This window comes from Sphingobium sp. LMA1-1-1.1, from assembly GCF_040676365.1.
GTDB lineage: Bacteria > Pseudomonadota > Alphaproteobacteria > Sphingomonadales > Sphingomonadaceae > Sphingobium.
This window is the reverse complement of sequence record NZ_JBEGHS010000045.1, coordinates 389,073-444,541: the sequence shown is the minus strand read 5'-3', so window position 1 is coordinate 444,541 and position 55,469 is coordinate 389,073. Positions and strand designations below refer to the sequence as shown.

Annotated in this window: 54 protein-coding genes (2 of these 54 cut by a window edge); 27 read left to right on the top strand and 27 right to left on the bottom strand. The window is 66.2% G+C overall.

The features are described 5' to 3' along the window. The 3 genes from MRBLMA1_RS18970 to MRBLMA1_RS18960 form a co-directional block, all read left to right on the top strand. Positions 1–776, top strand: the 3' portion of a protein-coding gene (locus tag MRBLMA1_RS18970) for a DNA topoisomerase IB (RefSeq protein WP_363738924.1). The gene continues 232 nt to the left of window position 1, outside the view; the window shows 776 of its 1,008 coding nt (coding positions 233–1,008); its start codon lies off the left edge, out of view; it ends in the stop codon at positions 774–776. A gap of 27 nt (positions 777–803) precedes the next feature. After that, positions 804–1,982, top strand: coding sequence for a mechanosensitive ion channel family protein (locus MRBLMA1_RS18965; protein ID WP_363738922.1), 1,179 nt, complete (start codon positions 804–806; stop codon positions 1,980–1,982). 103 nt (positions 1,983–2,085) lie between these two features. Then, positions 2,086–2,472 (top strand): hypothetical protein, encoded by a 387-nt coding sequence (locus MRBLMA1_RS18960; RefSeq protein ID WP_363738920.1) that lies wholly within the window; start codon positions 2,086–2,088, stop codon positions 2,470–2,472. Positions 2,473–2,521: 49 nt separating this feature from the next. On the opposite strand, the gene dgcA is transcribed toward MRBLMA1_RS18960, so the two are convergent. Then, positions 2,522–3,496, bottom strand: coding sequence for an N-acetyl-D-Glu racemase DgcA (gene dgcA / locus MRBLMA1_RS18955; protein ID WP_363738918.1), 975 nt, complete (start codon positions 3,494–3,496; stop codon positions 2,522–2,524). Between the two features lie 96 nt (positions 3,497–3,592). Here dgcA and MRBLMA1_RS18950 point away from each other — a divergent pair, with 96 nt between their 5' ends. Further along, positions 3,593–4,891: a class I SAM-dependent methyltransferase gene (locus tag MRBLMA1_RS18950; RefSeq protein ID WP_363738917.1), complete on the top strand. Its 1,299-nt coding sequence runs from the start codon at positions 3,593–3,595 to the stop codon at positions 4,889–4,891. 142 nt (positions 4,892–5,033) lie between these two features. After that, on the top strand, positions 5,034–6,821 hold the full coding sequence (locus MRBLMA1_RS18945) for an ABC transporter transmembrane domain-containing protein (RefSeq protein WP_363738915.1): 1,788 nt from the start codon (positions 5,034–5,036) through the stop codon (positions 6,819–6,821). Between the two features lie 12 nt (positions 6,822–6,833). Here the strand turns inward: MRBLMA1_RS18945 and MRBLMA1_RS18940 are convergent, their stop codons facing one another. Together MRBLMA1_RS18940 and pip are read right to left on the bottom strand one after the other, a co-directional pair. Further along, entirely contained in the window at positions 6,834–7,160 is a 327-nt protein-coding gene (locus MRBLMA1_RS18940; RefSeq protein WP_363738913.1) for a hypothetical protein, read from the bottom strand. A gap of 2 nt (positions 7,161–7,162) precedes the next feature. Further along, positions 7,163–8,116: a prolyl aminopeptidase gene (pip, locus tag MRBLMA1_RS18935; RefSeq protein WP_363738911.1), complete on the bottom strand. Its 954-nt coding sequence runs from the start codon at positions 8,114–8,116 to the stop codon at positions 7,163–7,165. A 127-nt stretch (positions 8,117–8,243) separates the two neighbouring features. Here pip and MRBLMA1_RS18930 point away from each other — a divergent pair, with 127 nt between their 5' ends. After that, on the top strand, positions 8,244–9,002 hold the full coding sequence (locus MRBLMA1_RS18930; RefSeq protein ID WP_363738909.1) for a class I SAM-dependent methyltransferase: 759 nt from the start codon (positions 8,244–8,246) through the stop codon (positions 9,000–9,002). A gap of 281 nt (positions 9,003–9,283) precedes the next feature. After that, a complete protein-coding gene (locus MRBLMA1_RS18925; protein ID WP_363738907.1) occupies positions 9,284–11,977 on the top strand; it encodes a TonB-dependent receptor in 2,694 nt (897 codons plus the stop codon). A 148-nt stretch (positions 11,978–12,125) separates the two neighbouring features. Here MRBLMA1_RS18925 and MRBLMA1_RS18920 read toward each other — a convergent pair whose 3' ends face one another. From MRBLMA1_RS18920 to MRBLMA1_RS18900, 5 genes are all read right to left on the bottom strand, one after another. Then, positions 12,126–12,443: a PilZ domain-containing protein gene (locus MRBLMA1_RS18920; RefSeq protein ID WP_363738905.1), complete on the bottom strand. Its 318-nt coding sequence runs from the start codon at positions 12,441–12,443 to the stop codon at positions 12,126–12,128. Positions 12,444–12,777: 334 nt separating this feature from the next. Beyond that, entirely contained in the window at positions 12,778–13,200 is a 423-nt protein-coding gene (locus MRBLMA1_RS18915) for an ExbD/TolR family protein (protein WP_013848753.1), read from the bottom strand. A gap of 79 nt (positions 13,201–13,279) precedes the next feature. Further along, positions 13,280–13,768 (bottom strand): ExbD/TolR family protein, encoded by a 489-nt coding sequence (locus MRBLMA1_RS18910; RefSeq protein WP_363738902.1) that lies wholly within the window; start codon positions 13,766–13,768, stop codon positions 13,280–13,282. Between the two features lie 113 nt (positions 13,769–13,881). Then, positions 13,882–14,640: a MotA/TolQ/ExbB proton channel family protein gene (locus MRBLMA1_RS18905; RefSeq protein ID WP_133653477.1), complete on the bottom strand. Its 759-nt coding sequence runs from the start codon at positions 14,638–14,640 to the stop codon at positions 13,882–13,884. 86 nt (positions 14,641–14,726) lie between these two features. Then, positions 14,727–15,383, bottom strand: coding sequence for an energy transducer TonB (locus MRBLMA1_RS18900; protein ID WP_133653478.1), 657 nt, complete (start codon positions 15,381–15,383; stop codon positions 14,727–14,729). A 249-nt stretch (positions 15,384–15,632) separates the two neighbouring features. On the opposite strand from MRBLMA1_RS18900, the gene MRBLMA1_RS18895 reads away from it, so the two are divergent. Beyond that, on the top strand, positions 15,633–16,511 hold the full coding sequence (locus MRBLMA1_RS18895) for a hypothetical protein (RefSeq protein ID WP_363738900.1): 879 nt from the start codon (positions 15,633–15,635) through the stop codon (positions 16,509–16,511). Positions 16,512–16,623: 112 nt separating this feature from the next. Next, complete coding sequence (locus tag MRBLMA1_RS18890) at positions 16,624–17,928, top strand: homoserine dehydrogenase (protein WP_133653480.1); 1,305 nt, start codon at positions 16,624–16,626, stop codon at positions 17,926–17,928. A gap of 67 nt (positions 17,929–17,995) precedes the next feature. Here MRBLMA1_RS18890 and MRBLMA1_RS18885 read toward each other — a convergent pair whose 3' ends face one another. Then, entirely contained in the window at positions 17,996–18,328 is a 333-nt protein-coding gene (locus MRBLMA1_RS18885) for a hypothetical protein (protein WP_363738897.1), read from the bottom strand. Positions 18,329–18,469: 141 nt separating this feature from the next. Between MRBLMA1_RS18885 and glpX the strand changes: the two genes are divergently transcribed. Further along, positions 18,470–19,453, top strand: coding sequence for a class II fructose-bisphosphatase (gene glpX, locus MRBLMA1_RS18880; RefSeq protein WP_133653482.1), 984 nt, complete (start codon positions 18,470–18,472; stop codon positions 19,451–19,453). A gap of 179 nt (positions 19,454–19,632) precedes the next feature. Here glpX and MRBLMA1_RS18875 read toward each other — a convergent pair whose 3' ends face one another. Next, positions 19,633–20,010: a MerC domain-containing protein gene (locus tag MRBLMA1_RS18875; protein ID WP_133653484.1), complete on the bottom strand. Its 378-nt coding sequence runs from the start codon at positions 20,008–20,010 to the stop codon at positions 19,633–19,635. 273 nt (positions 20,011–20,283) lie between these two features. On the opposite strand from MRBLMA1_RS18875, the gene purH reads away from it, so the two are divergent. The 5 genes from purH (at position 20,284) to MRBLMA1_RS18850 (ending at position 26,429) form a co-directional block, all read left to right on the top strand. Next, positions 20,284–21,885 (top strand): bifunctional phosphoribosylaminoimidazolecarboxamide formyltransferase/IMP cyclohydrolase, encoded by a 1,602-nt coding sequence (gene purH, locus MRBLMA1_RS18870; RefSeq protein ID WP_363738895.1) that lies wholly within the window; start codon positions 20,284–20,286, stop codon positions 21,883–21,885. A gap of 280 nt (positions 21,886–22,165) precedes the next feature. Further along, a complete protein-coding gene (locus MRBLMA1_RS18865; RefSeq protein WP_363738893.1) occupies positions 22,166–22,507 on the top strand; it encodes a UrcA family protein in 342 nt (113 codons plus the stop codon). A 143-nt stretch (positions 22,508–22,650) separates the two neighbouring features. After that, complete coding sequence (locus MRBLMA1_RS18860) at positions 22,651–24,177, top strand: NAD(P)/FAD-dependent oxidoreductase (RefSeq protein ID WP_363738891.1); 1,527 nt, start codon at positions 22,651–22,653, stop codon at positions 24,175–24,177. Between the two features lie 4 nt (positions 24,178–24,181). After that, positions 24,182–24,601: a GtrA family protein gene (locus MRBLMA1_RS18855; protein WP_363738889.1), complete on the top strand. Its 420-nt coding sequence runs from the start codon at positions 24,182–24,184 to the stop codon at positions 24,599–24,601. Beyond that, entirely contained in the window at positions 24,579–26,429 is a 1,851-nt protein-coding gene (locus MRBLMA1_RS18850) for a hypothetical protein (protein ID WP_363738887.1), read from the top strand. Before MRBLMA1_RS18855 ends, MRBLMA1_RS18850 begins: the two co-directional genes overlap by 23 nt. On the opposite strand, the gene msrB is transcribed toward MRBLMA1_RS18850, so the two are convergent. From msrB to MRBLMA1_RS18835, 3 genes are read right to left on the bottom strand one after another with little or no spacing between them, the layout of a single operon-like run. After that, complete coding sequence (gene msrB / locus MRBLMA1_RS18845; RefSeq protein ID WP_363738885.1) at positions 26,387–26,875, bottom strand: peptide-methionine (R)-S-oxide reductase MsrB; 489 nt, start codon at positions 26,873–26,875, stop codon at positions 26,387–26,389. The genes MRBLMA1_RS18850 and msrB overlap by 43 nt on opposite strands. A 7-nt stretch (positions 26,876–26,882) precedes the next feature. Beyond that, complete coding sequence (locus MRBLMA1_RS18840) at positions 26,883–28,073, bottom strand: ABC transporter permease (protein ID WP_363738883.1); 1,191 nt, start codon at positions 28,071–28,073, stop codon at positions 26,883–26,885. Beyond that, positions 28,070–29,026, bottom strand: a complete 957-nt coding sequence (locus MRBLMA1_RS18835; protein WP_133653491.1) for an ABC transporter ATP-binding protein — start codon at positions 29,024–29,026, stop codon at positions 28,070–28,072. Before MRBLMA1_RS18835 ends, MRBLMA1_RS18840 begins: the two co-directional genes overlap by 4 nt. 22 nt (positions 29,027–29,048) lie before the next feature. On the opposite strand from MRBLMA1_RS18835, the gene queG reads away from it, so the two are divergent. Then, positions 29,049–30,098 carry a tRNA epoxyqueuosine(34) reductase QueG gene (gene queG, locus MRBLMA1_RS18830; RefSeq protein WP_363738881.1) on the top strand — a complete coding sequence of 350 codons (1,050 nt, stop codon included), beginning with the start codon at positions 29,049–29,051 and terminating at the stop codon, positions 30,096–30,098. A 35-nt stretch (positions 30,099–30,133) separates the two neighbouring features. On the opposite strand, the gene MRBLMA1_RS18825 is transcribed toward queG, so the two are convergent. Next, positions 30,134–30,508, bottom strand: a complete 375-nt coding sequence (locus MRBLMA1_RS18825; RefSeq protein WP_363738879.1) for a hypothetical protein — start codon at positions 30,506–30,508, stop codon at positions 30,134–30,136. Beyond that, the gene (locus MRBLMA1_RS18820; RefSeq protein ID WP_363738877.1) at positions 30,505–31,185 is read right to left on the bottom strand and encodes an EI24 domain-containing protein; all 681 of its coding nucleotides are present in this window, start codon (positions 31,183–31,185) and stop codon (positions 30,505–30,507) included. The genes MRBLMA1_RS18825 and MRBLMA1_RS18820 overlap by 4 nt, the downstream gene beginning before the upstream one ends. 110 nt (positions 31,186–31,295) lie before the next feature. Between MRBLMA1_RS18820 and MRBLMA1_RS18815 the strand changes: the two genes are divergently transcribed. After that, the gene (locus MRBLMA1_RS18815) at positions 31,296–32,297 is read left to right on the top strand and encodes an adenosine kinase (RefSeq protein ID WP_363738875.1); all 1,002 of its coding nucleotides are present in this window, start codon (positions 31,296–31,298) and stop codon (positions 32,295–32,297) included. Positions 32,298–32,344: 47 nt separating this feature from the next. Here MRBLMA1_RS18815 and MRBLMA1_RS18810 read toward each other — a convergent pair whose 3' ends face one another. From MRBLMA1_RS18810 to tsaD, 3 genes are all read right to left on the bottom strand, one after another. Continuing rightward, the gene (locus MRBLMA1_RS18810; protein WP_363738873.1) at positions 32,345–33,841 is read right to left on the bottom strand and encodes a lipopolysaccharide biosynthesis protein; all 1,497 of its coding nucleotides are present in this window, start codon (positions 33,839–33,841) and stop codon (positions 32,345–32,347) included. Positions 33,842–33,928: 87 nt separating this feature from the next. Further along, positions 33,929–34,915, bottom strand: coding sequence for an NAD(P)H-dependent glycerol-3-phosphate dehydrogenase (locus tag MRBLMA1_RS18805; protein ID WP_363738871.1), 987 nt, complete (start codon positions 34,913–34,915; stop codon positions 33,929–33,931). Further along, positions 34,912–35,946, bottom strand: a complete 1,035-nt coding sequence (gene tsaD, locus MRBLMA1_RS18800) for a tRNA (adenosine(37)-N6)-threonylcarbamoyltransferase complex transferase subunit TsaD (RefSeq protein WP_363738869.1) — start codon at positions 35,944–35,946, stop codon at positions 34,912–34,914. The genes MRBLMA1_RS18805 and tsaD overlap by 4 nt, the downstream gene beginning before the upstream one ends. A gap of 45 nt (positions 35,947–35,991) precedes the next feature. Between tsaD and hemC the strand changes: the two genes are divergently transcribed. From hemC to MRBLMA1_RS18780, 4 genes are all read left to right on the top strand, one after another. After that, positions 35,992–36,930 (top strand): hydroxymethylbilane synthase, encoded by a 939-nt coding sequence (gene hemC / locus MRBLMA1_RS18795; RefSeq protein ID WP_363738867.1) that lies wholly within the window; start codon positions 35,992–35,994, stop codon positions 36,928–36,930. Beyond that, positions 36,927–37,595 (top strand): uroporphyrinogen-III synthase, encoded by a 669-nt coding sequence (locus tag MRBLMA1_RS18790; protein WP_363738865.1) that lies wholly within the window; start codon positions 36,927–36,929, stop codon positions 37,593–37,595. The genes hemC and MRBLMA1_RS18790 overlap by 4 nt, the downstream gene beginning before the upstream one ends. Positions 37,596–37,605: 10 nt before the next feature. Then, positions 37,606–38,490: a hypothetical protein gene (locus MRBLMA1_RS18785; protein WP_414714664.1), complete on the top strand. Its 885-nt coding sequence runs from the start codon at positions 37,606–37,608 to the stop codon at positions 38,488–38,490. Between the two features lie 125 nt (positions 38,491–38,615). Next, on the top strand, positions 38,616–39,365 hold the full coding sequence (locus MRBLMA1_RS18780) for an esterase/lipase family protein (protein WP_363738863.1): 750 nt from the start codon (positions 38,616–38,618) through the stop codon (positions 39,363–39,365). Between the two features lie 55 nt (positions 39,366–39,420). Here the strand turns inward: MRBLMA1_RS18780 and gltX are convergent, their stop codons facing one another. After that, complete coding sequence (gltX, locus tag MRBLMA1_RS18775) at positions 39,421–40,749, bottom strand: glutamate--tRNA ligase (RefSeq protein WP_363738861.1); 1,329 nt, start codon at positions 40,747–40,749, stop codon at positions 39,421–39,423. A gap of 5 nt (positions 40,750–40,754) precedes the next feature. Next, positions 40,755–42,416, bottom strand: coding sequence for an NAD+ synthase (locus MRBLMA1_RS18770; RefSeq protein WP_363738859.1), 1,662 nt, complete (start codon positions 42,414–42,416; stop codon positions 40,755–40,757). A gap of 117 nt (positions 42,417–42,533) precedes the next feature. Here MRBLMA1_RS18770 and MRBLMA1_RS18765 point away from each other — a divergent pair, with 117 nt between their 5' ends. Next, positions 42,534–43,469, top strand: a complete 936-nt coding sequence (locus tag MRBLMA1_RS18765; RefSeq protein ID WP_363738857.1) for a ribose-phosphate pyrophosphokinase — start codon at positions 42,534–42,536, stop codon at positions 43,467–43,469. Positions 43,470–43,555: 86 nt separating this feature from the next. Here MRBLMA1_RS18765 and MRBLMA1_RS18760 read toward each other — a convergent pair whose 3' ends face one another. Beyond that, positions 43,556–43,792 carry a hypothetical protein gene (locus MRBLMA1_RS18760; RefSeq protein ID WP_133653506.1) on the bottom strand — a complete coding sequence of 79 codons (237 nt, stop codon included), beginning with the start codon at positions 43,790–43,792 and terminating at the stop codon, positions 43,556–43,558. Positions 43,793–43,949: 157 nt separating this feature from the next. After that, positions 43,950–44,378, bottom strand: coding sequence for a VOC family protein (locus MRBLMA1_RS18755; protein WP_363738855.1), 429 nt, complete (start codon positions 44,376–44,378; stop codon positions 43,950–43,952). Between the two features lie 128 nt (positions 44,379–44,506). Between MRBLMA1_RS18755 and hisN the strand changes: the two genes are divergently transcribed. Then, entirely contained in the window at positions 44,507–45,292 is a 786-nt protein-coding gene (gene hisN, locus MRBLMA1_RS18750; RefSeq protein WP_363738854.1) for a histidinol-phosphatase, read from the top strand. Positions 45,293–45,443: 151 nt separating this feature from the next. On the opposite strand, the gene mprF is transcribed toward hisN, so the two are convergent. From mprF to MRBLMA1_RS18730, 4 genes are read right to left on the bottom strand one after another with little or no spacing between them, the layout of a single operon-like run. Then, complete coding sequence (gene mprF, locus MRBLMA1_RS18745; RefSeq protein WP_363738853.1) at positions 45,444–48,089, bottom strand: bifunctional lysylphosphatidylglycerol flippase/synthetase MprF; 2,646 nt, start codon at positions 48,087–48,089, stop codon at positions 45,444–45,446. Then, on the bottom strand, positions 48,086–49,510 hold the full coding sequence (locus MRBLMA1_RS18740) for a virulence factor family protein (RefSeq protein ID WP_363738851.1): 1,425 nt from the start codon (positions 49,508–49,510) through the stop codon (positions 48,086–48,088). The genes mprF and MRBLMA1_RS18740 overlap by 4 nt, the downstream gene beginning before the upstream one ends. Next, a complete protein-coding gene (locus MRBLMA1_RS18735) occupies positions 49,507–49,950 on the bottom strand; it encodes a DUF2147 domain-containing protein (RefSeq protein ID WP_363738850.1) in 444 nt (147 codons plus the stop codon). The genes MRBLMA1_RS18740 and MRBLMA1_RS18735 overlap by 4 nt, the downstream gene beginning before the upstream one ends. Positions 49,951–49,991: 41 nt before the next feature. Next, entirely contained in the window at positions 49,992–50,780 is a 789-nt protein-coding gene (locus tag MRBLMA1_RS18730) for an AcvB/VirJ family lysyl-phosphatidylglycerol hydrolase (protein WP_363738849.1), read from the bottom strand. Between the two features lie 232 nt (positions 50,781–51,012). Here MRBLMA1_RS18730 and MRBLMA1_RS18725 point away from each other — a divergent pair, with 232 nt between their 5' ends. The 3 genes from MRBLMA1_RS18725 to MRBLMA1_RS18715 are packed head-to-tail and all read left to right on the top strand — an operon-like array spanning position 51,013 to position 53,498. Then, positions 51,013–52,254, top strand: a complete 1,242-nt coding sequence (locus MRBLMA1_RS18725) for a glycosyltransferase family 4 protein (RefSeq protein ID WP_363738847.1) — start codon at positions 51,013–51,015, stop codon at positions 52,252–52,254. A 10-nt stretch (positions 52,255–52,264) separates the two neighbouring features. Then, positions 52,265–52,786, top strand: coding sequence for a sigma-70 family RNA polymerase sigma factor (locus tag MRBLMA1_RS18720; RefSeq protein ID WP_363738846.1), 522 nt, complete (start codon positions 52,265–52,267; stop codon positions 52,784–52,786). Further along, positions 52,779–53,498 carry an anti-sigma factor family protein gene (locus tag MRBLMA1_RS18715; RefSeq protein WP_363738844.1) on the top strand — a complete coding sequence of 240 codons (720 nt, stop codon included), beginning with the start codon at positions 52,779–52,781 and terminating at the stop codon, positions 53,496–53,498. The genes MRBLMA1_RS18720 and MRBLMA1_RS18715 overlap by 8 nt, the downstream gene beginning before the upstream one ends. Positions 53,499–53,559: 61 nt before the next feature. Here the strand turns inward: MRBLMA1_RS18715 and MRBLMA1_RS18710 are convergent, their stop codons facing one another. Continuing rightward, the gene (locus tag MRBLMA1_RS18710; RefSeq protein ID WP_363738842.1) at positions 53,560–53,727 is read right to left on the bottom strand and encodes a hypothetical protein; all 168 of its coding nucleotides are present in this window, start codon (positions 53,725–53,727) and stop codon (positions 53,560–53,562) included. A gap of 231 nt (positions 53,728–53,958) precedes the next feature. Between MRBLMA1_RS18710 and MRBLMA1_RS18705 the strand changes: the two genes are divergently transcribed. Further along, positions 53,959–55,469 carry the 5' end (the start) of a glycosyltransferase gene (locus tag MRBLMA1_RS18705; RefSeq protein WP_363738840.1) on the top strand. Its footprint extends 1,813 nt past the window's final position, so the window shows 1,511 of its 3,324 coding nt (coding positions 1–1,511); the start codon lies at positions 53,959–53,961; its stop codon lies beyond the right edge, outside the window.

Here is a 55,469-nt window from a genome sequence, read left to right as displayed (position 1 = left end):
AATATCGATACCATGTCGATTTCCGCGCCGCGCGGGAGGCGGAGAAATATGCCGGCTGCCCGGCGTTCGGCCGCGCCCTGCCCAAGCTGCGCGCGCGGATCGAGGCCGACCTGTCCAGGCGCGGGCTGCGCAAGGAAAAGACGCTGGCCGCTGTCGTCCGCCTGCTCGACCTGGCCAAGGTGCGCGTCGGCAATGAACAATATGCCGCCGCGAACAAGAGCTTCGGCGCGACCACGCTGCGCCGCCGCCATGTCGACCTGCGCGGCCAGGCGCTGCGCCTGCGATATCGCGCCAAATCGGGGCGGGAGCATGAGCTGACGATCACCGATCGCCGGCTCATCCGCTTCGTTCGCGCGATGCAGGACCTTCCGGGACAGCATCTCTTCCAATATCTGGATGAGGAAGGGATCGCCCGGCCGATCACCTCCAGCGACGTCAACGCCTATATATCGGAGGCGATGGGCAGCGATTTCACCGCCAAGCATTTCCGCACCTGGGGCGCCTCCGTCATTGCGTTCGAGACGCTGGCGGCGGGCGACGTGTCACTCGGGCAGATGATAGAGCCGGTCGCCGCGGCCCTGGGCAATACCCCGGCGATCAGCCGCAAAAGCTATATCCACCCTGCGCTGATCGCACTTTGCCGCGATGGACAGGACGTCTGGCGACAGGGGCTTCGCCTGCCGCGCGCAACCCGCTATCTGTCCCGCTACGAACGCGGACTGATCGTCTTTCTGGAAGAGGCTGGCGGAACGGCCGCCCTTCCGATAGCGGCCTGATCCGCGGGCCCGAACGCAAGGATTTTCATGGCTGCCGAAAAAGACACCGCCACGCTGCCGCAGATCGACGTCCGCCCGCCCAACCTCAGCGAGATGTGGCATTCGACTGTTCACTGGTTTTCGCTCCACTATCCGCAGATCCTGATCGCCATCGGCGCGGGGGTGATCGTCTACAGCCTGCTGACGGTGCTGCGCGGCGTCGGCGGGCGGTTGAAGGGGCATCCGGGCGACACGCTGGGCCTTGCCAATGTGGTGGGCCGCGCCTTTGCCCGCACGACCCATTTCTTCATGGTGATGGTCGCTGCGCGGCTGGTGGTGAGCTATGCCAGGCCGCCGGAGATGGTGCTCAAGACCATCGCCTTCCTCTTCACCATCGCCGCCGTCTTCCAATGCGCGATCTGGGCGCGCGAGATCATATTGGGCCTGGTGGAACGGCGCACCTCGGCGGACGAGGGCCAGAGCCTGGCCAATGCCATGGGCCTGATCCGCGTGCTGGTGACCTTTGCCCTGTTCGCCATCGCGCTGATCGTCGTGCTGGACAATCTGGGGGTCAATGTCACCGGCCTGGTCGCGGGCCTTGGCATCGGCGGCATCGCCATCGGCCTTGCGGCGCAGGGCATATTTTCCGACCTGTTCGCCGCGCTGTCGATCATCTTCGACAAGCCGTTCCGGCTGGGCGAGGTCATCACCTATGACCAGACCACCGCCCGCGTGGAGCGCATTGGCCTTAAAAGCACCCATCTGCGCGCGATGAGCGGCGAGAAGAAGGTGATATCCAACGCCAACCTCCTCCAGAAGGAGATCACCAGCCTCCAGACGCTGGCGCAGCGGCGGGTGAGTTTCGCCATCGGCATCATCTACCAGACGCCGGAGGACAAGGCCGAGGCCATACCCGCCATGTTGAAGGAGATCGTCGAAGCGGAAGGGCATGTTTTCGTCAATGCAGGCCTGGTCAGCTTCGGCGCCAGTTCGCTCGACTATCAGCTCAATTTCGACGTGCCCGACCCGGACACCCATGATTATTTCGGGTCGCGGCACAGCGTGGGCCTGGCGATATGGAAGCGTTTCAACGCGGAGGGGATCGAGTTTGCCTATCCGACGCAGACCAGCTTCACGGCGGCGCCGGACGGCCGCGCGATCATGCCCTATCCGGAGGTGCAGCCGGTGGTCCGCGTCGACCAGCCGCAGCGTGGCGCCCAGGGCTGACTCGCCCGACCGCATATCGGACTCGCTTTGCCTGCTCCCCCTTGCCCGGCGCGTCGGCGGGAGTCAGTCGGGGAGCGCCCTGAACGGATAATTCGGAACAGTCATGAAAAAGATCTGCCTGCTGACCGCCGCCGCGATCGCCTTCGCCCCCGCCGCCCATGCCGAGGGGATCGGCGCCGAACTCAACTATGGGCGCGCCGACGGGCATTGGGGAACGGAAATCGGCGCCGGCTATGCCATGGATATTGGCGGCTTCAGCCTGACGCCGGGCGGCGGCGTCTATCTGCGCGACGGTGACACGAAGCTCTACGGCCGCGTGGAGGCAAGCTACTCCCTCCCCGCCTCCGCCACCATCGGCGCTGGCGTACGCTTCAGCAGCGACAATGTGCGGCCCTATGCGACGCTTGCCATGCCGCTGATCCCCAAGCTGCGCGCCAAGGCCAATGTAGGACCGAAATATTATGCGCTGGGGCTGACGCTGGGCTATTGATATCGGCGTCGGACTGCCGCGAAGGTCCGACGATCGCTTGGAAATCGCTCTAGATCTCGCCCCACAGGTTGCCCGGCCATAGCTGCCCCTCGCGCAGTTCCAGTCCCCCTTCCCGGTCCTTCGCCAGCAGCAGCGCGCCATCGAGGTCGATCCAGTCCGCCCCCTGCGCGACCAGCGCGGCGGGAGCGATGCCCAGCGACGTGCCCAGCATGCAGCCGACCATCACCCGGAATCCCCGCGCCCGCGCCTCCCGCGACAGGGCCAGGGCCTCGGTCAGCCCGCCCGCCTTGTCGAGCTTGATATTCACCGCGTCGAAATCGCCCAGCCGGTCGAGGTCGGCCCGTGTGTGGCAACTCTCATCCGCGCAGAGCGGCAGCGGCGAACGGACCCCTGCCAACCGTTCCTCCCGACCATGGAAGACCGGCTGCTCGACCATCTCCACCCCCAGTTCCGCCAGGGCCCGCGCCTCGTCCGCGATATCCAGATCATGCCAGCTCTCATTGGCGTCGACGATCAGCCGCACCGCTGGCGCCCCTGCACGCACGGCGGCTATGCGCGCCCGGTCGCCATCCCCGGTCAGCTTGCATTTGAGCAGGCCGAAACCGCGCGCCGCCGCTTCGCGCGCGTCCGACTCCATCTTTTCCGGATCGCCCAGGCTGATGGTGAAGGCGGTGGGCAGCGGGCCGGGCATCTCCACGCCGGCGAGTTGCCACACCGGCACGCCGGCGCGCTTCGCCTCCAGATCCCACAGCGCGCAGTCCAGCGCATTGCGGGCGGCCCCGCGCGGCATCGTCTCCAGCAGCGCCTCCCGCTCCAGAGGCCCTGCATAGGCCTGGATCGCCGCGGCGCAGCCTTCCGCCGTCTCCCCCTCATAATAGATCGCCGTGCCCTCGCCTCTTCCGACATGCGTGCCATCGCCCACGGTGCAGACGACCACATCCACCGATGTCTTCGCCCCACGGCTGATGATGAAGGCCCCCGCGACCGGCCAGCGTTCAACAGTCGCGGATATGATGCGGGTCATCGGCGTTCCCTATGCTGGCAAATATACGGGTCTATGCGAACGGTCTATCCCGCCGCATAACCAGTCTCCACCCGCAGATAAAGGACAGGCGCACCCGTGACCTCCAGAGAATTGACCGGAATCCTGTCCCTCGGCGATGCCGACGCAACGGCGTCCCGACGGCGGCCGTCGGATGCGCTGGGCGACTGGGCCTGGCGCATCGGTTTCGGCGCGATCAGCTGGCCCTGGCTGCTGGCCAGCCTGTCGGGCGGGCGCAAGGCGGACAAGCGCGCGCTGCTCGACGAGCTTGGCCTGCCCCATGACGCGCTGCCGCATCTGGGTAGCTGGAAGGCCGATGTCGGCTTCCTGCGCCATATCGTCCGGGAAATCGCGGAGCTGCGGCCCGCCCATGTCGTGGAACTGGGAGCGGGCGCATCGACGCTCATCGCGGCGCGCGCCCTGGCGCTGCATGGCGGGGGTCGGCTGACCAGCTTTGACCAGCATGACGGCTTCGTGCAGGCGACCCGCAACTGGCTGGCCGATCACGGACTGACCGCCGATCTGCGCCATGCGCCGCTGGCCGTGGAGAGGGAAGACTGGCCGGGCCGCTGGTACGACATCGACAGCCTGCCCGAGAGGATCGACCTGCTGATCATCGACGGGCCGCCCTGGGCAGTGCATCCGATGGTGCGCGGCGCGGCGGACAGCCTGTTCTCCCGGCTTTCTCCGGGCGCCGTGGTGTTGCTGGACGATGCGGCGCGTCCCGGCGAACGACTCGTCGCCCGGCGCTGGCGCAAGCGTTGGCCGCATATCGAATTCCGGCTGAGGCATGACGGAACCAAGGGGACGCTGGTGGGCCGGCGCCGCGACCCATCCCTCCCGGTCGCCAACGACAATGACCATCACCGCCTTTGGCGCCATCTGGGCCGGGCAGCGGGCATCGTCGCCCTGATCGCCACGGGCTGGATTGCGCGCGGCGAACTGGGCGAATTCCCGCAACCCGCGCAGGCCTCCGCCTTCCTGGACGAGGCCGCCGCATCCCACCGCACGGGGCTGCTGCGCCAGAGCATGGCATCCCAGGTGGAAAGCGCCACGCTCAATCCCGGCGAAATCCAGCGTTCGACCGGTATCGTCCTGCCGCCGCTGCCCGCCAGTTGGCATGTCCAAGACGTGCAGCTTTATCCCACGCCCGACAGCCCGGCCATCGCCGTTTCGATCACCACGCCGCAGGGGGAGCAGCTCTCCTTCTTCGCGGACCGGGCCGAAACCCCGGCGGAGGCGCGCCCGCTGCTCGCCCGGCGCGCAGATGACGTCATCGCCTATTGGGAGGCGGGCGACATGGCCTATGCCCTGACCGGCCGCGCCGGGCCGCAGCGCATCATGACGCTGGCGGCGGAGATCGCGCCCGCAAGCTAGCGGTCTTTCGATGCCGCATTTCCCGAGCCGTCGACCGTAACCGGTCAACTTGAAAATACTCCAGGGCGCACCGCCAGAAAGGGTCGGATTTCGAATCCGGGAATGTTCCCTTTCCCGCGAAATCCCTTTAGAGCCCGGCGTCATGCAGGATGTGGAACAGCCATCGCCGCGCGCCGGGACGCGCCCCCCACTGGGCAGCCTGTCGATGATCTGGCGCTTCGCCAGACGCTATCCCGGCCGCATCGCGGGGGCGCTCTTCGCCCTTCTCGTCTCGTCCGCCGCCACGCTGGCGATCCCGAGCGGGTTCCGGCTGGTGATCGACCGCGGCTTCATGGGCGGGGGCGACATCAGCCGCTGGTTCGAATATCTGTTCCTGATCGTCGCGATCCTGGCGCTGGCCACGGCCGCCCGCTTCTACTTCGTGTCCTGGCTGGGGGAGCGCGTCGTCGCCGACATCCGGTCCGCCACCCAGGCCAATCTGCTGCGTCAGGAACCTCGTTTCTTCGAGGAAAACCGGCCGTCCGAAATCGCATCGCGCATGACCGCCGACACCGCGATCATCGACCAGGTGGTGGGATCGACCGTGTCGATCGCGCTGCGCAACGTGGTGACGGGCATCGGCGGCCTCATCTATCTCTTCGCGCTGGCGCCCAAGCTTGCCGGGCTGCTGCTGCTTGGCATTCCCGTCATATTGGTCGCGATCATCGGCCTTGGCCGCCGCGTGCGGGCCCTGTCGCGGGCAAGCCAGGACCGGTTGGCCGAAGTCGGCAGCGTCACGTCGGAAACGCTGGGCGCGATGAAGATCGTGCAGGCCTTCGGCCAGGAGGGGCGGGAAGCGGCGCGGTTCGACAGCACGGTCGAGGCCGGCTTTGCCACCGCGCGCCGCCGGATCGGGCTGCGCGCGGCGATGACGGCGATCGTCATCGCGCTGGTCTTCGGGTCGATCACGGCGGTCATGTGGCAGGGTGCGCTGGACGTTGCCGACGGGAAGCTGTCCGGGGGCAGCATCGCCGCCTTCGTCCTGACAGGCGGCCTGGTCGCGGGCGCTTTCGGTGCGCTGTCGGAAACCTGGGGCGACCTGCTGCGCGGCGCGGGTGCCGCCGGGCGGCTGCATGAGTTGATGGGCGCGACCCCACAGATCACCGCTCCGACGCGGCCCGTGCCGGTGCCGCGGACCGAACATGGCGCGCATCTTCAGTTCGAGGATGTGCATTTCCGCTATCCCACCCGCCCCGACCAGGCGGCCCTGCACGGCATTTCGGTCGACATCGCGCCGGGCGAGACCGTTGCGATCGTCGGCCCCTCCGGCGCGGGGAAATCGACCCTGATCCAGTTGGCGCTGCGCTTCTACGATCCCGATTCGGGCGTGATCCGGCTGAACGGCGTGCCGCTGCCCCAGGCCGATCCGGCGGAAGTGCGCGGCATGATGGCCATGGTGCCGCAGGAAAGCATCCTCTTCGCCGCCTCCGCACGCGACAATCTGCGCTACGGGCGATGGGATGCCAGCGACGAGGATATCTGGGCGGCGGCCCGTGCCGCCAATGCGGAGGTTTTCCTGCGCGCCCTGCCGCAGGGTCTGGACAGCTTTCTGGGTGAAGGGGGTGCGCGCCTTTCCGGCGGCCAGCGCCAGCGCCTGTCGATCGCCCGCGCCCTGCTGCGCGATGCGCCGATCCTGCTGCTGGACGAAGCGACATCCGCCCTCGACGCCGAATCGGAGCGGCTGGTGCAGGACGCGCTGGGACGGTTGATGCAGGGCCGCACCACCATCGTCATCGCCCACCGGCTGGCCACCGTCAGAGCCGCCGACCGCATCCTGGTGCTGGATGAGGGGCGGCTGGTCGAACAGGGCGACCATGCCACGCTGATGCAGCAGAAGGGGCTCTATGCGCGGCTGGCCAATCTGCAGTTTCAGGATGTTGCCGCCAGCTGAGGGGCGTGACGGTTAGTGCGTGCGGCTGGTAACGTTCGCGGTGCCGTCGGCCTGGATCTCGATCAGATGGGCCGTGCCGTCATTGCACTCCGCCTTCCAGCCCTTGACGCCGGGCCGGACTTCCGTGCGCTCCGATCGGGTGACCGTGGGGCAAGCCGCCCCCGACGCGCGCACGGCCCGTTCCAGCACGCCGTTGCGCTGGGCCTCGTCCAGCTTCGCGACGGCCGCAGCGGCGCCGGTTTCTGGCGTTTCCCGGCGATCGACGGCCGTGATCCGGTCGCTGCTATCGCCGCAGGCGATCAGGGTGAACACCCCCGCCAGCACCATCCATGTGCGCATGATTATCCTTTCGCTTGAGCGGCAAACCCGTCCGTCGCCCGGATGAGCGCGTCCAATATGCCGGGTTCGTTGAATGCGTGGCCCGCCCCTTCGATCATTTCGAAGCGCGCCTGCGGCCAGGCCCGGTGCAGCGCCCAGGCGGTTTCGGCGGGACAGGCCATGTCATAGCGGCCCTGCACGATGACGCCGGGGATGCCCGCCAGTTTTCCGGCGTCGCGGATGAGCTGGCCTTCCTCCAGCCAGCCGCCATGGACGAAATAATGATTTTCGATCCGCGCGAAGGCGAGCGCGAAATCATCGGCCTCATGCGTGGCGGACAGCGTCGCGTCGGGCATCAGGCGGATGGTTTCGCCTTCCCAGACGCTCCAGGCCTTGGCCGCGGCGATCTGCCGCAACCGATCGTCGCCGGTCAGGATGCGGCGATAGGCGTGGAGCAGGTCGCCGCGTTCCGATTCCGGGATGGGCGCGACGAAGCGTTCCCATTTGTCCGGATAGATGCGGCTCGCGCCCTGCTGATAATACCAGTCGATCTCCTGCCTGCGGATGGTGAAGATGCCGCGCAGCACCAGTTCGGTGACGCGCTCGGCGTGGCTCTGGGCATAGGCCAGGGCCAGCGTCGAACCCCAGCTTCCGCCGAAGACCAGCCATTGGTCGACCCCCATCATCTGCCGCAGGCGTTCGATATCGGCGACCAGATGCCAGGTGCTGTTCGCCTCCAGCTCCGCATGGGGCGTCGAGCGACCGCAGCCGCGCTGGTCGAAAAGAAGGACATCGTAGCGTTCCGGATCGAACAGGCGGCGGTGATCGGGCGATATGCCGCCGCCCGGCCCGCCATGCAGGAAGACGGCGGGCTTTGCGCCCGGCGTTCCCGCCCGCTCCCAATAGATGCGGTGGCCATCACCGACGTCGAGATGTCCTGAAGCAAAGGGTTCCAAGGCGGGATAAAGCGTGCGCATGCACCAATGTGTAGAAAGTCTGGCGGCCAATGCAATCGACGGACGCGCGATCCGCTTCGATCGGCGACGCTTGAGTGGCGACGAAGCCCGGTGCATCTTTCGCGCGATTCATACAGGAGGGATTCCGATGCGTTCCACCCTTGCGCTTGTCTGCGCCGGCCTTGTCTTCGCTTGCGCTCCCGCTGCCCTGGCGAAGGCACCCGATTTTGCCGCCGCCATTGCCGATCCCGGGCGCCCCGCAGAGGCAAAGGCGCTGGACGAGGGACGCAAGCCGGCCGAAACGCTTGCCTTCCTTGGCCTGAAGCCGGGCATGAAGGCGGCGGACATCGTGACGGGTTCGGGCTATTGGGCGGAGATCATGGCCGATGTCGTCGGTCCGAAGGGGACGGTGACGGGCTTTGAGCCCAGCCAGTTCACGGCCGATGCCGAAAGCCTTCAGAAATGGCAGAAGCTGCAGGCCCGTCGACCCGAAGTGCGGTGGGTCAGCTATCCCTTCGAAGCTTTCACCGCGCCGCCCGGCAGCTTCGACTTCACCATCCTCAACCTCAATTATCACGACCTTTACTGGCAGTCCCAGGAGATGGGCATTCCCGTCGCCGATCCGGCCGCCTTCGTGACGGCGCTCTACGCGGCAACGAAGCCGGGCGGGATCGTCGGCGTGATCGATCATGTCGGACCAGCGGGCGACACCCGGGCGATCGTCGACAAGCTGCACAGGATCGATCCGGCGGTGGTGAAGGCCGACTTCACCAAGGCCGGCTTCGTGCTGGAGTCGGAAAGCCCGTTGCTGGCCAATCCGCAGGACGACCACAGCAAGCCCGTGTTTGATCCCGCCATCCGCGGCAAGACCGATCGCTTCCTCTTCCGCTTTCGCAAGCCGAAATAAGGATCGTTCGAACGCGGGAGGCCGGAAACGGAAGAAGCGGTCGGTGGTGCTGGGCGCGCCATCCCGCTGCGGGGCGCGTAGCGGCCATGGGCGCCTCGACGCGCGAGGGCGGCCTCATGAAGGCGGCGTCATGGATCCGGCATCCTATTCCATGACGCTTTCCGACCGGCGGTGCGACGCCGGATTACATTTTGCGACAAATCTTTACAGGCGTTGCCAGAGTCTTGCGACAACTCCCCCCTAGAGGGAGGGCATTCAGGTTCCAATCCCAGGGGGTCATAGTGCGCCGTTCCTTCGCCTGCTTTCTGCTTCCATTGATGATGAGCGCGGCGCCGGAGGCGCTGATGGCGCAGACGGAGGGCCCCAAAGGCCCGGCCGGGCAGATGGACGATGCCGATGAGATCGTCGTCACCGGCCAGCCCCAACGCGGCGCCGTGGTCGGCAATATCAAGCCGGAGCAGCAGCTTTCCCCGGCCGATGTGCGTGCCCTGGGCGTCACGTCCATATCGGAGATGATCACGGAATTGTCGCCCCAGACCAACGGAACGCCGGTAGTGCTGCTGAACGGCAAGCGCATCTCCAGCTTTTCGGAGATTCAGGACATCCCGTCCGAAGCGGTGGCGCGCGTCGACATCCTGCCCGAAGAAGTCGCGCTCAGCTATGGCTATGCGCCGACGCAGAAGGTGGTGAACATCGTGCTGCGCCAGCGGTTCCGCGCCGAGACGGTGGACCTGCGCGCGGGCACGACGACGCAGGAGGGAGGCGACAACGGCTCCGCGGAAGGGGCCGTGCTGCGCATCCGGGGCGACAATCGCTTCACCCTGGACATGCAGTACAAGACCGCCGCATCGTTGCTGGAGAGCGAACGCGGCGTGGTGCCGACCGTGCAGGGCGATCGGGCCAATCAATTGTCCGGCATCGGCGCGTTTCTGGTGGGCGAGAATGGCATGACCGGCGGCGAGCTGGCGCATCATCGCACGCTCAGCCCGGCGACCGAGAGCTTTGCCACCAATGCGACCCTGGCCCGCGCGCTGGGCAAGATATCCATGTCCCTCAACGGACGACTGGAACTGTCCGACAGCGACAGCCTGCAGGGGTTTCAAGCAGCACAGTTCGACCTGGCCGCCGGCAATCCCTTTTCACCCCTGTCCACGCCGACGAGTTTCTATCGCTACCTGCGGCAGGCGGGCGAGCTGGGGCAACAGATCAGGGGCACGACGGGCCATGTCGGCCTGACGTTGAACGGCTTGTTGGGAGGCGGCTGGCAATGGTCCTTCACCGCCAATGGAGACTATTCCAACACCCGCACCGCGACGGATCGAGGCGTGGGCACGGCGGCGATCCAGAACGCGATCGACGCGGGGGCGGACCCCTTTGGCAGCTTCTCCGCCGACCTGCTGTCGACGCGCCTGATCGACCGGGCAAGGGCGGAATCGAAAGCGGTGCAAGGCGACCTGCTGCTGTCGGGTCCGCTGTTCGACCTGCCGGCCGGGGCGGTGACGACATCCGTTCGGGTGGGCGGCTCGGCCAATGGCTTTGACAGCTGGTCGACCCGTTCGGGCGTGGAGCGCGACAACAGCTACAGCCGCGAAATCGGTAGCGGGCAGATCAGCCTGGACGTGCCGATCACCAGCCGGACGAAGGGCGTGCTGGGCGCAATCGGCGACATCGGCGTCAATGTGAATGCGGCGGCCCAGCATTATTCCGACTTCGGCACGCTGTCGACGCTGGGCTACGGCATGCGCTGGCGGCCGGTGCCCGCCGTGCAGTTGCTGATGTCGGCCAATCAGGATCGCGCCGCTCCCACGGGCCAACAGATCACCGATCCGCTGATCTCCACGCCCAACGTGTCGGTGTTCGACTATGCGACCGGACAGACCGTGTTCGTGACGCAACTGAGCGGCGGCAACGCCGCGCTCCGGGAGAGCGTGCGCGACCAGTTCCGCCTGAGCGCCACCATCAAGCCGTTCGACAAGCCCAATCTGACCCTCACCGCGACCTATACCAACAGCCGGACCACCAACCCGATCTCGGCATTCCCGACGCCGACCCCAGCGATCGAGGCCGCCTTTCCGCAGCGTTTCCTGCGCGACGAGGACGGCAATCTGGTGCAGATCGATGCACGGCCCGTCAATTATCTGCGTTCGCAGAGCGAGCAGCTGCGCTGGGGCTTCGATCTTTCCATTCCGCTGAAGTCGCATATCCAGAAGGTGGTGGAAGCGTGGCGGGCCGCGGGCGCCAAGCCGGAGGAGCGGCCCAAGGAACTGCAGGATCTGCGTGGATTGTTCGGCAATCGCGGACCGGGGGGTGGTGCCGGAGGGCCTCCTCCTGGACCGGGTGGTGGCGACCAGCCGCGGGGTGATGGCGATCGCGGCGGACCGGGCAGCCAGGGCGGGGGCTTTGGCGGCGGGCCGCGAGGACCGGGCGGCGGCTTTGGCGGACCTGGCGGTTTCGGCGGCGGACGGGGCGGCGGAGGCGGAGGGCGGCTCAGCTTCAGCCTCTACCACAGCTGGCATTTCAACGAGCACATCCTGATCGCGCCCGGCGTGCCGGAACTCGACCTGCTCAATGGGGGTGCCACCGGATCGTCGGGCGGACAGCCCCGGCATGAGCTGAATGCGCGGGCCGGCTATACCAATAACGGCCTGGGCGCACGGTTGAGCGTGGATTGGCAGAGCGGCACCCATGTCGATGGGGCGCTGGGCGGAACGGCTGGTGGCGCATCCCGGCTGGATTTCAGCAGCCTGGCGACGGTGGACCTGCGCCTGTTTGCAAATCTGGGGCAGATGCCCTCGCTGGTGAAGAACCATCCCTTCCTGCGCGGTGCGCGCGTTTCGATCGGCATCGACAATCTGTTCAACCAGCGGCAGAGCGTCACCGATGCAAGCGGCAACACGCCGGTCCGCTACCAGCCGGGATATATGGACCCGACGGGCCGTGCAGTGACGATCAGCTTTCGCAAGCTGTTCTTCTGAGGAAACCGGCCGCGGCTTTTATCGGTGCCGCCATCGGGTCGGTGTTGCCGAAGCGAGGCTGCGATCACGACAGGGCGATCTTCGCGGGTCGGGGGGGGGAAGCGCGATCAGGCGATTTCCCGGCATATCCACCAGCTGAAGCGCGTGATTATTCGCCGAGTCGGATGATGTGATCCAGAATGGCGGGGTGCAGCGGCCGTTCGAAGACGCATCCCGATTCATGCGCCCTGGTCCACAGCACGCGCGCGCGGCGGCCTTCAAAGCCGGGCAACATGATCCACAGATCATCGTCGGCTGTCAATTTCATGAAGCTTTTCAGGCGGAAGCCGACTTCAGAGACATCCGCGATGTGGCTCTTGAACCAGGTCTCGCCCGGTCGCCGCACCCGAACGGCGATAAGCGCCGTGCGGCGATCTGCGAGACGCGCGTTGCCGCTATAGGGTTTTGTCTGAACTCTGACGCCCATGATCCAATGCCGATTTGACCATCAGCATCATCGCCTTTCACGGTGAAGAAAGCATTAAGCCGCATCTGGCGCGGCAAAAATAAGGGGCCGCCGAAGCAGCCCCGTTCAAGGTTGCGCATCTCGCGCCCGATTGCGTCACCCCAGCCCGCGCCCGGAAACGGGAAGTCGAACATTCCCGGCCAGACAGCGGCGGCGTTTTCGCGCCCTGGGAGCACATGGACATCCGATGATCCAGCGGATGCCCGCCATGCGCTCCTTACGATGCGCATTCCTGATTTCGAGCCGGGTTCCGGCACAGCCGGACCCGGCACGAAGGCCTTAGAACATGACGGCCTTAGAAATTGCCGTACTGTTCGTTGCCGACGAAGCCCAGCTTCGTCACGCCGGCGCGTTTGATCTCCGCCAGCACTTCATCAACGACCACATAGCGCGTGGCCGCGTTCGGCTGGAACTGCAGTTCCGGCTCGACCGGCAACCGCAGCGACTGCTGCAGATACTGACGCAGGGTCAGCAGGTCGATCGCAGAACCGTTCCAGGTGATGATGCCGCTGGGATCGATCGCCACCTTGTTCTTGACAGGGTCGATGACGCTGTCAGTCGGCGGGGCGTTCTGCGGCAGGTCGATCTTGACCGCGTGGGTCTGGATCGGGATGGTGATGATGAACATGATGAGGAGAACGAGCATGACGTCGATCAACGGCGTCGTGTTCATTTCCACCATCGGTTCGCCATCGTCTCTTCCGGCACTCATTGCCATGGCGATACTCCTAGAGCATTTTCAGTGATGGCCGTTGACCGGCAATCCGATTTGAAAATGCAGCACAAAGGGCTGTAACTTAAAGCCGCTGCGTATGCGAACCCGGCTCGGGCTCGGATATGAAGCCGACTTTCGGGAAACCGGCGCGCTGCATCGTGTAGATGGTGCCGCCGATGCACCGATAGGGAACGTTGATGTCGCCGCGGATATGCACTTCGGGCAGATCCTCCGGCGTCAGGTTTTCAACGCCGCCCGCCTTCTTGATGTCCGCCTCAAGCTTCGCGACCGCGCGGTCGAGCAGCTCGCTGGACGTTACGCGGGTCATGTTCCAGTAGACCGCACAGCTACCGTCGGAACCCTGCGTAACCGACAGGGACACGTTTTCCGGTTTTGTCGTCGTCGGCTCGAACGCGACCTTGGGGAGCTGCAGCTGAACCGTCTGGACGACGACCGGGACCGCGATGAGAAAGATGATGAGCAACACCAGCATGACGTCGACGAGCGGCGTCGTGTTGATGTCGGACATCGGCTTGTCTTCACCGCCGTCAGAGCCAACACTCATTGCCATTGATTATTTCCTAACATGCTTGTCGATGGTGCCCCGGCAATCCGGGGCCCACGTCCGATAAGGGGATCCGAGCGTCGCAGCGCCGCCGACCCCCTTGCCGGCATCTCAGCCTATCAGGCCTTGGTCGGCGCGGCGGCCGGCTTGGCAGCCGGAGCGGCCGGGGCAGCGGCGATTGCGGGCTTCACGGCGCCGTTCGACACCAGATAGGCCAGCAGGTCGACGGTGAAGCCGGCGAGCTGTTCCTGGATCGACTTGTTGCGGCGCTGCAGGAAGTTGTAGGCGAGCACCGCGGGAACGGCCACGGCCAGACCCAGGGCGGTCATGATCAGAGCTTCACCGACCGGGCCGGCAACGGCGTCGATCGAGGCCTGACCGGCAGCACCGATCTTGATCAGCGCGCGGTAGATGCCGATAACCGTACCGAACAGACCGATGAACGGCGAGGTCGAACCGACGGTCGCGAGGAACGCGAGGCCACCGTTCAGCTTCGAGTTGATCGCCGCTTCCGAACGGGCCAGCGAGCCGTGCAGCCAGTCATGGGCTTCGACCGGGTCGGTCAGCTTGGTGTGTTCTTCCTGCGCCTTGATGCCGTCATCTACGATCTGCTTGTAGGCGGAGTTCTTTTCCAGCTTGGCGGTGCCTTCCTTCAGGCTGGCGGCGCGCCAGAAGGTCGCACGCACCTTCTTGCCCTGGTTGATCACCTTCTGCTGTTCGATCAGCTTGGTGAAGAGAATATAGAAGGTGCCGACCGACATACCGCAAAGGATGATGAAAACGGTCCAGGCGATGGTGCCGCCCTGCTGGAGCGCCTCCATCAGGCCATAGGGGTTCTCCGACTTCGGCGCAGCGGCCGCAGCGATAGACATCAACATGTTCAAGACTTCCCTCTCAAAGGATCAATAACAAGGGGAAGGCGGCGTCCGGAACATTCCGGGGTTTCGCTCGCCCACCCTTCAAATCATTCCGGCAGACGCCAGGTGATACGGCCGTTGTACGTGTCCGACATAGGACCACCCCCGGCTGCTGTCGCGGGCTTGAACCTCGCGCGCTTCGGCAGCAGGCGGCATGTCGCCTCATCAAGGTCGGCATGGCCGGTCGAAGAGGTGATGGTACAGTTGGTCACGCGGCCATCCGGACCGATTTCCAGGCGGAATCCGGCCGTACCCGAACGTTCTTCACGCTGCGCGCGGCTCGGATAGTCGGCATCGCTGAGCCAACTGCCCGGACTGCTGCGCGGCGTCGCACGCGACGCAGGCACCGCAGGCGGTGGAGGCGCCGGGGGCGGCGGGGCCGCGACCGGAACCGGGTTGAAGACCGGCGGCGGGGTCCGAACCGTCTGGATCGGCGGAGCGGGGGCCGGGGTCTGAACAATCGGCGGCGGCGCAACGACCGGCGGCGGTTCGACCGGCTGGTCTGGCGGCGGCGGCGGCGGCTCCTCGTCCGGTGGCGGCGGTTCCTCCTTGACGTCGATCACGTTCAGCTGTTCCGCCGCCTTTTTGACATATTTCATGCCAAGACCGGTGACGAAGGCATAACCCAGAACAGCGTGAATCAGGGCGACGATAATGATCGAGATCGTACGACTCGATCCTTGCGAGTGGTCAGCATAGGCCATTCGGCAACGACACTCCTTAACTCAGCTTACCAGTTGATTATCGGCAAATAAGCCAAAAACGGCCCGAGCTGGCCGGGCTACCCCGGTCATCTTGGCCCCTATCCGTCCATTTGCTACCGTGCGAACTCCTATCGCGGCGCATCGTGGCACGCAAACGCTTTATCGATATGTTCGTTTGCGACCGTCACTACACACCGGAAAGACTTGCGTGTGGTAAATATGCCACGCGCTACTATCATTAGGACGAAGATGAAAAAAAAATCCACCATGACCCTACGGAAGTTGGCCCTTCTTTGCCTCATTTCCGCCGCACAATCGCAGATTTCCGCGGCTCAGGCGGGGTCTGAGCGGACCGTCGCGCAACCATCGGAACGAGTGGCGGGACTCGCTTACGCGGATCTCGCGGACCTCGCCGACGCCGCGCCGCTGGTGGCACAGGCGCGGATTGGCAACATCATCAAATTGAAGCCGGGACAGGCCGGCGCGGTCCCGACAGGCTATCAGAGGGTCTATATCGAGGCAAATGTGAGCAATCTGATTCGCGGCGAAGGGGGAATCAGCCCGACTGTCCGCTACCTTTACGACGCGCCGCTCGACGCGCGGGGCAAGATGCCCAAGCTCAAGAAGGCGCAGGTCATACTGTTCGCCCGTCCCGGCGCCCGTCCCGGCGAAATCCAGCTCGTCGCGCGCGATGCCCAGATCATCGCCTCGCCCGCCGAAACCGAGCGCGTGAAGGCGATCCTTTCGGAACTGGTCGCCGCCAACGCACCGCCTCGCATCGTCGGATTGGGAGATGCCTTCCATGTCGCGGGCACCATCGCGGGCGAAGGTGAGACGCAGATCTTCCTGCGAACGGAAAATGGCGATCCGGTCTCACTGTCAATATTGCGCCGGCCCGGGCAGCAGCCGCGCTGGGCCGTGGCGCTGGGAGAGATAGTGGATGAGGCCGCCCGCCCGCCAGCACCAGGCAGCCTGCTGTGGTACCGACTGGCATGCGGCCTGCCCAACGCGCTGCCGGCGCGGTCCGTCCGCGCGCTTTCTCCCCAGGATGCCGAACTGGCCCGCGCTGACTACCAGCTCGTCCTTGACGCCCTGGGTCCGTGCGGACGGACGAGGGCTGTCCGCTGATCGCGCGGCGGCGACAGTTTTCGGTCGCGCGGTCGGTTCCTTTTCCTTGGACAGATGCGCAGGGGCCGCTATCAGCGCGACGTCCCGCGAACAGGAAGGATGAACACAAGCCATGACCAATCTGCACCGCCATGCCCCGCTGCGCGTCGCGCTGGTCGGCCTCGGCACGGTGGGCGGCGGCGTCATCCGGCTGCTCCAGACGAATGCGGACCTGATCGCCCGCCGCGCCGGTTGCCCGATCCAGATCGTTGCCATCTCCGCCCGCGACCGCAACAAGGATCGCGGCGTCGACCTTTCGCCCTATGAATGGGTGGACGACATGACGACCCTCGCGGGGCGGGACGACATCGACGTGGTGGTGGAACTGATCGGCGGCGCCGATGGCCCTGCCCTCACCCTCGCCCGGCAGTGCCTGAGCGTCGGCAAACCCTTCGTCACCGCCAACAAGGCGATGCTGGCGCATCATGGCCTCGACCTCGCCGGGCTGGCCGAGAAGGCCGGCGTCGCGCTCAAATATGAAGCAGCGGTCGCAGGCGGCATCCCGGTCATCAAGGGCATGCGCGAGGGCGCGGCGGCGAACGAGATCAGCCGCGTCTACGGCATCCTCAACGGCACCTGCAACTACATCCTGACCACCATGGAAAAGGAAGGCAGGAGCTTTGACGAGGTGCTGAAGGAGGCGCAGGATCTGGGCTATGCCGAGGCCGATCCGAGCTTCGACATCGATGGCGTCGACGCGGCGCACAAGCTGACCATTCTCGCCAGCCTCGCCTTCGGCACGGAACTGGATTTCGACGCGGTCGCGACCACCGGCATCCGCCATGTCATCGCCGCCGACATCGCGGAAGCAGCGGCGCTGGGCTATCGCATCCGCCTGGTCGGCATGGCGGAGAACGGCCCCGACGGCCTGTTCCAGCGCGTCCATCCCATGCTGGTGCCGCTCGACCATCCGCTCGCCCATGTCGACGGGTCGCTGAACGCGGTGGTGGCGGAGGGCAATTTCGTCGGCCGCCTCTTCTTCCAGGGTCGCGGCGCGGGCGACGGCCCGACGGCATCGGCCGTCGTCGCGGACCTGATCGACGTGGCGCGCGACGAATATGGCGATGCGCTGGCCATGCCGGTCGCCGCGCTGGCGCAGCAGAAGCCTGCGGATGCCGGCAAGCGCGTGGGCCGCGCCTATCTGCGCTTCAAGGTGCAGGACCGTCCGGGCGTGCTGGCGGAGATCGCGGCGGCAACCCGCGACGCCGGCGTGTCCATCGAGAGCATGATCCAGCGCGGCGCCAGCCAGACTGACGGCGTGCTGGTGGCGATCGTCACCCATGCGGGCGAAGAACGCTGCGTGCGCGAGACGCTGGACCGGCTGGCCGGGTCGGACAGCCTGCTGCAAACACCGATGGTGATGCATATTCTGGATTGAGGAGAAGCGCGCGATCCGTCCGCGCCTCCCCTCGCCCCCGCGCCCGGACTGACCCAGGCGGTCGGGTTCAATCCGGCGCAAGTCCCCTCTGATCCAGTCCGAAACTGCGCGCCAGTGTCTGGCCAATGGGTTCGCCAAGCTGGAATATCCGGCGATGGGCGCGCTTGGGACAATCCATATTGCCGACGATCCGGCACGGCCGCGTATCGAAACGATAAGCGGTCATCTTGCCGTCGCCGGGTGCCGCTGTACCGCCCACCAGGCGCTGTTCCTGTGTCGCCGGCCCGGTCAGGCACAGCGCCGGCACGGCCTGGCATGGCGCGGGCCGAACCTTGGCGATCCGGCGCGGCAGCACGTCGGGCGGGGCGGAAAGGCTGGCGGCAATCAGCAGGAGGATCATCGGGGCGCCCCTTGGTCTTGTCCTGCTGCGAACGCCAGGGACGCGCTTCCGTTGCATCCGCCTTGCGAAAAGCACACCCTCGACAATGGTCCGACGACATCCTATCGCGCTCTCCAAAATAGCGGCTGAAGAGGAAAAGACATGGTGCAGGCAAGCTCGATACTCGATCGCGTGCTGGTGCTGGAAATGGTGCGCGTGACCGAAGCGGCCGCGATCGCAGCATCGAAGCTGATCGGCCGCGGCGATGAAAAGGCGGCCGACGCCGCCGCAGTCGAAGCGATGCGCCTGGCCTTCAACGACCTTTATATGGACGGCACCGTCGTCATCGGCGAAGGCGAGCGTGACGAGGCGCCGATGCTTTATATCGGGGAAAAGGTCGGCAATGCGATCGGCACCGGCCCCCGGATCGACATCGCGCTCGATCCGCTGGAGGGCACCACCATCACGGCCAAGGCCGGTCCCAATGCGCTGGCGGTGCTGGCGATTTCGGAAGAAGGCGGCCTGCTCAATGCGCCGGACGTCTATATGGAGAAGCTGGCCGTCGGCCCCGGCCTGCCCGAAGGCATCATCGACCTCAACAAATCGGTGAAGGAGAATGTCGAGGCGGTCGCCCATGCCAAGGGCGTCGACCCGCATGAGATCATCGTCTGCGTGCTCGACCGGCCGCGCCATGAAAAGCTGATCGCGGAACTGCGCGCCATTGGCTGCGGCATCATGCTGATCCCCGACGGGGACGTGGCGGGGGTGATCGCCACCACCAATCCGGAAACCAATATCGACATGTATATGGGTTCGGGCGGCGCGCCGGAGGGCGTGCTGGCCTGCGCGGCGCTGCGCTGCGTCGGCGGACAGTTCAAGGGCAAGCTGCTGTTCCGCAATGATGACGAGCGGGCCCGCGCCCGGAAATGGGGCATTGCGGATCTCGACAAGGTCTATGACCTCAACGAACTGGCGAAGGGCGACTGCATCTTTGCCGCGACGGGCGTCACTGACGGCTCGCTGCTGGCCGGGGTGAAGCGGCTGCCGGGTGGCAAGCTCACAACCGACAGCGTCGTGATGCGCGCCAGCACGGGCACGGTGCGGTGGGTGAAGGGCGAGCATCGGCTGGACCGGAAGCCGATCTAGAGCGATTTCCAAGCGATCGGAACCGATCGCTGGTTAAGAAATCGGGGAAATAAGGAATCCAGGGCGGCGATCTGATTCAATCAGATCGAAACCCGCTCTGGAACGGTCAGGAAATCGCTGCAAGGCAATGGCATGGGGCTTTGATCAACCGCCCTGTGCCATGCGCGGCGTCGATGCGGCTAGCGTCCGGCGCGGTGATTGAGATCGTGACCCAGCGCCAGGATCGCGACGCCCAACAGCGTATAGGCGCTTTCCTGCAAACCATGGTCCATGGTCAGCGCGCCGGCCATGATGCCCAGGCCCAGCGATCCGATCGCGGCAGGCATCATGAAGCCGTGCGCCACCGCACCATGGCCGAGCGCCACGGCGCCCAGCAGGATCGCCAGCACCAGGCCGGTCTCATGGAAAATCGGACTTTCGAATATGCCGCCCGCCGAGGCCATCACGCCCAGCAGCACGGCCGTGCCGAAGCAATGCGCCACGCACATGCCCGACAGAGCGATCGCGATGCGATCGATCCGGCCGTTGAGCAGATGGTGGCGAAGGCTGATCGGCATGGTTCGAGGTACATAGGCGAGACAAAGAAAAGTTACAACATATCATTCGCCATTTTTCACGATCTCGCGCGACAGGTGCTTCCCAACATATTGCCCGATGCGCCCTGCCCCTTTCTCATATCAAGAAGCCTTTGGTCGCCCGCGCCACGGCGCCGCCCTCCCCCGGCCGCTCCAGCCGCGATTTCCCGGCCGGCAGATGTTCCATTCCGGGCAAAATCGCTCTAGAGGGCTGCCGCAAGCCTGAACGGCATTCGAACAGCAGGAAGCACCCCCATGTCAGACGTCACCATCAAGCGCGCCCTTCTTTCCGTGTCCGACAAGTCCGGCCTGGTCGAACTGGGGCAGGCGCTGGGCAGGCACGGGGTCGAACTGGTTTCCACCGGCGGCACGGCCAAGGCTCTGCGCGAGGCGGGACTGGAGGTGAAGGACATTTCCGACCTCACCGGCTTCCCGGAAATGATGGACGGACGGGTCAAGACGCTGCACCCCAAGGTGCACGGCGGGCTGCTGGCCGTGCGCGACAATCCAGAGCATGTCGCCTCCATGCAGGAGCATGAGATCGGCGCGATCGACCTGGTCGTCGTCAATCTTTATCCCTTCGCCGCCACTGTCGCCAAGGGCGCGGCGCGCGAGGAAATCATCGAGAATATCGACATTGGCGGTCCTTCCATGGTCCGCTCCGCCGCCAAGAATCACGAAAGCGTGGCGATCGTCACCGACCCCGCCGACTATGCCCGGCTGATCGCCGAAATGGAGGAGAAGGCGGGCGCGACGAGTTACGACTTCCGCCGCATGCTCGCGGCCAAGGCCTATGCCGCCACCGCCGCCTATGATTCGATGATCGCGAGCTGGTTCGCCTTCGCCGACCAGGGCGTGCAGTTCCCCGAAAGCCTCTCGGTCTCCAGCAAGCTGGGTTCGACGCTGCGCTATGGCGAAAATCCGCACCAGTCGGCGGCGCTCTACCTGCCGGTCGGCGGCGGATCGGCTTCTGGCGCCAACGGCATCGCCCAGGCGCGGCAGATCCAGGGCAAGGAACTCAGCTACAACAATTACAATGACGCCGACGCCGCGCTGGAGCTGGTCAGCGAATTCCGCGACGGCCCGCCGACCGTCGTGATCGTGAAGCATGCCAATCCGTGCGGCGTTGCCACCGGCGACACGCTGATCGAAGCCTATGAGGCCGCCCTCGCCTGCGACAGCGTATCGGCGTTCGGCGGCATCATTGCCGTCAACCGTCCGTTGGACGGGCCCACGGCCGAAGCGATCAGCGGCATCTTCACCGAAGTCGTCGCCGCGCCCGACGCGGATGAGGAGGCGAAGGCGATCTTCGCGAAGAAGAAGAACCTCCGCCTGCTGCTGACCGGCGAACTGCCCGATCCGGTGCGCCCCGGCCTCCAGATCAAGAGCATTGCGGGCGGGCTGCTGGTCCAGAGCCGCGACAATGGCCGCATCAGTCGCGACCAGCTGAAGGTGGTGACGAAGCGCGCGCCCACGGAGCAGGAACTGAGCGACTGCCTGTTCGCATGGACCGTCGCCAAGCATGTGAAATCGAACGCCATCGTCTATGCCAGGGGCAACAGCACCGCCGGCATCGGCGCGGGTCAGATGAATCGCCTGGAATCCGCCCGCATCGCAGCGTGGAAGGCGAAGGACGCCGCCGACAAGGCAGGCTGGGCGGAGGCGCGGACCATCGGGTCGGCCGTGGCGTCGGATGCCTTCTTCCCCTTTGCCGACGGTTTGCTGGCCGCGGTCGAGGCAGGCGCGACGGCCGTGATCCAGCCCGGCGGCTCGATCCGCGATGATGAAGTCATCGCCGCTGCCGACGAGGCGGGGCTGGCAATGGTGTTCACCGGCATGCGCCACTTCCGCCACTGAGCATCTTGCCGAAAGTGGGCAGCGCGTTCCCGCCTTTACCGATGCAGCGGCGGGAACGGGGAACGCCACCTGCGGTGCGATCAAAAGCAGGCGTCCGGGGCATGATTGGTGCGGATGCGAAAGGAGAGAAGATCCTTTCGCATCCGCAAAAATAGCGGTTTTCAGCCAATTTTTATCAACTGGCCTCTTTTCCTCGACCTTCATGAAGCTTATCTCATGCGCGACCCTTCTCCCACGTCAGGCGTTGGGCAGATCCCATGAGTTCGACAGGAGATACAGGATGACCAGAAAGATGCTGGTGGCGCTGACCGCCGCCATGACGCTAGCCTTGCCCGCGGCAAACGCCTTTGCGGGGATCAACGATATGGAAGTGGTGGTCGACGGACGGACTGGCGCGGAAACCCGCAGCATCGCCGTTTCGATGGCCGACCTGAACCTTAGCAGCACCCATGGCGCCCGCATGGCCGATTCCCGCATCACCAAGGCCGCCAAGAAGGTCTGCGGCTGGATGAACGGATCGATCCTGCCGGCAACGCCGGAATATCGCGCTTGCTTCGGTGATGCGCTCGACGGGGCACGGACCGACCTCAACACGCTGATCCAGGCGCAGCGCCAGGGCTGACCTGCGCTATTGCAAAAAGCGAATGCCGGCGGCTTAACCAGGCCGCCGGCATTGCCTTATCTTGCATTGTTACCGGTCATTAACTACTCCTTAGAAGATTTCCTTCACCTAAAATCGGCAAAGGATTTCATCGGGGGGCCTAGATGCCGCAGAACGACCACAATGTGGATGTCGCCATTATTGGCGCGGGTCCGGCCGGACTTACTGCGGCTTATCTGCTGAGCAAAAAGGGCTATTCGGTCAGCGTCATCGAAAAGGACGCCGTCTATGTCGGCGGCATCAGCCGGACAGTGGAACTTGACGGTTTCCGTTTCGATATTGGCGGCCATCGTTTCTTTTCCAAGTCGAAGGAGGTCGTCGACCTCTGGAACGAGATTCTGCCCGACGATTTCATCGTGCGCCCGCGCATGAGCCGCATCTATTATGAGGGCAAATTCTACAGCTATCCGCTGCGCGCCTTCGAGGCGCTGGGCAATCTGGGGCTGTGGCGGTCAACACTTTGCATGGCGAGCTTCGCCAAGGCGAAGCTGTTCCCCAATCGGGATGTCCGCTCCTTCCAGGACTGGACGGTCAATGCCTTTGGCCACAAGCTGTTCTCGATCTTCTTCAAGACCTATACGGAGAAGGTGTGGGGCATGCCCTGCGACGAAATGTCGGCGGATTGGGCGGCGCAGCGCATCAAGGGACTGTCGCTGTGGGGCGCGGTGACCGACGGGCTCAAGCGATCCCTGGGCCTCAACAAAAGGCCCAATGACGGCATGGCGACCAAGACGCTGCTGGAAAGCTTCCGCTATCCGCGCCTTGGCCCCGGCATGATGTGGGAAGCGGCCCGCGACTTCGTGCTCGCGCGCGGCAACAGCGTGCTGATGGCCCATAGCCTGGGACAATTGTCGCAGGATCAGGCCAGCGGCCGCTGGCGCATGACGGCAAACGGGCCGGACGGGGAAGTCGCCATTACCGCCGGCCATGTCATCAGTTCCGCGCCGATGCGCGAACTGGCCGGGCGCATCCAGCCCCAGCCCGCGACGCTGGGCCAGGCGATGGACCTCAAATATCGCGATTTCCTGACCGTGGCGCTGATGGTGAAGGGCAAGGATATCTTTCCCGACAACTGGATCTACATCCACGATCCGAAGGTGCAGGTCGGCCGAATCCAGAATTTCCGCAGCTGGTCGCCCGAAATGGTGCCGGACCCGGACCTTGCCTGCGTCGGCCTGGAATATTTCTGCTTCGAGGGCGACGGCCTCTGGTCGTCGAGCGACGCCGATCTGATCGAACTGGCGAAGAAGGAAATGGCGACGCTGGGCCTGTGCAACCCCGACGATGTCGTCGGCGGCGCGGTGGTGCGGCAGGAAAAGGCCTATCCGGTCTATGATGACGGCTATGCCGACAATGTCCTTGCCATGCGCACCGAACTGCAACGGCTCTATCCCACGCTGCATCTGGTGGGGCGCAACGGCATGCACCGCTACAATAACCAGGATCATGCGATGATGACGGCGATGCTGACGGTCCGCAATATCGAAGCGGGCGAGCAGCTTTACGACATCTGGGCGGTCAACGAGGATGCCGAATATCATGAAGCGGGCGAGGAAGGGCAGGACGCCGCCGGCCAGCGCGCCGCGCTCGCCAGCGAGAGGCTGGTGCCCAATCGTCTGAAGGCGGCCTGACCCCATGGGTGATTGGGTGCGAAGCATGGCCGGGCCATTCAATGCCGTCTTCGGCCGCTTCACTTTCACGCGCTATCTGCTGGCCAGCATCTGCGCGCTGTCGGCCGATTTCGCGCTGTTCATGCTGTTGCACCGGTTGGGCGTGCCGCCTGCGCTGGCCGCATTTGGCGGCTATTCGGGCGGGCTTGTCCTGCACTGGATGATCAGCACGCAATTCGTGTTCGAAATGCGGCAGCCCGCCACCCATAGGCAGCGCATCGCCTTCCTCTTCAGCGCCCTGATCGGCATGGCGATCACCATGGGGCTGGTCGGCGGACTGAGTGCGCTGGGGCTTTCGCCCGCCCTCGCCAAGCTGGCGGCCGTTCCGGTGAGCTTCCTGTCCGTCTATGCGATCCGGAAATATGGCATCTTCGCCCGCGTCTGACAGCAGCCCCATTCCCAGGACATCTCCCCTCACCCGTTGGCAAGGCAACGCGGCGGTGCTGTTGCTCTGGGCGCTGTGCTGTCTCGTCATGCTCTGGCTGTTCCGCCATGGGCTGTCCGGGCTGGAGTTTCGCGACCCCGATGACGCGATGCGCCTGCAACAGGTGCGCGACTGGCTGCATGGCCAGGCCTTCCGCGATGTCAGCCAGCATCGCGTGAACCCGCCGGCCGGCGGGCCGATGCACTGGTCGCGCATCGTCGACATGCCGATCGCCGCGCTGATCCTGATGCTGCAACCGCTGCTGGGAACGGTTCAGGCCGAAATCGCGGCCTGCGCGCTGGTGCCGCTGATGCTGTTGGGTGGATTGACGGCAACGGTGTTCCTGGCCGCGCGGCGCGCGGCAAGTGGCATGTTCGTCCCGCTGCTGGCGGTCGTCCTGCTGCTGACCACGCCCAGCATCCTGGTCCAGTTCACCCCCTTTCGCATCGACCATCATGGCTGGCAGATCTGGATGGCGGCGATCGCCCTTTGCGGCGCGCTGGATGCCCAGCGCCTGCGGGGCGGCATCACAGCCGGTCTTGCCATCGCGCTCTGGCTCCAGATTTCCAGCGAAGCGCTGCCCTATGCCGCGCTGTTCGCCGGCACATTCGCGCTGCGGACATGGCTCGACCGGCGGCAAGCGGCGCGGATCGCAGCCTATGGCGCCAGTCTTGGCGGCGGCGCGCTCCTGCTGCTGTTGATGCTGCGCGGCACCGGCGCCGCGTTGATCCGGCAATGCGACAGCCTTTCGGCAGCCTATATCTGGCCTCTTCTGGCGTTCGCGCTGGCGATGCCGCTTGCGCTGTATCTGATCGGCACGACGACCGTCCGGCAGCGCATCCTGGCGACGGCGGCTGGCGGGATCAGCGCAGCGGGCATATTCCTGCTGAGCGGTGGGGCCTGCCTTTCCGGCGATCCGTTCAAGGCGCTGGGCCCGGTCGCCTATCGCTTGTGGTATCTGCAGGTGAAGGAGGGCCGCCCTGTATGGGAACAGGGCACCCTGATGGCCGGGATCATCCTGCTGCCCGCAGCCATGGGGCTGGTCAGCACGATCATCGCGGCCTGGCGCGCCGAGGAGCGGGAGGCAAGGGATCGCTGGATCGTCGTCGCCTTGCTGCTGGCGGGCGCGTCGGCGGTCGCCATCCTCGTGCTGCGCGCCATGTCGGTGGCGCATGTGCTGGCGCTGCCGGGCACGGCGTGGCTGCTGCTGACCCTGTTTCGCCGCATCCAACGCTGGACGAACGCCGTCGCGCGCATATTGGTCACGGCGGGCGTGGCGATATTGCTGACGCCGGCGGGGCTGTGCGGCGCCTGGATATTGATCGCGAGCGGCGCAGCGCGGAAGGAGCAGCCCGAAACCGTCAATTGCCGGGCCGCCGCCCCTTTGGCTCCGTTACAGGCACTTCCCCGCTCGACCCTGTTCGCGCCACTCGATCTGGGACCGGATATCCTCTTGCGGACCGGACATAGCGTGATCGGCACCGCGCATCATCGCAATGCCGTGGGCATCAACGCGGTCATCGACGGCTTCACCCAGCCGCCCGACAAGGCCCGGGCGATCGTCATGCGCCTGAATGGCGGGAAAGGCGCGGATTACCTGCTGATCTGCAACGAGATGAACGAGATCAAGCATTATCGCGCCGACTTCCCCCAGGGGCTGGCCGCGGCGCTGAAGCGCGACCGGCCGCCGCAATGGCTGCGACAGCTTCCCGGCAAGGGTCCGCTCCGCATCTACAAGGTGATCGCTCAGCCCGCGACGAAGACCAGCGCGACGCCATTCATGCAATAGCGCTTGCCGGTGGGCTGCGGCCCGTCATCGAACACATGGCCCAGATGTCCGCCGCAGCGGGCGCAATGCACCTCGGTCCGCGGATAGCCCAGTTCGAAATCGCGCGAGGTGCCGACGGCGCGCGGCAGCGGCGCCCAGAAGCTGAGCCAGCCGGTGCCGCTGTCGAACTTGGTCTTCGAGCTGAAAAGCCGCTGCCCGCAACCCGCGCAGGCGAAGATGCCCGGTCGATGCTCCTTGTTGAGCGGGCTGGTGAAGGGATATTCGGTCGAGCGCTTGCGCAGCACCTGATAGGCGAGCGGACTCAGGCGCTTGCGCCATTCGGCATCGCCGAGCGTGAAGGAATAGGCGGCAGCGGCCTCTCCCACGCCAGCCTGCCAAAGGACGATCATCGTCGCGACGCCGCCGCCCAGTCCCAGAAATTGCCGCCGATCCATGGACCGCACCATAGCAGCGTCAGCCTGTCGCGCTTCTGAACAACTGCTTCCACCAGCCACCGCCCGATTTCAGCACATGGCGGCGGAACAGCAGCACGCCGATCCGGATGATGAGGCCGACCCAGAGCATCTGCCAGACGATGGCAAGGAGATGGGGCCAGAGCGCGTCCACCTGCGCGGCGCGGGCGATCATGGCGAAGGGGGAGGAGAAAGGCAGGACAACCGCTGCGACCTCCGGCGGCGATCCCATCTTGTCGACGGCATAGGTGGCAAAGAAGAAGATCAGCATCTGTCCCATGGTCACGGGCATGTTGAGCGTCTGCACCTCCCGCACGGTTGCCGCCTGCGCGCCGATGCCCAGGAACAGCGAACCCAGCAGCGTATAGGCCATCGCGAAATAGATGACGGCCAGCATCAGGAACAGCGGCCAGCCGACGGCGGGGTCCGGCAGGCTGGCGCCGGGCGTCTTGAGGGCCAGGAACACGGCGAAGGCGGTTCCGCCCCAGAAGAGGATGCCGACGAAGCTCATCGCCAGCATCGCCATCAGCTTGCCCAGGAAGATCGCGTCGACCGGCACGGCGGCTGCCAGTATTTCTATGATCTTGTTGGTCTTTTCCTCGACCAGGTTGGACAGGATCATGCCGGCCAGCAGGATGGTGAGGAAGAAGATGACGATCTGCGCGATCCGGCCGATCACCAGCCTGCCCTGGCTCTGCGCGCCGACGCTGGTCGCGACCTGCTGCGCCTCCACATGCACCATGTGCAGCGATTTTTCCGCGACAGCGGCGCTGGCGAGCAGGCTGATGTCGCCTTCCAGCCGCTGGATGTCCTGCGGCTGTCCCGTCATCACGGGGCGGGCCGGCGATCCCGACACGATCACCATGACATCCGCATTCGCCCTGGCCAGTTGAGCGCGGGGCGCGGGCGACAGCGGAACGCGGCGCAGCACGGGCAGGGCCTGAGGCCCCATGCGCTCCGCCAGCCGGGCATGGGCGCGCTCCATCCGCGACGCGTCGGCCGGGGACATGGCGATGCCGACGACCGGCCGCAGATCCGTGGTGGAAATCCTGTCGCCCAGCCCGCCAAAGGCCATGCCGATGACGATGGGGAAGAGCGGACCCAGAAGGAAGAAGATGAAGGTGCGGGACAGCACAACGGCGGTGAAATCCCGCCGGGCGATGACGAAGGCGGCGCGCATCAATTCGTTCATGCGGCTTCCTCCTCCTGCGGGTCGCCCTGCATCTGCCGGGCTGCCGCCTCGCCTGCAATGGCGACGAAGGCGTCGTGCAGGCCGGGGCGCTCGATCGACAGGCTTTCGATCCCGGCATTGCCGTCCAGCAGGGCGCGGAGCAGCGGTTCAATACCCCCCAGCGGCAAGGGGAAATGCCATGTGCCGTCCTGCGCCAGCGTTTCTGCGGGCAAGGCGCGACGCCAGCCGCCGTCGCTGGCGCGGGTGCGCAGGCGCACCTGCGGTCGCAACCGGTTGCGGGCATCGTCCACCGTGCCTTCGAAACGGATGCGCCCGCCCGCGACGATGGCGACGCGTTCGCACAGCCGTTCGGCATGGGCGATGACATGGGTGGAGAACAGCACCGTGACGCCGCGCCGGGCCTGATCCCGGATCAGCACCTCCAGCTTGCCCTGGTTGAAGGCGTCCAGGCCCGAAAAAGGCTCGTCCAGCACGATCAGGCGCGGTTCGTGGACGATCGTGCCGAAAAGCTGCACGGTCTGGGCCATGCCCTTCGACAATTGGCGGATCGGCTTGTCCGCCGAGGCGCCCATGCCATAATCCGCCAACATGGATCGGGCCCGCTCCCGGCCGATCTTCAGCGGCAGCCCGCGCAGCGCGCCCATGAAGGCAACGGCTTCGAAGGCCTTCATCGAGGGGTAAAGGCCGCGCTCCTCCGGCAGATAGCCGACATTGCGCGCCTGGCGCAGCGGCGCGCTGTCGCCCAGCAGGCTGCGATGCCCTTCATCAGGATCGATAATGCCGAGCAGGGTGCGCAGCATCGTTGTCTTGCCCGCGCCATTGGGGCCAAGGATGCCGTAGATCGACCCGGCAGGCACGGCGACGTCGATACCGTCCACCGCCCGAAAATCGCCGAATGTCTTGACAAGACCATGGCCTTCAACGGCATAGGTCGGTTGAGGAGCCCCGATCATCGGCCTCTGATAATCGCATCGCATGCCAACGCAAAATGAAACCTTGGAACAGCGGCTGAAGGCCGAAGCGCTGCGGCTGGGCTTTGCCGCCTGCGCCATCGCGCCGGCCGATGCCGCGCCGCGTTCGGCCGAAAGGCTGCGGCAATGGCTGGATGCCGGCCATCATGGCGACATGCTGTGGATGGCGGAGCGCGCCGGACAGCGCGGATCGCCGCAGGCGCTGTGGCCGGACGTGCGAAGCGTCATCATGCTGGGCATGAGCTATGCGCCGGGGCGCGATCCTCTGGCGCTGGCCGATGTGCGTGATCGCGGCCGTATTTCCGTCTATGCCCAGGGGCGCGACTATCATGACGTGGTCAAGAAGGGGCTGAAGGCCCTCGCCCGCTGGCTGGTGGAGCAGCAGCCGGGCGCGCTCAAGGTCTTTGTGGATACGGCCCCGGTCATGGAAAAACCGCTGGCGGAAGCGGCTGGCCTGGGCTGGCAGGGGAAGCACAGCAATCTGGTCAGCAGGACGCATGGAAGCTGGCTGTTCCTGGGGGCAATCTACAGCGAGATCGCGCTGGCACCCGACATGCCGGAAAAGGACCATTGCGGCAGTTGCACCGCCTGCCAGGCGGCGTGCCCGACCGACGCCTTCCCGGCGCCTTATGTCGTCGATGCGCGACGGTGCATCTCCTATCTCACCATCGAGCATAAGGGCCCGATCCCGGAGGCGTTGCGCGCCGGGATCGGCAACCGCATCTATGGCTGCGACGATTGCCTGGCCGTCTGCCCGTGGAACAAGTTCGCGGAGGTCGCGGCCGCGAACCGCGCCTTTGTCGGGCGGGCGGAACTGGCGGCGCCGGAACTGGGCGACCTGCTGGCATTGGACGATGCGGGCTTTCGCGAGATATTCGCAGGCTCCCCGATCAAGCGGATCGGACGCAACCGAATGGTGCGCAATGCCGCCATCGCGGCGGGCAACAGCGGTGACAGGGGATTGATCGGGCGGCTGCGTCCGCTGACCGACGATGAGGATGCCGTCGTCGCGGAGGCGGCGCGCTGGGCGATCGAGCGGCTGGAGCGGGATTAGCTGGAAAGCTGCTCCGGGTGCGCCAGGCGGATGCGCTATTTGCCCTGCAGCGCGGCCGAGCAACTCGCCGGATCGACATCCGTGCCGGTCAGCGTGCGGGCATCGACATGGGTGACGAGCGGCTCTTTTCCCTGTGGCGGAAGGTACAGATAGGCATCGAGCACGCAGCGGCCATTGGCGAATTGCAGCTTGCGCATGGTGCTTTCGCGAATGTCGAGCCGGGGTTGGCCGAACAGGTGCATGAGCTGCTTCGCGTCCGACCCGATCAGCGGACCGGGACGGGTGAAGGCGCTGGCCGGCGGACCGACAGGCGGGCGGGTGATCTGGGCCGCAGGCGGCGGCACCACCCCTCCGCAGGCGGCGAGGGTCAAGAGCGAAGCCAGGACGAGCGCCGGATGAGGACGGGTCATGGCATGTTCCTTCGGGCACCGTGCAGCATGTGGACCGCCATAGCGGCGCTCCAGATCGGTGCAAGCAGGTTGAGCACCGGCACGAGGAAGATCAGCGCCGAAGCGAGGCCCATCAGCCACCGGCCGCCACGCGGGATAGGCGGCAGGTCGGGATGGCGCGGCTCGACCATGTCGGCCATGTCGCGGCCCAGCAGGGCGGCGTTCAGGACCAGGAACAGGCCCAGCGTGCCGACGCCCGTCACCAGCAGTAGCAGATAGGCCGGCAAAGCGAGCAGGTTCCAGCCGACAGTCCGCAGGATGGAGCGCAGGGCGAGCCGAAGGCTGCGGCCCCAGCCGACCGGCCGGGCGCGGGCCGCCGCCGCCGGATAGCTGTCCCGTTCGATGGCAATGACGATGTCGTCGGCAAACAGGCTCATGATCGCCATGGCGGTGGCGCGGAACAGCAGCCAGCCGGCGGCGATCACGATCAGCGCGGTCGCGGTCGCCTCCGCCAGCCCGCCCCAGCCCACGCCCGGCATCCAGCCTTGATGCTGGCGGAGAGCGTGAACGCCCGCCCACAATGCGGTGGCGAGAAGCGCGAAGATCAGCAGGGTCAGCAGCAGCGACTTGACCAGCAGGCGAAGCGCGGCGCCATGGACGATCGAGGGGCAGGCACGGAGGGCGGCGGCAAGGACCATGGCACAGCTATTCCCGCCTCTGCGCCCAGCGTCAATCAGCGCCGTTGCGCGCCGCGCCCCGGATCGATAGAGACGGCGGGATTTTCCCCCTCATTCACGAAGGATTTTGCGTGACTGCTGCTGCCCCCACGCTTGATGTTGTCGCCATCGGCAATGCCATTGTCGACGTGCTTGCCCGGAGCGACGACGCTTTCCTGGCCGAACATGCGCTGACCAAGGGCGGCATGCAGCTGATCGACGCGGAGACGGCGGAGAGCCTGTATGCCGACATGGGCGCGGGCAAGGAGATCAGCGGCGGATCAGCGGCGAACACGCTGGCGGGCCTGGCAGCGTTCGGCAAGAAATGCGGCTTCATCGGACAGGTCAATGACGATCAGCTCGGCGCCGTCTTCTCCCATGACGTGCGCGCGCTGGGCATCCGTTATGACACGCCGACGATGCAGGGGGACGTGCCGACGGCGCGCTGCCTGATCCTGGTGACGCCCGACGCGCAGCGAACGATGAACACCTTTCTGGGCGCATCACAATTCCTGCCGGAAGCCGCGCTGGACCTCGACCTTATCCGTTCCGCCTCGATCCTCTATCTGGAAGGCTATCTCTGGGATCCGGAGCAGCCGCGCGCGGCGATGCGGGCGGCCATCGACGCCGCGCGGGGCGCGGGGCGGAAGGTCGCCTTCACCCTGTCGGACAATTTCGTGATCGACCGTCATCGCGCCGACTTCATCGAATTGATCGATCAAGGGCTCATCGACATTCTCTTCTCCAATGAAGGCGAGATCCAGTCATTGGCGGGGCTGCACGATTTCGAAGCCGCCGTGGCAGCCGTGGCCGCGAAAGTTCCGGTGCTGGTCTCCACGCGCAGCGAGAAGGGCGCGATCGCCGTGGTCGACGGCACGCGGTACGAGGCGCATGCCGCGCCGGTTGCGGAAGTGATCGACACGACCGGTGCGGGCGACCTGTTCGCGGCGGGTTTCCTGGCGGGCCATCTGGAGGGGCTGGATGTCGACCAATGCCTGAAGCTGGGCGCTGCGGCGGCGGCTGAAGTGATCTCCCACTGGGGTGCGCGGCCGGAGGAGGATCTGAAGGCGATCCGGGCAAAGACGCTGGGCTGAGGATGCGGGACGTGCTCCTGCGCAGGCAGGAGCACGAGGCGGTCGATTCAGGCGGCCTTCTGCTTCCGGAACAGTGCGCGGTCATCGGGGCCGAAACCCCAGCGCCAGATGACCAGGCCATAGACGCCAAGAATAGTGAAGACGCCGAAGACCAGTTCCATCCATTCGAAATGAGGCGGCAGCGCGACGAAAGCCGCGCCGACGATGCAGGCTACGCCGGAAGCGCTGAGCAGCGGCCAGCGCCAGGCATTGACCTTCGCGCCCAGCAGCCTTGACAGCAGGCGCGCCTTGACCAGCGCGCTGGCGCCAAGCGCGATGCTGAGCGCCAGCGCAGGGGCGGCGGCGACGGCCATGTCGCTCAGGCCCAGGCGCCGCGCGGCGAAGATCAGGGCGAAACTGAGCGCCGCCTGCAGGCCGATCATCAGCAGCGAGATCATCAGATTGCGATGGCGCGCAATATAGACCAGCGCCGATTCGCTGACGACGGCGGTCGCCGCCACGACTTCGGCCAGCAGCAGGAAGGCGAGCGCGCCGGTTCCGCCGACGAAATGGGGTCCAACAAGACCCATGACCGCTTCACCCGGAATGCCCAGCGCGAGCGCGATGCCCGCCTGCGCCGCGATGATCCAGAAGCCCACCTGGCTCACCTGCCTGGCTATGGCGGTCAGATTGCCCTCCGAAAGATTGCGCGTGATGACGGGGCCGAGGATCGGGTCGAAGCTGGTCTTCAGTTTCTGGGGCAGGGATGCGACCTGCTGGGCGACATAATAGATGCCGACGACCGCCGGACTGACGAACAGGCCAAGGATCGCCATGTCGAGCCGGCGCGACCCCCATTCCACGCCGTCCGCGGCCGCCAGCGGGAGATTGCGGCGGGCGAGGCGCCAAAGCCTGCCGACATCGGGGCGCCAGCCATAGGGGATGCCATAATGGCGGGTCATCGGGATGATGGAGGCGACGAGCGCCGACACCATCGAGAGGACGTAGGAGAGGATCAGGCCGTCGCGGGTCGAATAGAAGGCAAAGGCAAAGGCGCCGATGCTGATCGCCCACGGCTCTATGATCGATCGCGCGCGCACCGTGGCGCCGATGTCGAAGCGGTAGGCGCAGGCGGCCAGCGCCACGTCGGACCCCGCGACGGCGATCACGATCAGGGCGAGCAGCCGGTCGAGGCCGTTGATGCCGCTGTTCGGGAACATGGCCTGGGGAATGGCGACCAGGATCGCGCTGCCCATGAGGGAAGCGATCAACGTCACCACCATGGCGTCGGTCACGACATGGCTGTGCGGCCGCCGGGTCTGGGTCAGCGCGCCCGCGAGGCCGCGCTTCAGGCCCAGCGTCGCGAGCTGGGCGATGAATTCCACCACCAGCACCGCATAGGCGAAGCGGCCCAGAGCATCGGCCCCATACCAGCGCCCGGCGATGAACAGGAACGGCAGGCGCGCCGCAAGGCGGAGCAGGAAACCGAACACATTGGTCCGTCCACCCTTGGCGAGCGCCGCAATATCATCCTGCTGCGCCGGAGAGGCCTCTTCAGCCGCCAAAAACCTATGATCCCCCTGTGAACTCAAGACCGTTGCGTCATCTTGTGGAGCCGGACTGTAGCAATAAATGATGATGGGGCGATGAATTTATTCGGCGCGCAGCGGGCGAGCGAGCAACGCATCCATCACCTGGGCAAGCGGCGCCGCGTCTTCCAGAAGGGCGCAGACCGCCTCGACCACGGGCATTTCGACATGGGCGGCGCGAGCGGCCTCGCGCAGCACGGGCGCGGTAAAGGCCCCTTCCGCGACGGTCCGGCGGTTGGCGAGCAGGGCCGCGGCCGCCTGCCCCTCCCCCAGCCCCTTGCCGAGCGAGAAGTTTCGGCTGTTGGTCGAGGAACAGGTAAGGACGAGATCACCCAGCCCGGACAGGCCCGCCAGTGTCTCGGCGCGCGCGCCCCTGGCCAGGCCGAAGCGGGTCATCTCGGCAAATCCCCGGCTGATCAGCGAGGCGCGGGCGTTGAGGCCCAGGCCCGCGCCCTCCGCAACGCCGCAGGCGATCGCGAGCACGTTCTTCACCGCGCCGCCGATCTCCGCGCCGACGACATCGTCCGACAGATAGGGGCGAAAGGCCGGCCGCGCGATGCGGGCGGCGATCGTCGCGGCGAGACCGGCGTCGGCGCAGGCCAGCGTGATCGCGGTCGGCAGGCCCTTCGCGACTTCATGGGCGAAGGTCGGCCCCGAAAGGACGGCGATGGGCGAGGTCGGCTGCGCTTCTCTCGCCACTTCGGACATCAGCAGGCTGGTCCCCGCCTCGATCCCCTTGGAACAGAGGATGAGCGGCGTGCCCGCGGGTGCCTGCGCCACGACGGCGCGCAGATGCTGGGCAGGGCTGACGATCAGCAACAGGTCGCGGTCGGCCATGGCGGCCATGTCGCCGGTCGCCTCGATCGAGGCGCTGAGCGGGATGGCAGGCAGATAGAGCGGGTTCTGGCGCTCGCCGTTGACCGCCGCCACCACTTCAGGTTCCAGCGCCCAAAGCCGGACATGCTGGCCGTCCGCCGCCAGCGTCTGGGCAAGCGCGGTGCCCCAGGCGCCGGCGCCTATCACACCTGCTTTCAGGGAGGGGGCGTTCATGCTTTCACTCCTGCGCCGCGCGCCTTTTCTGCGCCGGGGTCCAGCGGCCAGCGCGGGCGCGCCGGAACGGTGAGATCGTCGATCAGCCCCGCCGCATAGCGTTCCGCCCCGGCCCAGGCGATCATCGCCGCATTGTCCGTGCAGAGCCAGAGCGGCGGCGCGACGAAGGGCAGGTCGTGCCGGGCGGCCAGCGCTTCCAGCGCGGCGCGGATCGACCGGTTGGCGGCGACGCCCCCCGCGACGACGAGGGCGGTGATGTCGTGAAGGCCGGCCAACTGCCGCTCCGTGCGGTCGACCAGGCAATCGATGACGGCTTGCTGGAAGCTGGCCGCAATGTCCCCGGTCGAATATTGACCGGACTGGGCGGCGCGCATGACCGCGCTTTTGAGGCCGGCGAAGGAAAAATGCGGCTCGACCGTGCCAACCAGCGGGCGCGGCAGGGGGACGGCTTTCGGATTGCCCGCGGCGGCGGCCTTCTCGACCGCCGGGCCGCCGGGATAGCCCAGGCCAAGCAGCTTCGCCGTCTTGTCGAAGGCCTCTCCGCTCGCATCATCTATGGTCGTGGCGAGGCGGGCATAATCGCCCGGCCCGCGCACATGCAGCAACTGGCAATGGCCGCCCGACACCAGCAGCAGCAGATAGGGGAATTGCAGCGTCGGATCGGCCAGACGCGGCGAAAGGGCATGGCCTTCGAGGTGGTTGACCGCGATCAGGGGCTTGCCGGCGGCATGGGCAAGCGCCTTGCCGGTGACGAGGCCGACCATCACGCCGCCGATCAGGCCGGGACCGGCCGTGGCGGCGATCACGTCCACATCGGCGAGGGTGAGGTCGGCGTCCTTGAGCGCCGCCTCTATCAAGGGCGAAAGCACTTCGACATGGGCGCGGGCAGCGATTTCGGGGACGACGCCGCCATAGGGGCGATGCGCCTCCTCCTGCGTGGCGAGGCGGTGGGCCAGGATCCTGCCCTCCCCCGTCACCAGCGCCGCCGCAGTTTCGTCGCAGCTTGATTCCAGGCCCAGGATGATCGTCATTGCCGCTTCCATCTAATGCCCGTGGTCATTAGAGCAAGCGGGATCATGCAAAAGCCTTCCCGTCCGCCCCACACGCCCCTGCGCCTCGGCACGCGCGGTTCCCCGCTTGCGCTGGCGCAGGCGCATATGACGATGGCGGCGCTGCGCGCCCATCATGGCTGGGATGAAGGCGCGATCGAGATCGTCGTGGTGCAGACCAGCGGTGACCGGATCCAGGACCGGGCGCTTGCGGAGATCGGGGGCAAGGCGCTGTGGACCAAGGAGCTGGACCGCGCGCTGACCAGCGGCGAGATCGATTTCGCGGTGCATTCGATGAAGGATGTGGAAACCATCCGCCCCGCCGAAATCCGGATCGCCGCCATGCTGCCCCGCGCCGACGCGCGCGACCGGCTGGTGGGCGCGGAGAGTTTCGCGGCGCTCCCGGAAAGGCCGGTGGTGGGCACCAGTTCCCCCCGCAGGGCGGCGCAGGTCAAGCGGCTTCGCCCCGACGCGGAGGTCATCCTGTTCCGCGGCAATGTCGCGACGCGACTGGCCAAGCTGGAAAGAGGAGAGGCGCACGCGACCCTGTTGGCGGCGGCCGGGCTGGACCGACTGGACCAGGGCGATGTGGGCGTCACCATCCCTGTCGAGGTCATGCTGCCCGCACCGTCCCAGGGCGCCGTGGGCATGGAGACGCTGAGCACCAATGAAGCGATGCTGGAACTGCTGGCGGCGATCAGCGACGCCGACACCTTCGATTGCGTAATAGCGGAGCGCGCGGTGCTGGCCGGGCTGGGCGGCACATGCCATTCGCCGATCGCGGCGCTGGCGCGGCTGGAGGATGGGCAGATCCATCTGCGGGCGGAGATCATCAGCCCCGACGGGCGGGAGACGGTCAGCGATTCGCTGCGGATCAGCCGGGGCGACGCCGCCGCGGCCGGGGATATGGGACGCGGGCTGCTGGATCGCGCCAGTCCCGCGCTTCGCGCACTGTTCGAAGCGTGAGGCAAGTCGTCATCCTGCGGCCCGAACCGGGGGCGGGCAGGACGGCGGAACGGGCGGCGGAACTGGGACTTGAAACCCGCATCTTTCCGCTGTTCGTGCCCCAGGCGCTGCAATGGGACGCCCCGGCCCCGGAAAGGTTCGACGCCCTGTTGCTGACCAGCGCCAATGCGGTCCGGTTGGCGGGGCCATCATTGGCGCTTTATCGGAACCTGCCCGCTTATGCGGTCGGCCGGGCGACGGCGAAGACGTTGGAGGAAGCGGGTTTCGCCCGGATTGTCGCGGGGAACGGCGACGGCACCGCCATTGCGCGGCGGATCGCGGCGGACGGCCATGGCCATGTGCTGCACCTGGCCGGACGGACGGTGGCGCCGATCGATGCGGGCGCGCTGCGGATCGATCGGGTCGTCGTTTATGAAATGCTGCGGGCCGGCGATGACGGGCTGGCGGAACGCCTGGAGGCTGACAGCATCCTGCTGGTCCACTCTCCTCGCGCCGGTGAGCTGCTGGCGCGGCATGTCGGGCCGGGGCAGCGCGCGTTCCTGCACCTGATCGCGATCAGCCCCGCCGCGCTGGCGGCTTGCGGCACCGGCTGGGCCAGCGCCCAGGCTCCGGAAAAGCCTGATGATGAGAGGATGCTGGCCCTCGCCGTCCGATTGTGCGAATGATCCGCTGCATATGGAAGAAAAGCCCTTGATGAGCGACACGGATGGCCCGCCCGGCGGCGCGGCGGCAACGCGCCCCGCGCGGCGTGGATCCTGGCTGCTGGTGCTGCTGGTCTTGCTTGCCTTTGCCATCGGGGTCGTGCTGACCGTTCTCGCCCTGCCGCGCATCCAGCGATGGAATGCGCCGCAGCAAGCGTCCATGCAAAGCGATCCCCTGCTGAATACCATCGCGCCGGGTGTACCGATGCGCCCGCTCTCCACCGATGCCGGGCAGATGCTGGACGCACGGGTCGTGCAGCTTGAGGAACGGCTCAACCGCATCACGGTGGAAGCGCAGGCAGCATCGGGCAATGCGGCCCGGGCAGAGGGTTTGCTGGTCGCCTTCGCGGCCCGCCGGGCGCTGGATAGCGGGGCGCCGCTCGGCTATATCGAGGGTCAGTTGCGCCTGCGTTTTGGACAGGCGCAGCCGCGTGCCGTCGCGACGATCATCAACGCGGCGCGGGAACCGGTGACGCTGCCCGATCTGCGCGCCGGGCTGACCGCCCTCGCCGATCAGGTCACCGTCCCCCCCGCGAACGCAAGCTGGTGGGAGGCGCTGGAACATGAGGCGCGGGAGATCATCACCATTCACCGGGCGTCCACGCCCTCTCCCCGGCCGCAGGCAGCGCTGGACCGGGCACTCCGCTATCTGGACGGCGCACGTGTGAACGCGGCACTGGCGGAGGTGGAGCAGATGCCGGGACGCGCCGCGGCCGGCGGCTGGATGCAATATGCGCGCCGCTACATGGAAGCACGGCGAGCTCTGGACCTGATCGAGACCGCCGCCATATTGGAGCCGCGCCAGTTGCGGGCGGCCGATGGCGGGACAGTGGCGCAGACGTCGCCGCTGGCGCCCTGATCCTTCCCCAAAAAGGCACTGTCACAAACGGCGAACCGTTCATGCCTGTGGACGAATGTCCATGGACTTGGGAGCCTGTGTCATGAGAATGTCATTTTTCCTGCTGGGAAAAGGAAGATATTTTCGTGCCGCCCTACGCCGACGCCATTGCCAGTTTCTGGAAGAGCCGTTTGGCGAGCGGTCCTCGCGCGGCCGAGCGGCCCTCCCTCCAGCACCTGCTGGGCAATGCGTCGGTTCCCTTCGATCTGGCGCGTACGCGCGCGCAAGCATCTGAACTGGCGCAGGCGATCCGTGGCGATGGACGGCAAATCCTGCTGATCCCCGGCCTGCTCGCCAGCGAGCAGCGGATGGAGCCCTTGCGCGCCGTGCTGAACGCGGCGGGCTTCATGGCGCATGGCTGGGGCATGGGCCGCAATTTCGGGCCCAGGCCGGACAGTCTGGAACAGATTGATCGCCGGGTGGAAGCGATAAGGCGGGCGAGCGGAACACCCGTGACGCTGGTGGGCTGGAGCCTGGGCGGGCTGTTCGCGCGGGAATATGCCAAATATGCCACGGACAAGGTGAAGGGCGTGGTGACGATGGGCACGCCCTTTTCCGGCGATCCGCGCGCCAATCATGCATGGCGCCTCTATCAACTTGTTTCCGGCTTCCCGGTCGACCGGCCGCCTTTTACCTGCCGGCGCGAGGAGAAGCCGCCCGTACCGACGGTTGCGCTCTGGTCCCGGAGAGACGGCGTGATCCTGCCGGAATGCGCCAGGGGGCGCGTGGGCGAGCGGGACCGGGCAATGGAGGTCGATTGCACCCATATGGGCTTCGCGGCCGCGCCGGAAGGGATTTTGGCCGTCGGTCGCGCGCTGGAGCTCATGCGGCGCTGAGGTTTTCGGCCGACGGCGGCCTGGTGGCAAGCCTAGCACCGGCTGAATAGCCCCTTCAGGCCGCCAAACGCGCCAAGGCTTCCTCCCGCCCGATCAACGGCAGCAGCTGGCCCATGTCCGGTCCATGGTCCAGTCCCGTCAACGCGCGGCGCAGCGGCAGGAACAGCGCCTTGCCCTTGCGGCCCGTTTCGGCCTTCAGCGCTTCGGTCAGGGTCCGCCAGACGGCGGCGTCAAAGCTCGCCTCGGCCAGCCGGGCATGCGCAAGGACAAGGAAATCGCGATCTTCGTCCATCGGGGCCGGCGCGTCGATCGGGCCAGTGACGATCCGCCACCAGTCGGCCGCCCCCGCCAACGTTTCCAGATTGGGTCGGATGGCATCCCAGGCCGCCTCGTCCATCCCCTGGGGCAGGCGATCGGCGACGGCGGCATAGGGCAGCAGGTGGACGATCTTCTGATTGAGGGACGCCAATTCCCCTTCATCGAAGCGCGCCGGCGCACGGCCGAAATGAGCGAAGTCGAAGCTGTCGATCAACGGCTGCAGGTCGGTAAAGGGTTCCACCGGCATGGAACTGCCCAGCCGCGCCAGCAGGGAGGCGACGGCCATCGGTTCAAGGCCCACCTCGCGAAAATGCGCGACGCCGAGCGATCCCAGGCGTTTGGAGAGCTTGCCCTCACTGCCCGTCAGCAGCGCTTCATGGGCGAAGGCGGGCAGTGGCGCGCCCAGGGCGGCGAACATCTGGATCTGGGTCGCGGTGTTGGACACATGGTCCTCGCCGCGCAGAACATGGGTGACGCCCATGGCGATGTCGTCGATCACCGACGGGAGCATGTAGAGCCAGCTTCCATCGGCGCGGCGGATCACGGGATCGGACAGCAGCTTCGGGTCGAAGCGCTGGTCGCCGCGGATCAGGTCGGTCCAGGCGATGGGCAGGTCATGGTCCAGCCTGAAGCGCCAATGCGGGCGGCGTCCTTCGGCTTCATAGGCGGCGATCTGGCCGGCGTTGAGCGACAGCGCCGCCCGGTCATAGACCGGCGGGAGGCCGCGGCCCAGCAGCACCTTGCGGCGCAGATCCAGTTCCTGCGCGCTTTCATAGGCCGGATAGACATGGCCCGACGCCTTGAGCGCTTCGAACTTCTCTTCATAGAGGGCGAAGCGGTCGGACTGCCTCTCCTCCCCGTCCCAATGGAGGCCCAGCCAGCTCAGGTCAGCCTTGATGCCGTCGGCATATTCGGGCCGCGAACGCTCAACATCGGTGTCGTCGAGGCGCAGCAGGAACCGGCCGCCATTCTTCCGCGCGAACAGCCAGTTGTGCAGCGCAGCGCGGATATTGCCGACGTGGAGATTGCCGGTGGGGGACGGCGCGAAACGGGTGATGACTGTCATGCGGTTTACAGCGTTCGGAAGGCGTTGGTGATCGGATAGCGGCGGTCGCGGCCGAAATTGCGGATGCCGAGCTTCACGCCGGGCGGCGACTGGCGGCGCTTATATTCCGCGACATAAAGCAGCCGCTCGATACGGGCGATGGTGTCGCGTTCGAATCCGCGAGCGACCAGTTGCTCGGCCGACAGTTCCTCCTCCACCAGGCCATAGAGTATGGGATCCAGCACCTCATAAGGGGGCAGGCTGTCCTCGTCCTTCTGGTTGTCGCGCAGTTCGGCGCTGGGCGGCTTGGTAATGACACGTTCCGGCATGACGGGGCCGATGGGGCCGAACGCCTCGCCCAGCGACGGGACATTCCCGTTCCGCCAGCGGCTCAAGTCGAACACCGTCGTCTTGTAGGCGTCCTTCAACACGGAATAGCCGCCCGCCATGTCGCCATAGATGGTGGCGTAACCGACCGACATCTCGCTCTTGTTGCCGGTGGTGAGCAGCATGTGGCCGAATTTGTTGGACAGGCCCATCAGCGTCACGCCGCGGATGCGGGACTGGATATTTTCTTCCGTCAGGTCGCGCTGGCGACCGTCGAAGACGTCGGCCAGCATGGAATCAAAGGCTGCGACCGCCGGTTCGATCGGAATGCTGTCGTAGCGGACGCCCAGCAGGCGGGCGCATTCGATGGCATCGTCGAGGCTTTCCCGGCTGGTGAAGCGCGAGGGCATCATCACGCACCAGACCCGGTCGGCGCCCAGCGCATCGACCGCGACGGCGGCGGACAAGGCCGAATCAATGCCGCCCGACAGGCCGAGCACCACTCCGGGAAAGCGATTCCTGTTCACATAGTCGCGCAGGCCCAGGACCATGGCGTTGTAGATGTCGGCAGGACGATCATCGAGCACATGGCGCTCACCGGGAAGGCAGACCCACTGGCCATCCCATTTTTCCCATTGCGTCAGGACCAGCGCCTCCTCCCAGTCGGGAAGCTGCTGCGCCAGGCTGAGGTCGCCGTTCATCACGAAGGAGGCGCCGTCGAACACCAGTTCGTCCTGCCCGCCGACGCGGTTCAGATAGACGAGTGGCAGGCCGGTTTCGCGGACCCGCGTGCCGGCGACGGCGTTGATGCGGCGGTCGTCCTTGTCCACCTCGAACGGCGATCCGTTGGGGCTGATCAGGATTTCGGCGCCTTCGGCCCGCAAATGGGCGGTGACGAAGGGGAACCAGATGTCTTCGCAGATCGGGACGCCGATCCGGACGCCCCGGAAATCGATGGGTGCGGGCAACGGGCCGGGCGCAAAAAGGCGCTTTTCGTCGAACGTCCCATAATTGGGCAGCTCCCGCTTCTGCCGAATGGCGGTAACCGCGCCATTTTCCAGCAGGGCGACGACGTTGAACAGGACGCCCTGCGACGCCACGACCGTGCCGACGAGCATGGCCGGGCCGCCATCGGCGGTCGCCTGCGCCAGCCGGTCCAGCTCGTGATTGGCGCGCTCCACCAGCGCCGGCTTCAGCACCAGATCCTCGGGCGGATAGCCGATCAGTTGCAGTTCGGGATAGACGATCAGGTCGGCGCCCATGGCCCGCGCCCGCCATTCCAGCATCGCATCGGCATTGGCGGACAGGTCGCCCACCGATTGCGTCATCTGGGCCAGGGCTATCACGAGTTTGTCGGTCATGCGCGCGGCCCTAGAGCATTTTGCGACGGCGCGCAAAAGCGCCTTTTCAGGACGGGCCTCCGCCGCTAAAGGGGCCGCGTTCCGACAGCGTCACCATTTTGTCACGGGGGTTTGGCCATGAAGCTCATGACCGGCAATTCCAACAAGCCGCTCGCGGCCGCCATCGCCGACTATATCGAGATTCCCCTGACCGACGCCAGCGTCCGCCGCTTCGCCGACGAAGAGGTTTTCGTGGAAATTCATGAGAATGTCCGCGGCGAGGACGTGTTCGTTATCCAGTCGACCAGCTATCCGACGAACGACAATCTGATGGAGCTGCTGATCATGATCGATGCGCTGAAACGCGCATCGGCCAAGCGAATCACGGCGGTCGTCCCCTATTTCGGCTATGCCCGGCAGGACCGGAAGCCCGGCCCGCGCACGCCGATCTCGGCCAAGCTGGTCGCCAATCTCATCACCACGGCGGGCGCCAACCGTGTCCTGTCGGTGGATCTCCACGCCGGACAGATCCAGGGCTTTTTCGATATCCCGACCGACAATCTGTTCGGTGCGCCGGTCATGTCGGCCGACATCCAGGCGCGCTTCGGCGACCGCAACCTGATGGTCGTGTCGCCGGACGTGGGTGGCGTGGTGCGCGCCCGCGCCCTTGCCAAGCGGCTGGATAACGCCCCCCTCGCCATCGTCGACAAGCGCCGCGAGCGCGCCGGCGAATCGGAAGTGATGAACATCATCGGCGACGTGAAGGGGCGCTTCTGCGTACTGATCGACGACATCGTCGATTCGGCGGGGACACTCTGCAATGCGGCGGGCGCGCTCAAGGTGGCAGGGGCCGAGGATGTGGTCGCCTACGTCAGCCATGGCGTGCTGTCAGGCGGCGCGGTGGCTCGGGTCGAGGCGTCGGAACTCAAGGAACTGATCATCACCGACTCGATCCAGGGCACCGATGCGGTCTGCGGCGCCAAGAGCATCCGTCATCTGCCGATCGCACCCCTGCTGGGCGAGGCGATCAAGCGCATCGCGGACGAAAGCTCGGTTTCCAGCCTGTTCGACTGAGATCGTTTCGAAGGACCAAAAAGCCGCCGATGGATCATCGGCGGTTTTTTTGGCCAATTCGCGGAAATCGGGCGGCGCGACTTTGCTCAATTGCGCGGAAACAGCAGCAGCGGCAGGCTGCACACCAGCGCCATGGCCAGGAAGATGCGCTGGCTGAGCGATATGCCCAGCGGCTTGTCGCGCCACAGCCAGGGGCAGGTCAGCAGAGCCAGCATGAACAGGATGTTCGCCAATGCGGGCGAACCGTCGGCCGGCATGTCCTGCCACAGCGCCAGCCCCCCGAACAGGGCCATGAAACTCACAATCCAGCCGACCAGCGCCACCTGCAACTCCTTCAAGACATGTCGAAGGCGTAGGACGGCGCGAAACGGGGGAAGTTTAGGGCGATTTCCAGGCGGCCGGAACCGATCGCTGGTCAGGAAATCGCGGAAAACAAGGAATCTGGAGCCGCGATCTGATTCAATCAGGTCGAACCCCGCCCTATGCGGAATGTGTCCAGGGATCGTAGGTGCCGAAGCTCCAGATATTGCCTTCCGGGTCCAGCGCTTCATAGCCGCGTCCGGGATAGCCGTCATTGTCATGCGGCTCGGTCACCACCACGGCGCCTTCGTTCCGGGCGTGGAGGCAATGGGCGTCGGCATCGGGCACGATCACATAGATGCAGGTGGTGACGCCGCCCAATTCCCTGGGAGTGGTCCAGCGATAGAGCGACTCCGCCTCGCCGTCGCGAGCGCTGCCCAGCATCACCATGCCCTCCCCCAGCACCAGCTGGGCGTGGTGAATGATGTGCGGATCGTCCGCATCCTCATAGCTGGCCTGCACTTCGAAACCGAATGCCTGGCAGAGAAAACGGATGGCGGCGGGCGCATCGGCATAGCGCAGGCCGGGGATGACGGGAGAACCGGGCATCACATCCCTCCTTCAAGGATCGAGGAAGGCCCAACCTATCCTCTTGGCGCGCGCATCGCGACATATGTTTACGCATTTTCCGGCCGTCGACCGTTCCGCCGGGCGACAAAATGCTCTAGGCGGGCAGCATGACGACCCGCGACGACCTGGCCCTTGCCAACCGCCTTGCCGACGCCGCCCGCACGGCGATCCGCCCCTTTTTCCGCGCGCGCTACGACATGGAATTCAAATCCGACCAGTCCCCCGTGACGGAGGCGGACCGGGCGGCGGAAGCGGCGATCCGCGCGATCCTGGAGAAGGAACGGCCGCAGGACGGCATCATCGGGGAGGAATATGGCGCGGTCCGCGAGGAGGCGGAGCGGGTGTGGATTCTCGATCCGATCGACGGCACGCGCAGCTTCATTGCGGGGCGACCGATCTTTGGCACGCTGATCGCGCTGACCCAGGCGGGCTGGCCCACCGTCGGCATCATCGACCAGCCCATCGCCGGCGAGCGTTGGGCCGGGATGATGGGGCAGCCGACGACCTTCAACGGCAAGCCGGTGACGACGCGCCCCTGCCGCGCCCTGGAAGAGGCGATCCTGGCCTCCACCGCGCCGCAACTGTTTCCAGGCTGCACCGGGGAGCATTTTTCCCGGCTGGCGGGACAATGCCGGGACACGGTCTGGGGCGGGGATTGCTATAATTACGGACTGGTCGCGTCCGGCCATGTCGATATCGTGGTCGAAGCGGGCCTCAAATTGCACGACCTGGCCGCGTTGGTGCCGGTGGTCGAGGGCGCGGGCGGTCGCATGTGCGACTGGGCCGGCGAACCCCTGACCCATGACAGCGACGGCCAGGTCATCGCGCTGGGCGATGCCGCGCGCCTCGACGATGTGCTGGAGGCGCTGGCCGAGGGGCACGACCATCATTAGGACGGATCGGCATTCAGCCCTGACGGCCTGCAAATGGCGGCCTTTCGCGCTTCCGGTGCTCACCTACTGGAAGTACGCTGCGCGCCGGGTCACGAAAAACCACCATTTTCGGCTCGTCATCATCTGAATGTCGATCTGTCCTAGCGCCTGATCATTCCATATAGACGACTTCTTCTTCCGCAGCCGGTTGGCGTTGCTCTCTGTCGCGGACGGTGGATAGCCGCCGCCTTGTCCGCGTCGCGGAACTCCCCGGACCGCCGCCCACCAGCTTCTGCAGATCGATCATCGCCCGGGAGAGGGAGATGCCGCGCGGTCCGGCAATGAAGCGCGGTTCCCAGCGCGGGGCATATTTGTCCTTATAGGCGCGCAGCCCCTCAAAACCGTAGAAGCTTTCGCCATGGCGGAAGAAGAAGGCGCCTGCCTTGGCCCAGAAGGGGGAAAGACGACGCGCCTCTATGCCCGACAGCGGCGCTATGCCCAGGGTGAACCAGTCATAGCCCTGCTCTCGTCCCCATTGCATCAGGCGGATGAACAGGAAATCCATCGTGCCATAGGGCATCTCCGCTGCGTGGCGCATCAGGTCGACCGACAGTTCGCGGCGGTTGGCGGTCTCCCAGATATTGGCGAAGGCGACGATGCGTCCTTCCTGCCGGACAAGCGCGCAGTTGCAGGCGGCGATATAGTCCGGGTCGAAACGACCGACGCTGAAGGCCTTTTCGCCATGGCCCTTGGCAGCGAGCCACTGGTCGGAAATCGCCTTCAATTCCGGCAGCAGCGGTGGAACGGCGGATGCGGGCACAATCTCGAACGTCGCCCCTTCGCGCATGGCGCGGCGCTCTGCATAGCGCAGCGGCTTGGCGTCGGCGCCCTCCAGCGTGAAATGATGCAGGTCGACGCGGGCCTCCTCGCCATATTTGACGATGGCGAGGCCCAGGTCGATGGCCAGGGGCAGCGCATCCAGGCTCAGTTGGTAGAGCAGCAGGCGACCCTGTTCGGCATCGGCGCGCTCGCGCAGTTGCCACAGCAGGTCGGGCCATTCCGCCTTGTCACCGACCGGATCGCCCATGACGATCCAGCTATGCCCCTGCACCTGGTACATGACGAACGCCCGTCCGGTGGCGGAGGTCAGGAACAGCTTGTCCCCGGTGGTCGCCAGCAGGGCATCTGTCCGTTCGGCCAGCAGCAGCGCATCGCCGCTGGCCGTGGTTGACGGGTGATCGATCGGTCGCGGTGCGTTCGCGGGACGGAACATGCGCCAGAAGGCGGCACCGACAGCCAGCACAGCGCTGGCAAGGCCCGCGCGCAGGAAGCGGGCGGCGTTGGCGTGCGGGCCGAAATGCCACCACAGGTCGTTCTGGTAATCGACATGCTTGTAGGCGAAGAAGCCGATCCAGATCGACAGGCCGACCGCTACCGCCAGCGTCGCGATCCAGGCAGGGGTCAGCGCCTCCGCCATGAAGCTGGTGCGGCGGTAAAAGGCGCCCCGCGTCCATTGCAGCAGCGCGGCGATTAGGAGCAGCGCACTCGCCTCCTCATAGTCGAGCCCCTTGATCAGCGAGAAGAACGCACCTGCCAGCAGCAAGGCGCGCGTCATCCAGAAAGCCGCATCGAGCCGGCGATAGAGGCCCGAGGCAAGCAGGATCAGCAGCGTGCCGACGATACTGGCGGCAAAATGGGACGCCTCGATAAAGCTGAGCGGCAGCCAGCCGGTCACGATGAGCATGCGCTGCTGGATCGCGGGCAGCGCGCCCGAAATCAGCAGGATCACGCCGCCCACGGCGACCAGCAGCGACAGCATGAGGGGCGCCATGCCCGATGCCGCGGCCTGGGCCCCGCCCAGCACCCGGCCGACGGGATGACGCCAGCCATTGCCTTCATGCAGTGCGATGGCGATGACGCCCAGCAGCAGCGGGATCAGGTAATAGATCAGGCGATAGGCGATCAGCGCGGCCAGCAGGCTGGGCCGGTCCACATCGGGCAGGGTGGCGACGATCACCGCCTCGAATATGCCCAGCCCGCCGGGCACATGGCTGACCAGGGTGACGATGATCGCCAGCGCATAGGCCAGGAACAGCGTGGGATAGAACGTCGGGGCGATGCCGGGCACCAGGATGAAGAGCGCGGCGCTGGCGGCGGCGAGATCGATGCAGGCGACCCCGACCTGGGCGAGCGCCTGCCCCTGCGTCGGCAGGGCGATCCGCCAGCCGAACAGGCGCGGGGCGCGGCCGGGGCGGGCAAGCAGGAACAGGACCGCCACAGCGGCCAGCAGGATCGCCCCGCCCGCCAGCCTCTGCAGCGGCATGCCCACCGCCCCGGCGACGAACCCGATGTCGGCGGGATGAACGAGCATCAAACCGCCCGCCAGCAGGAATACGCCGCCCCAGAAGGACAGGCCGGCAGAGGCGATGATGCGCGCTATGTCCCCGGCCTCCAGCCCGGCGGCGGTGTAGATGCGATAGCGTGCCGATCCGCCGGTCAGCAGCGAAAGGCCGAGATTGTGGCTGAGCGTGTAACTGCAGAAGGACGCCAGAGCGGCCGTCCGCCACGGCAGGGGTCGGCCGACGATGCGCAATGCGACATAATCGTAGAAGGTGAGCGCCACATAGCTGACCGCCGTCAGCGCGAGCGCCGACGCCAGCCGCCAGTCCGGGATCATGTGCACCGCGTGGCGGATGTCCTTCAGCCGCACTTCCGCCAAGAGGCCGTGCAGCGCCGCCAGTCCGATCGCCGCCACCGCCAGCATGGCGACCACCATGAGCGATCCCTTCCACGCCCTGATCCGGTCGAGCGCGATCATATCGCCAGCCCCTGCAGCATGTGGCTCACCAGCAGCGGAGCGTTGCGATCGAAATGATGGCCGCCGGGCACCACCACCATCTGCGCCAGTCCGGCGGGGATGGAGGGGCAGGCGCTGTCATTCTCCAGCGTTCCGCGCACGCACAGCATGGGCACGCCGCGCAGCCGCTCTATGGCGGGGATGGTCGGATATTGGTTATCCGAAACCATGTTCAGCCAACTGCTCAGATGGAACTGGAAATCGGCGGTGGGACTGAGCCCCATCAAGGACAGGCGCTGCACCTGGGCGCGCTGGGCCGCGGGCAGGCCACCGACGATATAGGGCAGCACGTCCGCGCCGAAGCTGTATCCGACCAGCAGGATGCGGGGCCGGTGCCAGTGACGCGAATAGCCCCGGATGATCGCGCTCAGGTCATGGGCAGCCCCCTGGGGCGTGCGCTGGCTCCAGAAATAGGACAGGCTGTCGACGCCGACGACCGGGATGCCACCACGGGCGAGCTGGCCCGCGACGTCCTTGTCCAGCCCGACCCAGCCGCCGTCGCCCGAATAAAGGACCGCCATCATGTCTGTCCTGGGCGCGGCGGCATCGGCGACGATATTGAGCGGCAACCCGCTGGGCAAAGCCGCGTCGACGGGCTGCGCGGCAAGGAACGGCCGAATGCGGGAGAGCAGGGCGAGTTCCCCCTGCCCCTTTGCCGCCGTTACCAGCGTGCCGCTGCCGGTGTGGGCAACGAACCGGCGCAGCGCCGGACTCGCATGGACTTCGGCCAGGGCAATCCAGGGTGAGGGCAAGCGGCGGCTGGGCGCGAAGGCGAAGCCACGGCCCTGGCGCATCATCGCGGCCTTCAGGCTGCCGGACCGGCACCAGGATCCTCCGCCGTTCAGAAGGGGCGTGAAATCCTGCGACAATACCGCCTTGTACGCGCCATCGGGTCCGGCGGCCAGCGTCGCATAGGCCAGGGCCGCCCCCTCGTCACGGCCGATCAGGATCGGCTTGTCGTACATGGGCAGGGCCAGCCGGTGCTGCAGGTCGCGAGCCAGCGCGATGATCCCGTAATTGGGATTGATGCAGCGGTGGGACGCCTGCAACATCTGGAGGAAGGACGGTGTCGAAATCCCCGCTACCAGCGCGCCGCGTGCCGACAGGGCGCGGGCGACGTCAGCGCTTTCATCGTCCCAGCCGTCGCTGCCCGACAGCGACAGCACGACTCCGCTGGGCACGCCCGCCGGCCGATAGACCATGATCCGGCCCATGGGAGGGAGATCATATTGGCTTTCCACCACCGGCCCTGCCGCGCCCGGCAGCGGATCGGCCGCCGCCCGGGCCGGATTGGCGGCGTTGGAGGTCGACAGAAGCAATGCCGCCGCCGCCAGGAAAGCGGATACGAGCCAGAGACGGGCGCGGCGAACGGCGATCATCATTGCACCGGCAACCGTTCAATCCTGGTCCAGAGCTGCGACTTGCAGATGAGGCCACCCAATATGCAGCCCTTGACCCGCAACTGACCCGGTGAAAGCAGGCTGATTTCCGAACTGAAACGACGTCCCAGATCGGGGACGAACACGGTACCGCGCCATTGGCCCTCGCCCTCGGCGCGATAATCCTCCAGCAATTCGGTGCCGACCAGCCGAGCGGTGCCGCCGTCGCGCGCGTCGGCCTGCGCCTCGCGGTCGGCCCAGACGATCCAGCCGCACAGCCGGTCCCCGCAGGCGCCGGTGCGCACGGCCACATTGTTGTGCGGGCTGAGCCACATGCCTTCAGGCGGCGGAGCAAGGATGTGGGCAGCGGACACCGGCGCAGCCGACAGGGGCGCGGCCGCCGCCAGAAATGCCATCAATGCCCAAAGCCTCCCCACCCTCATATGCCCTCTCCTTTCCCGATCAATCACCGTCCTAGGCGCATTCAGATTGCGGGAGGCTCTGCGCTGCCTGAACTTTTGGCAATGTTCGGCGGCGCGGCAGGCAAGGCACGCAGCAGGGTTTCCGCCACCCGCTGCGAATCATCGTCCAGGAAATGGCCGCCGGGCAGGCCGATGACGCGCACATTGGACTGGCGCCAGCCGGGGCAGAGGCTCCCGCTTTCCTCGATGCCGTGGATGCACAGTACCGGGGCCCAATCCAGTGCCCGGGCGACGGGAGTAGCCGGGCCGTCGTCGCCGAAGTCGAACACGCCGCCCGGCGTGGCGCGAAACAGCATGGTGTCGGCCGGGACGATCAGCACGACCATGGCGACGCGGGACCGCAACCGGGGCGGCAGGCGCTCCAGCCCGGCGAGCAATATATTGGCGCCGAAGGATTGCCCGGCCAGCACCAGCCTGCGCGCGCCCGGCAGCGAGAGGGCGCGGCGTGCCGCCTGCTCCACCAGAGCCGCACTTTCCTGCAGCGAGCGGCGGCGGGCAAAGGCTGTCAGCGAATTGACCCCGATCACCGGAACGCCCTGTCGCGCCACATGGCCGGCGATGACCGGCCCCATGCCCGTATTGAATCCCATGTCACCGGAGAAGAAGACCGCGACCGTACCATCCTGCCGGGGCGATTGTGCCGGAAGGACGGTGAAGAGCTGCCCGTCGGGATAGCCCAGATAACGGCAATAGGCCGCGCCCGCGACGGCGAGGACGGCAATCACCGCCAGGGCCAGACAAACCCGTCGCCGGGGCCGCCCTGCCCCACCATGGCGGCGCTGTTTCAGCATTTATCGCCCCCTGGGACAGAACGGACCATGGCAAGGGATGGATGCTGAAATCCGGTCAGCATGAGCAAGGGCGAACATGGAGTCACCCACCCAGCCTAGAGCGATTTCCAGCCGATCGGAACTGATCGCCGGTCAGGAAGTCGCGGAAAATGAAAACAGTCGAGCCGGTCATCTTCCTGCAAAAGCCCGACTGCCCATGGAATAGTCAGATGATGCCGGGCGTATATCGGCGATGGACAATGCCGCCGATCTTCGTTCCCGTTCGATACGCTTGCCCACATCCGGCCTCGCGCTGACGAAGGCGTTGCGCCGTCCGCTGCGGGTCGCCCTGTTTTCCGGCAATTATGATTGCGTGCGGGACGGCGCCAATCAGGCGCTCAACCGGCTTGTCGCCTATCTGCTCCACCGCCTGCGGGCAAAGGTCCGGATCTATTCGCCGACGGCGCCACGCAAAGCATTCGAATCGGTGGGGGACGTGCGCTCCGTCCGTTCGATCAGCATCCCCGGGCGTCCCGAATATCGCGTCGCGCTGGGCTTCCCCCGCGCCGTCAGGGAGGATTTCGAGGCATTCGCACCCGACATCGTGCATCTTTCCGCCCCCGACCTGCTGGGACGGCAGGCACAGAAACATGCGCGCGCGCTCGGCATCCCGGTCGTCGCGAGCCTGCATACCCGCTTCGAAACCTATCTCGATTATTATCGCCTGTCTTTCCTGCGCGGGCCGGTGGAGCGCTATCTGGATCGCTTTTATGACGATTGCGATCGCATCCTTTGTCCGACGCAGCCAATCGCCCAGGACATGGCGGCGCGCTTCGGTACGGAACGGGTGACGATCTGGGGACGGGGCATCGACCCGGACTGTTTCCGCCCCACGCTGCGCGACGAGGGCCTCCGCGCGCGCCTCGGCCACGCGCCCGGCGATGCGGTGCCGCTGTTCTTCGGGCGGCTGGTGATGGAAAAGGGGCTTGCCGTCTTCGCCCGGACGATCGCGGCTGTCCGTGCCGAGGGCCTGGCGGTGCGCCCGCTGATCGTCGGCGAAGGCCCGGCGCGGAACTGGCTGGCGGAACATCTGCCCAATGCCACCTTCATGGGCCATTTGTCGGGTGAAGAACTGGGCCGGGCCGTTGCCAGCGCCGACATATTGATCAACCCTTCGGTCACGGAGGCATTCGGCAATGTCAATCTGGAGGCGATGGCATCCGGCCTAGCCATCGTGTCCGCCGATGTGCCCAGCGCATCGACCATGATCGCCCATGGCCGCACCGGGCTGCTGGTGCCGCCGGCGGATGTCGGGGCCTATGCGGCGGCGGTGGCGGACCTTGTTCGCCGACCCCGTCGCCGCGCTGCGCTGGGTGCCGCGGCGGCCGCTGCGGCGGCGTGCTTCACCTGGGACGACGTGCTCGACGATGTGGCGCGCTGCTATGGCGCACTGGTGCACGTCCCGCTTGCAACGCCGACGGCGCGGGCCGCATGATAGGGCCGAGATGAACGAGGGCTCCGACATCAGGGATGATCTGGTCGCGATGCGGCGCTATGCCCGCTCGCTGACCCGCGACGATCAGGATGCCGACGACGTCGTGCAGGACGCCATCGTCCGCGCCATAGAGCGCCAGGAAACGTTCCAGCCCGACCGCAACCGCCGCCGCTGGCTGCTGGCGATCGTCCATAATGTCTTCTTCTCGTCGAAACGGCGCGAGGCGTCCGAGGCTCGGCGCAACGACCGCTTTGCCGAAACGCTGGTCGACCGGCTGGAGCCCGGGCAGGAGGAGCATGCCCGGCTTGTCCAGATCGCACGGCAGTTCGCCGCTTTGCCCGAACATCAGCGCGCCGTGCTTCATCTGACCGCTATCGAGGGCTTCAGCTACCAGCAGGCAGCAGAGGCTCTGGAAGTGCCCGTGGGCACGGTGATGTCAAGGCTGGCGCGTGCGCGCGCCGCGCTCAGGGAAAAGGAAGAGGGGCAGCAGGGAGCGGCTGGCCTCCGGTTGATAGGAGGAAGCGATGACTGATCGTCCGACCGATATGGAGATCGACGCCTATATCGACGGTGAACTGGATGTGGAGCGACGCTTTGTCGTGGAAACCCATCTTTCGCACCAACCCGACCTTGCAGCGCGCGTGATGGGCGATCTCAGCATCCGTAGCGCGCTGCGGATGCTGACACATGACCGGCGGCCGGTGCCCGCCCGCCTGGCGGACATGGCAGGACGGCTTACGCGGCCGCAGAAAAGCCGCTGGCGCGGCCTGATGCCGGCGGGCCTCGCCACCTCTGGCCTGGCAGCAGCGCTTGCCGTGTGGGTATCGGGGATCGAACGCCCCCCATCCTATGTCAACTATGCCGTCGCCTCGCACCGGATCGCCATGCTGCGCGCCGATATGCGTTCGCAGATCGAAGCCCCCCGCTTCGACGCGCGGGAAGTGGCGCGCAACACCCGCATCGCCATGCCCCAATTGCCCGATGACTGGCATGTCACCGACGTCCAGCTTTTCCCGACCGACAAGACGCCCGCCCTGCTGATGGCGGTGCGCACTGAAACGGGACATAGGATGACGATCTTCGCCGTGCATCAGAAGACCGCCGCGCCCGAGCATCCCGATGCGGTGCGGGAGGGCGAACAGTCCGTGGCCTATTGGCGGCGCGGCGACATGTCCTACGCCCTTACCGGAGACCAGGAACCGGGCTTTATGGACGCGACGGCGGAGGCGCTGACGCGGATCTGAGGGGCAGCTTTCCGCTGCGATGAGGGACGCCGCGCGGACGGCAGCAAGCCCGCAGCCATTGTCACCGCAATTCCAGCGAGGGTTCCATCCGTTCGCTTTTCTCGGTCGATGGCGCCAGGGCTTCGGGGCCGCGGTCCAGCAGCACGCGGTCGGGCTCCCGCAACAATTCGCGCTTCATGGCGTCACTCCAGCGACCCCAGTGCCGACCGATTGCAGAGCGCCATTCCATATTTCTTCTCCTGCGAATCGAGACGCGGTCTTATCTAGTGTTCAGATAGAGATTTGTCTTTCAAGCTTTGCTGATCATCGGGGTAGAAAAGCTTGGCCGGGCGTGCCGCGACGCGTGCCCGCATCCCCGCATCCCTGAGAGGATTCATGACCAATAGTTCATGAGCGGCTCATTGGCCCGGCATGACCCACCGCGTAAAGGCGGTCCCGAAACAGGGCGACAGCGCGAACCATGAGCAGACCAATCTTCTTCGATCCCACCGGCCGCCGGGGGCTTTGGGCGCGGCGCCTGCTGGCGGGCGCATTGCTGTTTATCCTGCTGGGCGCGATCGCCTTCGCCACCACGCTGGTCGCCGTCCCGTCGGAAGGTGACCTTGCGTTGCCCCTGCCCCAGCCGCATGCGGCGCGCCTGTCGGGCATATCGTCGCTGCGGCACGATATCGCCAAATGGCTGCCGCATTGGGGCAAGCGTCACGTGCAGGCCCGGCCGCTCAACATCGGCTTCTACATGCCCGGCGACGAAGGCAGCATCGCGTCGCTGCGCCGCCATGTCGCACAGCTCGACTGGGTGGTGCCGGCGCTGGTCACCATATCGGGTTCCGGCCAGCCCATCCACGTCGCCAGCGACCCCGCGTTCGACCGCATGATCGCCGCCATGCCCCGGCCGCCCAAAGTGCTGCCCATGGTGCAGAATATCGGCAGCGAAAGCTGGGACGGCGCGGGTGCGGCGCGGCTGTTGCGCGATCCGGCTGCGTCGCAGGCACTCGCCCGGCAGCTAGGCGGCTTTGTTGCCCGCAACCATGAGGCGGGGCTGGTCATGGACCTGGAATCGCTGCCGGGCAATGCCATGCCCGGCTATCTGCGCTTCCTCCAATTGCTGCGCGCGGCCATGCCGCATGGCACGCAGATCGCGCTGACCGTGCCCGCGGGCGAACAGGGCTGGCCGCTTGCCCGCTTCGCCGCTGTGGCCGACCGGGTGATCCTGATGGATTACGATCAGCATTGGCAGGGTGGCGAGCCGGGCCCCATCGCCGCGCAAGGATGGTTCGCGCGGGAAGCCGAGACCGCCTTGCGTGAAATCGGCGCGGACCATATCGTCGTCGCGCTGGGCAGCTATGCCTATGACTGGCATGGCGGCACCGCCGATGCCCTGTCGCTGGACGAAGCGTGGCTGGCCGCGCATGACAGCGACGCCCGTCCGCTTTACGACGCCGCGAGCGGCAATGCCGGCTTTGCCTATGACGAGGCCGGGCAGCGCCACCAGATCTGGATGCTGGACGCCGCCGCGAGCTGGAACGAGCTGTTGGTGCTGAAGCGGCTGGGCATCCAGAGCGTCGCGCTCTGGCGGCTGGGCAGCGAAGACCCTGGCATCTGGTCGGACCTGACCGCCTGGCGCAACGGCGGCCGCCCGAAGCTGGACGTGATGGCGAGCACGCTGGATACGGATGTCGAGGGCTCCGGGGAGATATTGCGGATCACCGCCACGCCCACGCAGGGCCATCGCGCCATCACCTTCGGGCAGCAGGGAACGATCGCGCAGGAAATCTATGAAACGATGCCGACGCCCTATCAGGTGCAGCGTACCGGTGCGCAGGACCCCAAGAAGCTGGCCCTCACCTTCGACGACGGGCCGGACGCGGAATGGACGCCCAAAATATTGAACGTGCTGGAACAGACCCACACGCCAGCGACCTTCTTCGTGATCGGGGAAAATGCGCTGGAGCATCCGGGCCTGCTGGAGCG

Bases quoted from the DNA above. Each gene is read 5' to 3' on its own strand.
- MRBLMA1_RS18965 (WP_363738922.1), top strand. From the start codon at position 804: ATGGCTGCCGAAAAAGACACCGCCACGCTGCCGCAGATCGACGTCCGC.
- MRBLMA1_RS18960 (WP_363738920.1), top strand. From the start codon at position 2,086: ATGAAAAAGATCTGCCTGCTGACCGCCGCCGCGATCGCCTTCGCCCCC.
- dgcA (WP_363738918.1), bottom strand. From the start codon at position 3,496: ATGACCCGCATCATATCCGCGACTGTTGAACGCTGGCCGGTCGCGGGG.
- MRBLMA1_RS18945 (WP_363738915.1), top strand. From the start codon at position 5,034: ATGCAGGATGTGGAACAGCCATCGCCGCGCGCCGGGACGCGCCCCCCA.
- MRBLMA1_RS18940 (WP_363738913.1), bottom strand. From the start codon at position 7,160: ATGCGCACATGGATGGTGCTGGCGGGGGTGTTCACCCTGATCGCCTGC.
- pip (WP_363738911.1), bottom strand. From the start codon at position 8,116: ATGCGCACGCTTTATCCCGCCTTGGAACCCTTTGCTTCAGGACATCTC.
- MRBLMA1_RS18930 (WP_363738909.1), top strand. From the start codon at position 8,244: ATGCGTTCCACCCTTGCGCTTGTCTGCGCCGGCCTTGTCTTCGCTTGC.
- MRBLMA1_RS18920 (WP_363738905.1), bottom strand. From the start codon at position 12,443: ATGGGCGTCAGAGTTCAGACAAAACCCTATAGCGGCAACGCGCGTCTC.
- MRBLMA1_RS18915 (WP_013848753.1), bottom strand. From the start codon at position 13,200: ATGGCAATGAGTGCCGGAAGAGACGATGGCGAACCGATGGTGGAAATG.
- MRBLMA1_RS18910 (WP_363738902.1), bottom strand. From the start codon at position 13,768: ATGGCAATGAGTGTTGGCTCTGACGGCGGTGAAGACAAGCCGATGTCC.
- MRBLMA1_RS18905 (WP_133653477.1), bottom strand. From the start codon at position 14,640: ATGTTGATGTCTATCGCTGCGGCCGCTGCGCCGAAGTCGGAGAACCCC.
- MRBLMA1_RS18900 (WP_133653478.1), bottom strand. From the start codon at position 15,383: ATGGCCTATGCTGACCACTCGCAAGGATCGAGTCGTACGATCTCGATC.
- MRBLMA1_RS18895 (WP_363738900.1), top strand. From the start codon at position 15,633: ATGAAAAAAAAATCCACCATGACCCTACGGAAGTTGGCCCTTCTTTGC.
- MRBLMA1_RS18890 (WP_133653480.1), top strand. From the start codon at position 16,624: ATGACCAATCTGCACCGCCATGCCCCGCTGCGCGTCGCGCTGGTCGGC.
- MRBLMA1_RS18885 (WP_363738897.1), bottom strand. From the start codon at position 18,328: ATGATCCTCCTGCTGATTGCCGCCAGCCTTTCCGCCCCGCCCGACGTG.
- glpX (WP_133653482.1), top strand. From the start codon at position 18,470: ATGGTGCAGGCAAGCTCGATACTCGATCGCGTGCTGGTGCTGGAAATG.
- MRBLMA1_RS18875 (WP_133653484.1), bottom strand. From the start codon at position 20,010: ATGCCGATCAGCCTTCGCCACCATCTGCTCAACGGCCGGATCGATCGC.
- purH (WP_363738895.1), top strand. From the start codon at position 20,284: ATGTCAGACGTCACCATCAAGCGCGCCCTTCTTTCCGTGTCCGACAAG.
- MRBLMA1_RS18865 (WP_363738893.1), top strand. From the start codon at position 22,166: ATGACCAGAAAGATGCTGGTGGCGCTGACCGCCGCCATGACGCTAGCC.
- MRBLMA1_RS18860 (WP_363738891.1), top strand. From the start codon at position 22,651: ATGCCGCAGAACGACCACAATGTGGATGTCGCCATTATTGGCGCGGGT.
- MRBLMA1_RS18855 (WP_363738889.1), top strand. From the start codon at position 24,182: ATGGGTGATTGGGTGCGAAGCATGGCCGGGCCATTCAATGCCGTCTTC.
- MRBLMA1_RS18850 (WP_363738887.1), top strand. From the start codon at position 24,579: ATGGCATCTTCGCCCGCGTCTGACAGCAGCCCCATTCCCAGGACATCT.
- msrB (WP_363738885.1), bottom strand. From the start codon at position 26,875: ATGGTGCGGTCCATGGATCGGCGGCAATTTCTGGGACTGGGCGGCGGC.
- MRBLMA1_RS18840 (WP_363738883.1), bottom strand. From the start codon at position 28,073: ATGAACGAATTGATGCGCGCCGCCTTCGTCATCGCCCGGCGGGATTTC.
- MRBLMA1_RS18835 (WP_133653491.1), bottom strand. From the start codon at position 29,026: ATGATCGGGGCTCCTCAACCGACCTATGCCGTTGAAGGCCATGGTCTT.
- queG (WP_363738881.1), top strand. From the start codon at position 29,049: ATGCCAACGCAAAATGAAACCTTGGAACAGCGGCTGAAGGCCGAAGCG.
- MRBLMA1_RS18825 (WP_363738879.1), bottom strand. From the start codon at position 30,508: ATGACCCGTCCTCATCCGGCGCTCGTCCTGGCTTCGCTCTTGACCCTC.
- MRBLMA1_RS18820 (WP_363738877.1), bottom strand. From the start codon at position 31,185: ATGGTCCTTGCCGCCGCCCTCCGTGCCTGCCCCTCGATCGTCCATGGC.
- MRBLMA1_RS18805 (WP_363738871.1), bottom strand. From the start codon at position 34,915: ATGAACGCCCCCTCCCTGAAAGCAGGTGTGATAGGCGCCGGCGCCTGG.
- tsaD (WP_363738869.1), bottom strand. From the start codon at position 35,946: ATGACGATCATCCTGGGCCTGGAATCAAGCTGCGACGAAACTGCGGCG.
- hemC (WP_363738867.1), top strand. From the start codon at position 35,992: ATGCAAAAGCCTTCCCGTCCGCCCCACACGCCCCTGCGCCTCGGCACG.
- MRBLMA1_RS18785 (WP_414714664.1), top strand. From the start codon at position 37,606: ATGGAAGAAAAGCCCTTGATGAGCGACACGGATGGCCCGCCCGGCGGC.
- gltX (WP_363738861.1), bottom strand. From the start codon at position 40,749: ATGACAGTCATCACCCGTTTCGCGCCGTCCCCCACCGGCAATCTCCAC.
- MRBLMA1_RS18770 (WP_363738859.1), bottom strand. From the start codon at position 42,416: ATGACCGACAAACTCGTGATAGCCCTGGCCCAGATGACGCAATCGGTG.
- MRBLMA1_RS18765 (WP_363738857.1), top strand. From the start codon at position 42,534: ATGAAGCTCATGACCGGCAATTCCAACAAGCCGCTCGCGGCCGCCATC.
- MRBLMA1_RS18755 (WP_363738855.1), bottom strand. From the start codon at position 44,378: ATGCCCGGTTCTCCCGTCATCCCCGGCCTGCGCTATGCCGATGCGCCC.
- hisN (WP_363738854.1), top strand. From the start codon at position 44,507: ATGACGACCCGCGACGACCTGGCCCTTGCCAACCGCCTTGCCGACGCC.
- mprF (WP_363738853.1), bottom strand. From the start codon at position 48,089: ATGATCGCGCTCGACCGGATCAGGGCGTGGAAGGGATCGCTCATGGTG.
- MRBLMA1_RS18740 (WP_363738851.1), bottom strand. From the start codon at position 49,510: ATGATGATCGCCGTTCGCCGCGCCCGTCTCTGGCTCGTATCCGCTTTC.
- MRBLMA1_RS18735 (WP_363738850.1), bottom strand. From the start codon at position 49,950: ATGAGGGTGGGGAGGCTTTGGGCATTGATGGCATTTCTGGCGGCGGCC.
- MRBLMA1_RS18730 (WP_363738849.1), bottom strand. From the start codon at position 50,780: ATGCTGAAACAGCGCCGCCATGGTGGGGCAGGGCGGCCCCGGCGACGG.
- MRBLMA1_RS18725 (WP_363738847.1), top strand. From the start codon at position 51,013: ATGGACAATGCCGCCGATCTTCGTTCCCGTTCGATACGCTTGCCCACA.
- MRBLMA1_RS18720 (WP_363738846.1), top strand. From the start codon at position 52,265: ATGAACGAGGGCTCCGACATCAGGGATGATCTGGTCGCGATGCGGCGC.
- MRBLMA1_RS18715 (WP_363738844.1), top strand. From the start codon at position 52,779: ATGACTGATCGTCCGACCGATATGGAGATCGACGCCTATATCGACGGT.
- MRBLMA1_RS18710 (WP_363738842.1), bottom strand. From the start codon at position 53,727: ATGGAATGGCGCTCTGCAATCGGTCGGCACTGGGGTCGCTGGAGTGAC.